This window comes from Paenibacillus sp. FSL R7-0128 (assembly GCF_038002245.1).
Classification (GTDB): Bacteria; Bacillota; Bacilli; order Paenibacillales; family Paenibacillaceae; genus Paenibacillus_AQ; species Paenibacillus_AQ silagei.
Genome location: NZ_JBBOCD010000001.1, coordinates 2,883,574 through 2,941,244 on the forward strand (window position 1 = coordinate 2,883,574; position 57,671 = coordinate 2,941,244).

The window sequence follows — 57,671 nt, forward strand, 5'->3', positions numbered from 1 at the left end:
GTCCTGATTAATTTTCCATGGATCTGGATCAGCAATTTCATCTCGGCCCAGGAGAGCTCTTTTTATTACTTTTTCAAAAACTTTGCCATTCTCTGGTCGGGACTGCTGCTGTATGTGGGCATTATGACCGTTCATCAGTTCTCTCCGTCCAAAACGATCGGGACGATTCTGCTGACGCTGCTCGCTATGGCCTTCATGGCTTTCCTGACCCTGCTGTTCTTCAGTCTGGTTCAGCAGATGATTGCATTCGTCTCGACCATATACCAAGAAATTGTCTTGAGGAGATAGGAGGAGGACCGGGAATGAGGAAGCCGTTAATCATGCTGCTCTCGATTCTCTTCAGTATGAGTGTGCTGGCCGGCTGTTCGGCGTCAAGCTCAGGCAGCCAGGCCAGCGGGCATGAACCGAATCTTGAAGTGTCCTTTACGGAAGGGAGCGCGCTGAAATCTGCCTTCACCGATAGTGGGGTGAGCGGCATGACAGGGGTGCTCGAGAACGCGCAGCTCCGGCTGTTCATGGATGAAGCTACCGGAGGGATTGCCGTCAAGAATCTGTCGGACGGGACGGTCTGGTACAGCAACCCGCTGGACCGTGAAGCGGATGCCAAGGCCAGCGGGGATAATAAAGACCTGCTGTCCGCGCAGCTCAAGCTGGATTTCTATAACAACCTGGGTCAAGTCAGCTCTGTCAATTCATATACGGACAGCGTGGCCCATAAGCAAATGAAGATGGAACTGACGCCGGAGGGCGTCAAGGTCTTCTACCAGTTCGGAACGACCGCTGCAACAGCGGAGGATCTGCCGATGAAGATGGGCAAGGAGCGGTTCGAGGAGAAGATCATGAGCAAGATGGATAAGACCGGGCAGCGGACGATGAAAATTGCCTACACCTTCGATGAGGAGAACGGGGTATATACGCGAAACGATGAAGCGCTGAAGGGGCTTCAGCTGGAGCGGACCCTGAAGGGCTTCGAGAAGGCGGGGTACACAGAGGAAGATCTGCAGCAGGACATCGCCGAGAACAACCTCAGCCAGACCAAGCCTGCGCCGCGTATTTTTCAGCTCGCCATTGAATACGCCCTGGACGGGGATCAGCTGGTCGTCAAGGTTCCGGCAGCGGATATCCGCTATCCTGCGGATTATCCGGTGAATGACATCTCCCTGCTGAGCTTCCTGGGTGCCGGAGGGAGCAAGGATTCGGGTTCCATCCTGGTGCCGGACGGCTCAGGAGCGCTGATTCATTTCAATAACGGAAAGATCCGTTATCCCGCATATAAGCAGGCGGTATATGGTGTGGACGGGACGATGGAGACCACAGATGCCTATGCGCAGCAGCAGGAGGTCAAGCTGCCGGTGTTCGGCTTGATCCGGGAGGAAGGCGCCATGCTGGGCATTATTGAACAAGGTGCGTCCTTGGCTACCATCAACGCGGATACCAGCGGCAGATTGAATGGATACAACTATGTGTATCCGAGCTTCACCCTGATTGCGAAGGGAGATCTTACCCTGACGTCAAGCGATCAGAACCGCACCCTGCCGAAATTCCAGCAGGAGCCGCCTAAGACAGATTATGTTGTCCGTTACGCGTTCCTGAGCGGAGCAGAGGCCTCTTATCCGGGCATGGCGCGTTATTACCAGAGCTATCTGGCGGAGCATGGCGGACTGCCTGAGGCGCAGCCGGCAGCTTCCGCAGAAGCTCCTGTGAATACGCCGTTCTATCTGGAGCTGGTGGGCGGAATCACGAAGACCAAGCATGTCCTGGGTATTCCGTATCAATCGCTGGAGGCATTGACCACCTTCGAAGAGGCCCAGAGCATTCTGGAGCAGATGAAGCAGCGCGGCATTGATCATATCAAGCTGAAATATGCCGGCTGGTTCAACCGGGGCCTCGATCACAAGGTGCCGGACCGGCTGTCTGTGGATCAGGCGATCGGCGGCAGCAAGGGACTGAACCGGCTGGCAGCATACGCTAAGGAGCAAGATATTCAGCTCTTCCCTGACGTGGCTCTGCTTCGGGCGAACCAGACCTCCGGCTTCCGTATTAATCAGAAGGCTTCCCGGATGCTCAGTGAGATTCCGGCAGCTGTCTATCCGTACAATATGGCCTTGAACCGGCGGGACCGTTCCTTCACGCCTGCCTACATTATTTCGCCAAGCAGGGTCGGCGGATATGTCGATGCCACGCTGAAGGAGATTGCGCCGTTTCAGACCGGGGGCATCTCACTCAGGGATATGGCCGATCAATTGAACAGCGATTTCCGTAAAAATCAAGAAATCGACCGGTCTGCGTCCGAGCAGATATCGGTCCAATCGCTGGAGAAGATCACCGGACAGTCCCTGCGCATTCTCGCGGACGGCGGGAATGCCTACGCCCTCCCGTATCTCTCTGACATTACGGATGCTCCGGTGTCCAGCAGCCGGTTCAAGCTGGAGGATGAGGAGATTCCGTTCTATCCGATGGTGGTGCGGGGATATGTGAATTACACCGGCAAGCCTTACAACCTGTCAACGTTCACGAATCCAAGGCAGTATATCCTGAAGAGTCTGGAGTACGGCTCCGGTATCTATTATGAATGGATGTATGCGCCTAATTACAAGGTGAAGGATACCGACTTCGATAACCTGTATGCGGTCAATTACGAGCAGTGGATCAACCAGGCAGCCGATATGTACACTGAAGTGAACGGAGTGATGAAGAACGTTCAGAATCAGCGGCTGACGGGTCATGAGAAGCTGGCAGACGGTGTCTATAAAAGCACTTACGGTAACGGGATATCTGTCATCGTCAACTACAATAAGACCGCAGTCCTTGCCGAAGGCCGGACGGTTGAAGCCGAAAGCTATATTACGGGTGGTGAGCAATCTTGAAATCCATACTTAGACTGGACCGCAGATCCTACAAAGAGCAAAAGGCATTAATGGGCTTCTTCTATGTGCTGCCCTGGCTGCTGGGGTTCATCTTCTTCTTCCTGATTCCGTTGTTGTCTTCGCTGCGCTACAGCTTAAGCTCGGTGCAGGCTAATTCCGACGGACTGATTGTTCATTTCAGCGGCTTCCAGAATTATGTCGAAGCACTGACGGTGAATACCGAATTCAACCGCTCGCTGGCCGATGCCATTATGAATATGGTCATCAATGTGCCGCTGATCGTCATCTTCAGCCTGTTCCTGGCGGTGCTGCTGAATCAGAAGTTCATCGGCAGATCGCTGGCCCGTTCGATTTTCTTCCTGCCCGTTATTCTGGCCTCCGGGGTCATTCTGAGCCTGGAGAGCACCAGCCTGATTCAGGCGGTCAACGATCAGAATGCCGGAGCGGGAGCGATTCAGGGACTGGGCACCTTCGAGCTGGAGGGGCTGATGCTGGATGCGGGCTTAAGCGAATGGGTAGTGAACTATCTGACCAGCGCCGTGAGCCGCATCTATAGTATTGTGAGCCAGTCCGGCGTACAGATTCTGATTTTCCTGGCCGGCATCCAGACCATCTCGCCGCAGCTGTATGAGGCGTCCAAGATGGAAGGGGCAACCGGCTATGAGGCCTTCTGGAAAATCACTTTTCCCATGGTCAGCCCGCTCATTCTGGTGAATTCCATCTATACGATTATCGATTCCTTCTCGAATAACGCCATGACTGACCTGATCCGGGAGACCGGCTTCACCCAGTTCAACTTCGGTCTAAGCTCTGCGATGGCCTGGCTGTATTTCGCCGCAGTGGCCTTAATTCTGGCCGTCAGCAGCTATCTGATCTCGAAGAAGGTCTTCTACTATGATTAAAGGGAGGATGGGACTAATGCATGCGACCCGCTTACTGTCGCTCGAACGCTGGAAGAAATGGATATGGTCCTTCGTGCGGCTGACGCTCATTGCAGGCCTGTCGTTCGTGATCCTCTATCCGGTACTCCAGAAGATATCCACGGCCTTCAAGGCCAAGAGCGATCTGTATTCACCGATTGTCGTCTGGCTTCCCGAGAATTACACGCTCGACAATTTCGTCAAAGCGATTGGAATAATGGATTACTGGCAGGCCTTGCTGAATACCTTCACCCTGTCGGCGTTGACTACAATCTTGACCGCCATCTCCTGCGCGCTTGCAGGGTATGGCTTCGCCCGGCTGAAGTTCAAAGGGAGCCAGCTGCTGTTCGCCGGGGTCATATTGACGATCCTGGTTCCGCCGATCACGATTCTGATTCCGGTCTACCTGAATTTGAAGGATTTCAGCCTGATGGGGCTGATTCCGCTCTTAACGGGCGGCAAATCGGTGAATCTGCTCAACACCTACTGGCCGTTTATTCTAACCTCTGCTACGGCGAATTCGCTGAAGGCGGGGCTGTACATTTTCATCTTCCGGCAGTTCTTCCGGGGGATTCCCAAAGAGGTGGAGGAAGCGGCTTATATCGACGGGGCCGGGGTAGGCAAGACCTTCTACCGGATCATGCTGCCTAACGCGATACCGTCCATTGTTACGGTACTGCTCTTCTCGTTTGTGTGGCAATGGAACGACAGCTTCTTCACCACGACTTATCTGACATCCAGCAAGGTGATGGCGACCCAGCTCGGCTCGCTGCCGTATAATCTGGCGATTCTGCTGGAGGACGGCGCCAATTCCAAGGCTGATCCGTTCTACCTCAGCATGGTCCAGGATACAGGGATTCTGCTGGCGATTCTGCCGCTGATCATTATCTACCTGTTCGTGCAGCGGTATTTCGTGGAGAGTATTGAGCGTACCGGGATTGTGGGATAACCGTAGAAGGAGGATGACTGTGCACCAAAAGAACAGAACAAGCACTCCGGCCAGACTGGCCCGGAGTATAGTCTTCGCAGCCGCGCTTCTATGGTTATCCGGCTGCTCCGCTCCTGGCGGGGATGCGGCTCCTGCTGCATCCCCGCCAGGGAATGTAGCGTCATCCCCGGCGGCCTCGCCCGCCGGGACTCCGTCCGCTGCCCCTACAGCTTCGCCTGAAGCTGCGGCAGAAGCTCCGGTGCAGCAGGAGGCTCCGCGGCTGGCGGCAGCCTATGCGGATTATTTTCCTATAGGAGCTGCGGTGGAACCGGACCAATTGGAGGGTCCCGCAGCCGAGCTGCTGAAGCGGCATGTGAACTGGCTCGTGGCCGAGAATGCCATGAAGCCGGATGCGATCGCTCCGGCTGAAGGCACCTTCACCTGGGAACGGGCCGACCGGATCGTCGCCTTCGCGAAGGCGAACGGCATGGGGCTGCGCTTCCACACCCTGGTGTGGCACAGCCAGACACCGGAATGGTTCTTCCGGGATGAAGCCGGCCGGGCGATGGCGGATGAGACCGATGCGGCGAGGCGCGAAGCGAACAAGAAGCTGCTGCTGAAGCGTCTGGACCGCTATGTCACTGCCGTGGTCGGCAGGTATAAGGAGGACATCTCCTCCTGGGATGTAGTGAATGAGGTGATTGAGCCGAATGACCCGGATGGCATGCGGGCCAGCGACTGGTATAAGATTACCGGCACCGAATTCATCGAGACAGCCTTCCGGGCGGCCCGCAAGGCTGGAGGGCCGGAGCTTAAGCTGTATATTAATGATTACGGCACAGATAATCCCGAGAAGCGGGACCGGCTCTACGAGCTGGTGAAGGACATGCTGGCGAAGGGGGTGCCGATTGACGGGGTTGGCCACCAGACCCATATTAATCTGGACTATCCTTCGGTGGAGAGTATTATCGAGTCCATGGAGAAGTTCCATGCCCTCGGCCTTGATAATCAGATCACCGAGCTGGATATGAGCCTGTATGTCTATAACGATCTTAGCGATGTCGGCCCTGTAGTTCCTGAGGATATCCTGCAGCGGCAGGCTACGCGGTACGGCGAGCTATTCGCTGCTCTAAGAGACAGGAAGGAGCTGTTAAGCGGGGTCATGTTCTGGGGCATTGCGGATGATCATACCTGGCTGAGCACGTTCCCGACCGAGCGGACCGAGGCGCCGATGCTGTTCGACAGGCAGCATCAGCCCAAACCGGCCTTCCAGGCGGTCACAGATTTTTAAAAATATAAGAATTTATATGTTGCACACGATAACTTATCCTTCTATTTTCCGCTGAAACGGTACCGTCCTTAAAAAGGACGGCAAAGCCGTTTCCACTTGATTGGTAAAGAACGGGTAAGCCAAACAAGAAATGCACCTTACAATTTCATTATTTTTGCCGGGATAATATAATATTCCGGTAATAAATAATCTTGCAAAGTGAGGTTGCAACTGGTGCCCAAAACAATCAAGAATACAATGGCCTGGACTGTCGCTGCATGCATGGCCGTACAACTGTTAACCGCTTGTGAGAGAAGCAATAACCTTGCGGAGCGTTCTCCGGTTCCTGAGGGACAGCCGGGGAGCGCTTCGTTATATGAAGAGCCGGGTCTAAGCAAATATGATCCGCCCATCCAGCTGTCGTTCGTACGTGAGAACAACGATGCGCTGGAAGAAATACTGAAGGAATTGCCGGGAGAGTCGCTGGAGCATAACCGCTGGACCGAGCTGTATGAAGAGGTGCTCGGCATTAGGGTCACCTATGATTGGACGGAGTGGAGCTCCATCTACTCCCGCAAGCTGGGGGTATCTCTGGCCTCCGGGGATATCCCTGATATTGTGCGGGTGAATGCTTCGCAGCTCAGGGTGCTGAGCAATGCAGGGCTGATCCAGGACCTGAGCGAAGTCTATGACCAGTATGCAACCCCGTTAACCCGCAAGGTGCTGAGCGAGGAAGGAACGGGCCCGTTCGAGACGGTTACCCTTGACGGCAAGCTTATGGCGATCCCGGAGACCAGTTCGTCCATTGAGGGCGCGATGTTCCTGTGGATTCGCACGGACTGGCTGGAGCGTCTCGGCCTGCAGCCCCCGCAGACGATGGCAGAGGTGCTGGCTATTTCGAAAGCGTTTACGCAGCAAGATCCTGACGGTAACGGCAAGCATGATACCTATGGCCTTGCGGTCACCAAATATCTGTGGGACCCGGTCATGGGACTTACCGGGTTCATGGCCGGTTATGGTGCGTATCCCGGAATCTGGATTAAGGACAAGACCGGCAAGCTGGTCTATGGAGGGATCCAGCCGGAGGTCAAGCATGCCCTCCAGGTGCTTCAGGAATTGTACCGGACAGGACAGATTGACAGGGAATTCGCCTTCAAGGACGGGGTCAAGGCCAGCGACTGGATTGAGCATGAGCAGGTTGGAATGATGTATGGGGAGCAGTGGGGCTCCTTCCTCGTGCAGTCCAGCCGTGAGCATAATCCGCAGGCTGAGTGGCAAGCCTTCCCGCTGGTCTCGGAGTCGGGTGCCGCGCCGAAGGTGCCGCTTCCGTTCAGCACCAACCAGTTCCTGGCGGTCAAGCAAGGCGTCCAGCATCCGGAGGCGCTGATTAAGCTGATTAACCTGCATCTGGAGAAGAATTGGGGGGCTACGAGTGAGGTGGAGCGGTACTATAACGCTCCGCAGGCGGTGTGGAAGCTGTCGCCGGTGACGCCGTTTCCAGTGCAGAAGAACCTGGAGGCCTTCCGGGAGCTGGAGACCTTCCGGCGCACCGGCGATGCCTCCGTGCTTCAGGATGAAGCGAAGACGATCCAGAAGCGGATTGCCGCTTACGAGGCCGGAGGTGCGGACAGCGAGACAGGTTGGGGCTGGGAGCGGACGTACGGGCCTTCGGGTGCTTTTTCCATCCTGGACGGGTATGAACGTAAATCTCAGCTGCTCTATGAGAGCTTCGTCGGCGCACCTACAGAGACGATGATCGAGAAGCAGAATATTCTAAATAATCTTCAGATTGATGCCTTTCTTGATATCATTCAGGGCAGACCGCTCAGCGGGTTCGATAATTTCGTGGCACAGTGGAACAAGCTGGGCGGCGAGCAGATTACGGCTGAGGTCAACGACTGGTACGCAGAGAAGGGCGGGAGCAGCAAATGACCGGACCTGAGCAGACGAGTGGAGGCGGTACACATGCTTAAGTTTCCTGCGGTGTCGATGCGCCACACGATTTTTATCCGGATGGTTGTCACTTATCTTGCTATTATTCTGCCGATTCTGCTGCTGGGACTCTACCTCTACAACTGGAGCTACAGGAATGCAAGTCAGGACCTGTCCAGAGCGACCCTGTCGCAGTTAACCTATTATCTGGAGGACCTGAACCGCGAGGTGGAGTGGATGGAGATCCAGCAGTATGATCTTGCCCAGGATACCGAGCTGAACAAGATTGCCGTGACCTGGAATTACATGGACGATGTTCAAAAGCGGGAGAGCCTGAACTACATCACGCAGCGGCTCACCTCCCTGAAGAACAGCAGCGCCTACATCGGCGATGTGTTCGTTCATATCCGTACCATTAATAAAACGCTGTCCGCGATGAACGGCATCGATGATTTTGACAGCAGCAAGTTCAATTTCTTCCGGTCCGTCGATCTCAGAAAAGAAGGCCGGCTGATCAACTGGAACAACTTCCTGGAGCTAAGCGTTACCCAATCCAGCGGCAGGAGGAATGAGCCTCCGCTCTTCATCGTGCAGATTGAGCTGGACAACGAGAAGCTGAAGGATTCGCTCCGGGCGATTAGCGCCTACGAGGAGAGCGGCTCGCTGCTGGTCTCGCGGCTGACGGATTATGCACTCGGTACAGAGAACAGCTCCCCGGAGCTGATTGAGAGCTATCACCAGGCAATCGATGAGGGGAATCTGTACAACTGGGAGCTGGAAGGAATCCGGTATCATATTGACAGCTTCACCTCGGACAAGCTGGGGATGGCTGTGGCCACCTATTTGCCTGAGAAGGCGGTCAAGCGGCCGCTGACCAAGTTCGTGGTCTGGGCCTGGCTGTTCGCGGCGGCGTCCTTCCTGGCGGTGCTGATCTATTCCTACGCAACCTATAAGTTCGTCCAGAAGCCGCTGCTTGTCCTGATCCGCAGCTTCAAACGGATGGAGAGCGGCTCGCTGGATATTCAGATTGACCATGGCCGCAAGGATGAATTCGGCTATCTGTATCTCCGGTTCAACCAGATGCTCAGCCGGCTGCGGATGCTGATTGACCAGGATTACACCCAGAAGCTGATGATGCAGCGGGCGGAGCTGAAGCAGCTCCAGTCACAGATCAATCCGCATTTCCTCTATAACAGCTTCTTCATTCTCAGCGCCCTGGCGAAGCAGGGGGACAGCTCCCGGATTGAGGAATTCTCCGGCATGCTGGGCGAATATTTCCGGTTCATCACCCGTAACGGAGAGGATAATGTCCGGCTTGCGGAGGAGACGCGCCATTCCCGGATGTATACGGAGATCCAGAAGATGCGCTTCTCCAGGCGCATTCAGGTTCAGTTCGATGAGCTGCCGGAAGACATGGAGGAGCTGCGGGTTCCGCGTCTGATTCTCCAGCCGATTATCGAGAATGCCTATGAGCATTGTCTGGAGAAGCAGGCGGAGGATGGGGAGCTGCGGGTTTCTTTTGAACAGGAGGAACGGGAGATTCGCATTATTGTTGAGGATAACGGAAGCGGGCTGACCGATGAACGGATCGAGACCCTGAGAAGGCGGCTGAATCAGAACGGCGGAACGCATGAAGTCACCGGCATGAGCAATATCCACCGGCGTATCCAATTAATCTACGGGGAAGGCAGCGGCCTGTTCCTGGACAGAAGCATGTTAAACGGCCTCCGGGTCGAGATCCGGATTAGGCTGACGGGAGGTGAAGGTCTTGTACAGACTATTGATCGTTGATGATGAAGAGATAATAACAGACGGCTTATACGAGGCGTTCAACCAGCTGCTTCCGGACAAGCTTGATGTCTACAAGGTCTATTCGGCCAAAGCGGCCCTGGAGTGGCTCTCGCGCACCCGGATCGATATTGTGCTGACCGATATCCGCATGCCCGGCATGAGCGGGCTGGAGATGTCTGAGCAAATCCGGGAGTTTTGGCCGCGGTCACGGATTGTTTTTCTGACCGGCTACAGTGAATTCGATTATGCCTATAGTGCACTGCAGCTTCCCGGGGCCCGTTATCTGCTGAAGACCGAGGGTTTCGACAAGATTATTGAGACGGTCCAGGAGGTGCTGCAGGAGATTGAGCAGGGCAATATGCTGAGCGAGCTGCTGGAGCAGTCCAGGGAGCAGCGCGATTCCATGGAGACGGCGGCGCAGGGCGATTATCTCCGCCATCTGCTTCAGGACAGCCAGGCCTTGTGTAAGGATACGGATGCGTTACGTGCAGACTTCAGCAAGCTGGGTATCAGCCTTAATGCGGATACCCCGGTCATGCTCGTTCTTGGACGGCTTACCTACCCGGAGGGCATCTCTTACATGGACCGGCGTGAGCTTCTGACCTCTTCCCGGCTGATCTGGAATTCCCATCTGGCGGAGATGACCCGGCATGCCTGGGTGCTTGACAGGCACGGGGATCTCCTGTGGCTGCTGCAGCCTCTGCACAATGCCGGGGCTGCCTTCGGCGTGAATTTCGCGCGGTATCTGGAGGGGACGCTGGAGATGATCCAGGAATCCTGCCGGCAGACGCTGGGCCTGCCGGTTGCTTTTACGGTCAGCGGCTCGGCCTGTGCCTGGACAGAGACCGGCCGCCATTACGAGCGGCTTCACCGGCTGCAGCAGATGAAGATCGGGGACGGCATCTCCATGGTGCAGATTGACCGCAGCGGTCCGCCGGAGTCTGACGCAGTCCGTGAGACTGGGGTCCGGCTCCAACAGCGGGTGGAGAATCTTGCGGCCCATCTGGATGCCGGACGGCGGGAGCGGTTCGCTGAGACGCTGGAGGAGATCCGGGAAGGCATTCATTCGGGCGTCTCCGTGGAAGAAGCCGCCGAGCTGTATTATACAGTTGCCCTTGTGCTGCTGTCCCATATGAACCGCTCGGAGCTCTACGGCCTTGTCAATGAATATGGCAAGCTGATGCGGCTGGACGAGCATTCTTCCCTGGGGGAGGGCATCTATTATATGGAGAGGCTGGCCTCCGATCTCTTCGAGCGGAGAAGCACAGCCGAGAAGGAACGCTCCTCGGAGGTTATTGAACGGATCTGCGATTATATCCACAGCCATTTGGGCGAAGACCTGTCTCTGGTGCGGCTGGCCGAGCTGCATTATTTCAATCCGTCGTACCTGTCCCGCTTCTTCAAGCAGGAGCAGGGTATTAACCTGTCTGAGTACATTGATCAATGCCGGGCTGTCAAGGCGAAGGAGCTGCTGGGAAATGAAACGCTCAAAATCCGCGATGTGGCGCTGTATGTCGGTTATGAGGCCCACCATTCCTTCACCCGGTTCTTCAAAAAAATGACGGGAATGACACCCCAGGAATACAGGGAGTCTCTGCATGTAAATTTATAATCTGAGTCTATCAACTATAATTTGTAAGTCTATCAACTATAATCACACAGGTTTCAGCCCGTCTCCCCGCAGAGTACAATTCAGATGTATTCGCTTTCATTAAGGCGGCATCCGCCGATTTCACGAAATGAGAAGGAGATGGGTATCTGTGAGAAAAAGGAAGTTAAGCTTATCCATGAAGCTGCTGGTGATGCTGGCCCTGCTGCTGACGCCGATGCAGTCCGGCGGCGGCACTGCAAACGCTTGGGAGGGTTCGCCTGTTCCCAAGCTGCATGTAAGCGGCAATCAGCTGGTGAACAGCAGCGGGCAGCCTGTGCTGCTAAGCGGCTGGCATCAGCCTACCGGGGCTTACTGGACGTATCAGAACAGCAATTATTATCTGAACCGCAACGGCGGGAACCGGCATAAGGCCACTCTGGAGTACCTGAAGGAGATCACGGATACCTTCACCAGCACCTCCGGCAAATACGGCAACAGCCACGGCTGGTACTCGAATCAGGTCCGCCTGTTCATCGACCGGGAGGATATGGGCGATGTCGCGGCAGGAACGTATAACTTCGCGGGCCTTCAGGCAGCTACCCAGAATCTGATCATTCCCTATGTTGAGTATGCAAAGACTAAGGGGCTGTATGTCACGCTGGGGCTGGACTTCACCCTGCTGGACAATAAGGCGACCACCCAGGCCAATCTGGACAAGTTCAATCAGATCTGGGGTTACCTTGCCTCCCAGCCGGGACTCAAGAGCGCGGATAATGTCATGTTCGAGCTGGTCAACGAGCCGGTGCTGAGCGATGTGAACGGACAATGGGGCGGCAATCCCTCCCAGCCTAACTTCGCAGCGTTCTGGAATTCGCTGAAGAACTTCCAGAACTCCATGATCTCCACGATCCGCAGCAAGGGTGCGGATAATGTGATCTGGGCTTCAGGACTCGGCTGGGATCAGCATTATCAGCTGACGGCATCCAGTCCGCTGACTGACCCTCTGAATAATTACGGCTATGCCGTTCACTGGTACCCGGGCTACGGCGCTTATGACAATTTCAACTCGCTTCAGCAGATCTGGGATAGCAGCATCAAGCCTGCTGCCGATGCTTACCCGATCAATATTACTGAAACGACCTGGTTCAAGAACCAGCCGGGCGACTCCGCATATTGGGATCTGTTCAACGGTACGAATGCAGGCTTCGGCAAGAATACCAAAGCGATCTTCACCGCCGCCGGCAATGTCAGCATTGCTGTCCATATGAACGGCTTCCTGCTCGATCCCGGTCCCAAAAGCTCCTTCGCCGATCCGGACGGCGGGCTGCTCTATGACGGCAACGCCACCCGGGACGGCATGGCGCGCTTTATCTTCGAATGGTACTACGAGCGGGCACAGTTCAACCCCTGGAACGGGGTGTGGAACGGGGTCACCAACAATGCGAAATATAAGCTGATCAACCGGGCGTCAGGCAAAGCGATTGACGTTCCGAACGGGCAGAATACGAACGCCCTTCAGCTCCAGCAGTGGCCGGAGAACACGGCGCTGGCTCAGCAATGGACGGTTACGGATATGGGCACGTACAATAATATTTACCGGCTGCGCAGCGTGAATTCTTCCGACAATAAGGTGATGGATGTGCGTAACGGCACGAAGAATAACGGCGAAGCCATCCAGCTGATGCAGGATTTGAACAACACCGCCCAGCAGTTCCGTCTCATCAAGCTGAGCAACGGCTACTGGAGCATTCTTAATGTGAACAGTAACAAGGCAGTCGAAGTCACAGGAGCCTCCACCGCAGACGGCGCGAAGCTCCAGCAGAACCTCTACCGCGGCGATCTGCACCAGCAGTGGAAGCTGGTTCAGGTGAACTAAAGCTTTATGGTAAGAGCCCCCTTATCCATCTGCAGGGCGGTCCGGGACAGTACCGGATTGCCGCGCGGGGTGAAGGGGGCTTTTTTGAGCGTGCGGGAGGCGCGAGTGCCGAATGTAGTCGAAAAACCGATTACATTGGGCAGGATGGAGGCGCGTGGGCGAAAGGTAATCGAAAAACCGATTACATTCGGCGTGTGGGAGGCGCGTGGGCGAAAGGTAATCGAAAAACCGATTACATTCGGCGCTGCGGAGGCGCGTGGGCTCAATGTAATCGAAAAACCGATTACATTCGACGCTGCGGAGGCGCGCGGGCGAAAGGTAATCGGAAAACCGAATACATACGGCGGGCGAGGAGGTGTGGAGGACGGATGGCGAAGGCTGGAGTGCCGGGCGCAAAGGTGTGGAGGGAAACAGTTGCCTTTTATACACTTACTGGTGAACAAAAGGCTCCTCCTACGGCAATGGTTGGATAAACAACACTTAATTTTGCGCATTTCCACTAAAGTGACGAAATCAAACCCATTAGATGCTCTTTATCCACTTGCTCCCGCCTAATCCTGAGAATACGGAAAATTAAGATACCCTTTTCCATCTATGTCTAGAAGTGGAGACGGATCAAGCAGTTTTGATGGCGGCTAAGGAGGCAGATAAGCATCACACTCAAAAGCAACATTTGTCGATATGAAAGCAACGTCAAGCTATAGAATGCAAGGCCCCAGTATGATTAAATACATAAAGAATACAGCATTTATGCAGATGACTACTAGCTGGTAACTATTTATTTAATGATGGACTCGAAAGGATGAATACGAATGATGGACAAACAGCAACAGCTTGGCTTAACGCCGCCGATGGGATGGAATTCATGGAATACTTTTACTTGGGATATCAATGAGCAATTGATCCGGGAAGCGGCCGATACGCTGGTGGCGGACGGTTATAAGGATGCAGGGTACGAATACATTGTGATTGACGACTGCTGGAGCCTGAAGGAACGGGACAAGGATGGCAAGCTGGTGGCCGATCCGGACAAATTCCCGAACGGAATGAAGGCGGTTGCAGATTATATTCACTCCAAGGGACTGAAGTTCGGCATGTACTCTTGTGTGGGAACGCATACCTGCGCCGGGTATCCGGGCAGCTTCGAGCATGAATTCCAGGATGCCGCATCGCTGGCGGAATGGGGTGTAGACTTCCTGAAGTATGACTACTGCTTCAAACCCAGACATATGTCGGGGGAGCTGCTGTATAAGCGGATGAGTCTCGCACTTAAGAACTGCGGAAGAGACATTCTTTTCTCCGCATGTAACTGGGGTGAAGATAACGTCTACCAGTGGATTCGTGAATCCGGCGCGCATATGTACCGTTCCACCGGCGATATCCAGGACAGCTGGGAATCGATCAAGACGCTGGCGCTGTCACAGCTTGATAAAGCCGCCTACACCGGGGCCTACTGCCATAACGATCTGGATATGCTGGTAGTCGGCATGTACGGGGGCAGCAACAGCGACTTCATCGGCAGCCAGATCGGCGGCTGCACGGATGTGGAGTACAAGACGCACTTCTCGCTGTGGAGCCTGCTGGGCTCTCCGCTGATGATCGGCAGTGACATCCGCAAGGCGAATGAGGCCACCAAGAACATTCTGCTGAACCCGGATCTGATTGCCATCAACCAGGATATCGAGGGCCGCGGAGCTTACCGCATTAAGCCGGAGCCGCAGTGGTTCCATACCAATGAAGTGTTCATGCTGGTAAAAGTGTTGGCAGACGGAGACCTGGCCATCGGGTTCTTCAATCTGAGTGATGGTCAAAGAGAGATGTCGCTGCAATTCTGGGATTTCGGGCTTCCGTATGCCTCCGGCAAATCGCTGTCCCTGTATGACTGCTGGGAGCACAAGGAGCTTGGGGTGTTCAGAGAACGGTTCGCTCCGGTCGTTCCAGCCCATGACTGTCTGATCGTGCGGGCGAAATTGGTCTGATTGGTCTAGAGATAAGAAAGAAGAGAAGCGTATGAGCATGAACAGAACCTGCAGACAATGCGGGGTCCCTCTGATGACGGATGATGTGGCGATTTACCTGAAGCTGGTCACGCGCAATGCCCAGGATTTCCTGTGTATCGACTGTCTTGGCGAGCAGCTGAAATGCGGACGCGAGCCGATTGAGCGGCTGATCAAGTATTTCAGGGAATCGGGGAAATGCGTGCTGTTCCGTTAGTCACCGGAAGACAGCAGCGGACAGACTGCTGCGGACCGCGTGCTTGCCGGTAGGGGGTTTTTCGCATATATAGAACGACAAAAAGCTCACCGTCAAGGCGATTGCCTCTTTGGTGGGCTTTTTGGCCCGGAATTACCGGGAGCGTAATTAGAGAAGCGTGCTCTCCCTGAATTCCTGGGGGGTGACGCCAAAATGCTCCTTGAAGACTTTGATGAAATACGTGGGGTTCTTGTATCCCAGGCGGTTCGCTACTTCATAAACTCTGTATTTACTGTCCTTCAGCAAGAATACAGCCTTCTCCATCCGCAGCCGCAGCAGGTAATCGGACAGGTTCTCTCCCGTCTCCCGCTTGAAGACCTTGGATACATGGGTTGGATGCATATACACATATTCGGCGATAGCCTGAAGGGAGACATCCTCCGACAGATGCTCCTGTACGAATTGATGAATCTGCGCGACAACGGAGTGACGGGAGGCGGACAGCTCGGTGTTCATCTCATGCTGCAGCCTGTCCAGCAAGCCCGTTGCCCAATATTCCAGCTCTCCGATGCTCCTGATATCAAGCGGCGTATGCAGGCGGTAGTCTGTCAGCAGACCGCCGTTCTTATGCACAAAGTAGGAGAACGCGGACTTCAAGGCGTAAACAATCTCCGATAAATGCTCATACGAGCCGCTATACTTCGTACCCCATTCCTGCAACACCACATGCAGCTTCTCTCTTGCCGCCTCCCAGTTCCCGGCCTCAAGCAGATGCGGGAACAGGGGAGGAGAGTAGAGGGAAGCGACCACCAGAGAGGCCGGTTTGACATTATGACCGCCGAGCTGGACTACGAAGTCGTTGTCGTAGCCGATCTGCGAGCGGACCGTGGCGACGCAGCGCTGATACAGCTCCTCCACACTGGCAGGAAAGGTCCCGGAAGGGGAGAGAATGACCGAGATCGTCAGATGCAGCAACCGGCTGACAATCTGCCTCATCTCATCCGCGGTCTGCTCCAGTTGACGTCCCCTTGCATCCCCGCCGCCATTCACAATGAACAGAAGATGGCCGTATACATCCTCGCAGCTCCAGCTTTTGAAGTGCTGGGACACCAGCTCCTCCACAATATTGGTAACGGCGAAGCCCGGGAGTGACATATCGGACGGATCGTAGCGCTTCTGCGGGTCCTCGATGCGGATCAGAATCAGGGAGATCGTATCACCTAATCCGATTGGAAGGCCGTATAACTGGAGCTGCTCTGTCAATTTGCGTTCAGTCCACATGCGTCCCTGGATCAGATGGTTCAGCAGGTTGGAGCGCAGGATAGGCAGATTGCGGTGAACCATCGCCTGGGACTGCACATAGGCGTTCATCTGCTCCCGCTCGGCCTGCAGCCCGCAGGCCGCTTCAGAGACGGCAGCGAGCAGTTCCTCATCCTTCACAGGCTTGAGGAAATAATGAGCCGCCCTAGCTTTCAGCCCCTGCTGCGCATATTCAAATTCTGCATGGCCGGTAAGCAGAATACAGACCGTCTGAGGCCAATTCTGCTTGACCGCCCGGATCAGCTCAATGCCGTTCATGCCGGGCATACGGACATCGGTTACCACAATGTCTGCGGCGTTCTTGTTCATCTGCTCCATAGCCTGCTTGCCGGAATAGGCTGAGAATACGCTGGTAATGCCAGCCGTCTCCCAGGCAATGCTTGCGGTCATGCTCTCCACTAAGTGCTCTTCATCATCCACGATTAACAGCTTCATCCTCCACCGCCTTCTCTGTCCAGTACAGCTCTACCCGCAGTCCCGATGCCGCATTGACCGACAGCCTCACCCCTGAATCCGCTCCGTACCGGAGCTGGAGCCGCCGGTGCACATTCAGCAGGCCGCAGGCTTCCGACCGTTCGCCATACCGGTTCGTGAGCAGCTTCTGTAGCTCCTGAAGCCGGACGGTGGTCATGGAGCCACCGTTGTCGTCTACAATCAATGAATACCCGTTGCCGTCCAGGCTCCCGGTAATCGTTACTACTCCAACGCCCTCCAGGGCTTCAATCCCGTGAATCAGCGCGTTCTCGACAATCGGCTGGAGAATCAGCCGGGGAACTTCAAGGTCCCGCATGAGGTCCGCCACCTCGATGCTGTAGCGGATGCGGCTCATCCGCATCCGGTGGATGCTGAGGTAATCGGCAGCATTCTTCAGTTCATCCGCCAGCCTCACCGCCTGATTCTCCACCCGGGTCGTATAACGGTAATAATCGGACAGGTGATAAGCCATTTGCAGCACGGCATCCTTACGTTCCAGCTTGGTCATGCTGATCACGTAGGACAGGCTGTTATACAGAAAATGGGGATTAATCTGTGATTGCAGCTGCTTCAGCTCAGCTTCATGCGTGAGCAGCTGCTGCTCCAGCACATTCTCGATCAGCTGCTGGATTTGCGCCGACATGTCATTGAATCTCGATACAATGAGCCGGAACTCGTTGTTCGCCTGAAGCGGAATTCTGGTCTTGTATTGTCCCATCTTGATGAGTTGCACCCCTCTGACCAGAGCGCGCAGCGGGACCTGAACATTGCGGTACAGCAGCCACGATAAGGCAATGCCTACGATGAGGATCAGTCCGAGGACCAGATAGGCGAACCGGTTGGTCACCCTAAGTGGCGTCAGAATCTCGGATAAAGGCACAAGGTTAACCACATACCCGTCCAGCACCTGCACATCGGAATAAGACAGAAGATAGGAAGTTCCGCTGACATCCAGAGTAATATTGCCCTCATGCGCCAGCTGCGTCCGCTTCAAGACGGATACAGCCTCCTGGAGAAGCTCAGGCGGGCAAGAGGGCGTGGATAAGAAGATGTCATCAGGTTTATAAAAAAGCGCTTCCCCAATTCCCTGCGATTGAAACTGCTCCAGCATCCGGATTACGTTGTTCATGTGAAAGCTGATTTCAATGATCGAATTGGCTCTGGCGATGCCGCTGCTGGACTGGTAGGGCTCAAAGGTCAAGTGGATGACCGTGCCCTGTTTATTTCCATGATCGTCATCCATAATGAAATTCCAGTTGTCCTTGCTCAGCCGCTGAAGACGTTCCAGATCATAGGAGGTTCCGTTGACCGTAGATATGGTCTGCCCTGAACGCGGCGAATAGACCGTGATTTCATTGATCCATTCCGTCGAGGCGCTTTGCAGATACAGCTTATCCTGAATGAGCTTTTTGCGGCTGATTTGTTCGTAGTAGCTGGAATTCAGCAAGGACAGGTCCTGAAATTCAATGACGTTCGGATCACGGATCAGGAGGTAGGTGAAGGTCTCCAGCTGAGTAATAATATTGTCCATCTGTGTGGCTAAGGTAGATAACCGGCTGATGCCTGATTGTTTGATTTGGCCGGTAATCACGTTCTCGTTGACTCTGTTCGAATAGACCGACAAGATCAGAACCGGCAGTAACAATATAACCAGCGAGCCGACCAGCTTGGAGAAGAGACTGCGATCCTTGTTGCCCATCTGCTTCTGACTCCTAAGTTTTGTGCTTATCTTATTCTTTAACCGCGCCCATCGTCAACCCTTGTACGAAGAACCTCTGCAGGAACGGATAGACGAGCAGGATCGGCAATGCTCCTATCAGGATTTGCGCAGAACGCACCGTGCGTTCCGACAGAATTTTCAGCTGACTGGGGTCAATGTTCGTGTTGCGCATGTCGCCGCTCTGAATGATCGTCTGCAGAAATGTCGCCAGCGGATACTGCCGGTAATCGGTCATATAGATCAGCCCGTCAAACCAGGAATTCCAGTGCCAGACCATCGAGAACAAGGATAAGGTGGCCAGGGAGGGAAGCGACAAGGGAAGATAGATCGTGATCAGAGACCTCAGATAACCCGCTCCGTCAATGCTTGCCGCCTCCTCCAGCTCTTTGGGAATGGCGCGGAAGAATTGCATCATCAGAATGGTATTGAACACGTTCACCGCAGACGGCAGAATCAGGACCCACAGCGTGTTGGTTAAATGAAGCTGCGTGATCAGCAGATAGGTTGGAATCAGGCCGCCGTTGAACAGCATGGTAAAGACAAAAAACCAGGAGTAGAAGCTTCTGCCGTAAAATGAGCGCGAAAGGGTATAAGCGGCGGTAACGGTCAATGCCATAGACAGCAGGGTTCCGGCGAGCGTTCTTTCCACAGATAGAATTAGGGAACGCAGAAACAAGGGATTCGTAAGCGTCCTGGAGTAGGCTTCAGCCGTGAAGCCGACCGGCCAGAAAAACACCTGATTAGCCGTAGCCGCCGCGCTGGAACTGAAGGATACGGCCGCTACGTGCACAAGGGGAAGAATACATAATATAGCCAGGACTGCAAGAAGCACAGTGTTGAGCACTGTAAACCAGCGGTAAGAGATTGTTTTCCGATACATAGATTCCGCCTGCCTTTACTCAAAAGATGCGATAATTTCCGAACCGGTAGGCCAGCCGGTAAGCCGTAACGATCAGGATGAAGCTGATGACCGATTTGAATAAGCCGACGGCGGTCGCGAAGCTGAAGGAGCCGTTCATGAGACCTACCCTGTAGACAAAGGTATCGATAATATCCCCTTCCCGATAGACCAGCGGGTTGTACAGGTTGAAGATCTGGTCGAAGCCCGCATTCAGGATATTGCCCAGCGCCAGTGTTCCCACAACCAGGATAACGGGGACCAGCGCGGGCAAGGTGACATGGAGCGTCTGCTTGAACCGGCCTGCGCCGTCGATCTCGGCGGCTTCATATAGCGACATATTGATGCCGCTCATGGCAGCGAGATAGATAATCGCGGCGAAGCCGAACTCCTTCCAGACATCACTGACCACTACGGTGATCCGAAACCAGGTTCCGTCTCCAAGGAAAAATACAGTATCGGCGCCAAGGAGCGTCAGCAGGTGATTGACGATGCCTTTATTGCCGAGGATATCCGTCAGAATCCCGCCCAGAATCACCCAGGACAGGAAGTGCGGGAGGTACACGAGGGTCTGCACAAACCGTTTGAACAGCAGGGCGCGAACCTCATTCAGCAGCAAGGCAAAGAGGATCGGGACTATAATGTTGGCCGTAATCTTAAGCGAAGCGATGAGCAGGGTGTTATAAATGACCTGTACACTGTCAGGATAAGTAAACATATATTGAAAATGCTCGAAGCCAACCCATGGTGAATGCAGGAACCCAAGCCGGGGCTTGAAGTCCTGAAAAGCCATCAACAGCCCCGCCATAGGCGCATAATTGAAGATCAGCAAACAGATTACAGATGGCAGTATGAGCAAATGAAGAGGTAGCTGGCGAGTAAATCGCGTCTTGCTCTTCTTCCATTCCATCATCCGGACAACTCCTCTATAGGTTCATTTGGCAAAAGTCTTCTATTGGTTAAGCGCCTGATACCACTCGTTCACCTCTTTGGTAATATCATCTCCGCCGGAGGACTTCCATTTCTCCACGAAGCTGTCGAACGAATCCGGCGATTCTTGCCCGTAAATAATTTTCAGGAAGGCTTCGCTTTCCATTTTGCGGAGCAGCTCCCCCTTTTGGGCCATGGTTGCTGTTGGAGGTCCGGTGTATTTATCGAAAACGGAGGCTTCGTCAATGTAAGTCTGCAGTACGGCGGCAGCCTCTGCCCATTTCTTCGGTCTGGCTGAGAAATACATTTCGTAAGGGGTCTCAGGTGTTTTTCCCTGGCCGAGCTTGGCCATGACCTCCAGCTCCTTTTTGGGAGTCTGAATGTCGTTGCCGTAGATGGTGTATTTCTTCACATCAATCCATCCGCCCGGGATTTTGTCCTGGTCATAGACCGGTTTGCCGTCCACGATGACATAGTCGTAGCCCTCAGCCCAGCCGTTGGCTAGCTCAGAGGAAGGATCGTAGAAGCCGGGTCCCATGATGGCGTCCAGATAGTTGAAGAAGGCCTCCATATATTTGAAATCCTTGTTGAAATAGAAGCGGACGGAGGATTGCGGTTCACTGCCAAAGCCCATTTTGCCGTCAATGCCTGCAGGAATGGGAACCGGAACATAATCAAAGGTCATATCCGCACTGAACGGATAGGAAGCCATCCAGGTCGGGCCGAAGACCATGCCGGATTTGCCCTGGACAAAGCTCTCCGCCGCCTTGGCTTCATCCATAATCCCGGCGTCTTTATCCAGATAGCCTTTATTCATCCATTCGCTAAGCTTAATCAGTCCTTCCTTGACTGTAGGCTGAACAGATCCGTACTGAAGCTTGCCGTCCACACCCTCTGTCCAATACGTAGGGATAGCGGCTTGTCCGAACAGGAAGTCGCTGGATACCATGAAGGTGTCCTTCACGGCCGTGACGCCTTTTTTGAGCGACAGGGATAATCCGAGGGTGTCCTTGATCCCATTGCCGTCGGGATCGCGGTTGACGAACGCATCCATTACAGCATCCATATCCGCGATAGTCTTGGGCGCTTGCAGACCTAACGTATCCAGCCAATCCTGGCGAATCCAGAGCACGCTGAAAGAGCTGTTGGCATTGAAGGTGGGCAGGCCGTAATGCTTGCCGTCATAAGTAACCGTATTCCATATTTCAGGGTACTGGGCATACAGATCCTTAAGCCGCTGCGAAGCGTACTTGTCAAAGGCCTCGTCGATATCCATCACCTTGCCGGAATCAACGACCTGATTCTCAAGCGTCGGATCGTTCAGGGTGAAGACATCCGGCAGCTTCTCGTTTGAATTGAGGAGTAGACGGAGTTTGGTGGTGTAGGCATCTCCTGTTCCCACGGTCCAATCCACCTTGAAGTCAATGCCGAATTTCTCCTTAGCCCATTTGGTGTGGACATTGTTCTCGATGGTTTCCCCGTTCTTGAATTTGTTGTCGGAGCCGACCACACGGCCTAAGGTAATCGTAGCCTCTTGTTGCCCGGTATTTCCCTGATCCCCCTGTGCAGCCTGACCCGGATCAGAGACCGCACTGCAGCCGGCAACAGCTGTCAGCATGACTCCGGCCACAAGGGCGATAGACGCCTGCTTCGCAAACCTTCTCTTCATGTATTGACCTCCCTGTATGTGATGCTGTTTAGTATATCGCTCAGGGGACCGAGGCATAAATAACAATATTGCGAGATTCATGCAAATATATTGGCCGTTCGAATTTACTTTCATTTTATTATATATATTGATTAATTTATTATATTTCATATTATCAATGAAGCATTTAATATAGTTTGTGTATTTTACTATTTTTATATGGCGGTGATTGGATTGTTGTATGCAGGAGCGAATTACCATCCGCATGACTGGCCCCGGGAGAGATGGGCACAAGATATTGAATGGATGCGGGCAGCATCCTTTAACGTTGTCCGGCTGGGGCATTTGTGCTGGGACAGCTTTGAGCCCTCTGAAGGAAACTTTACGTTTGAATGGTTCGATGAGGTCATGGATCTGTTTCATAAGGCGGGTATACAGGTTGTTCTAGATATCGCAACCCGTCCGGCGCCGACGTGGCTCCACAAGAAGTATCCGGCGATTGACCGGACCGATACAAACGGCATCCGTATGGAAGCGCAAACACGCTATATGGAGGATATCGGCCACCCGGCCTTCCAGGAATACGCGTATAAGTTCGCCGAGGTACTGGTATGCAAGTACCGGGACCATCCGGCCCTGTATGCCTTCGGGCTGTGCAACGAGCTGGGCTCAGGAGCGCCTTCTTATTCCAGAGAAGCCAGGGACCGCTTTGAAGCTTGGCTGAAAGGCAAGTATGAGACGGTAGAACAGCTGAACCAGGCGTGGACTACCCAGCGCTGGTCCCGTAAATTGAGCAGCTTCCACGATGTCGTGCTTCCGGTCTCCGGCCAGATTCAAGGTGCGCCGGAACGGGTGCTGGATATGTGGCGTTTTTATTCCGATGAAGTTCTGGCCTATATGCAGGGTCTGAGCCGGATTGTCAGGCAGTTCGCGCCTGAAGCCAGGGAATCGACGAATCACTGGTCAGAGAATCCCGGCTACGGGTTCGATTATCTGAAGCAATATGAGGAGATCATTGATCTCCCCGGTATCGGGTTCTATCCCGGCACCAATCCCGAGGACAGACGGGCTTTGACCGCCGCCTGCTTCTTCATGGATCACCGCATTGGCGAGCTTGACCAGCCGATCTGGTGCCTTGAATTCCAGACCGGCGACTTCGGAGGCTACGCATCCCCGCGCCTGGCCATGAGAATGTATGCCTATCTCTCGCTTGTTCACAGGGCTCAGGCTGTCTGTGCATGGACCTGGCGGACGATGCTGGGCGGCGAGGAGCAGTATGTATTCGGTCTGGTGGATCATGACGGGACGCCGGGCTGGAAGTATGAGGAGTTCAAACAAATCGCGGAGGAATTCAAGCTGCTGCAGGAACGCGGGCTTCCCAGACAGACCTCTCCGCAGATCGCCATCGCCTACTCGTACGAGAGCTTGAAGGTGATGGACGGCAACCGGAGCTTCTACAAAACCGATTATACCCGGCAAGTCCTGGAGGCCTATGAGGCTATTGAGCGGGCCAATCTGGACTGTAATATTGTGAATCTGCGCAATATGCAGAAGGATTACAGCATCCTGATCGTGCCGGGACATGCCGTCATGGATACAGCCTCTGCGGCAGCCATTTGCACCTTCGTTGAGGCAGGTGGCACCGCTGTGATGACGGCGTATTCTGCGAAGGTCAATGAGCATAACCGCGTGTTCGACACCCCGATGCCCGGCGGGCTAAGCGATGTCTTCGGCATCCGCAGCGGAGCCTTTATGAGAACCAGAAGCCATACGCCTTCGGAGAATGCCGGAGGTCTTGAGAAGACAGAGCTTCACCTGGAACGGGAAAAACCCGCTATTCTGCTCGGGGAGCAGGAATATCAGCCTGCTATTGACTATTACGAAATACTGGAAGTCCGCACGGCCGAGGCGGTGGCTTCGTTCACGAATACACTTGAGAAGTCTCCCGCAGTCACGCGGAACCGTTACGGCAAGGGAGAGGCGATCTATGTCGCGATACCGGCGGATGCTGATTTTCTTGGTCCACTGCTGGATATGCTGTACCCGGCACTCGGTATTGAGAAAGGCCCGGTTACCCCTTCTGGCGTTGTCGCACGCCGCCTGGAAGACGGCTCTTTACTCTGTGTGAACACCACCGGTACAGAGCAGACCATACAGCTGGAGAGGGAGGCATCCGGGCTGCTGTCCGGCAGCCGCTTCGCGGATTCGCTGACTTTGGGCGCTTATGAGGTAGAGCTGGTAACGTACTAGATAAGAAGCACTAAATAAATAAACAAAAAGCAAAAGGAGCGGAGGGGAAATTTGGAACTGTAGGAGCGGTAGCGACCGCCTTTGTCAACGGATTTCACCCGCGAACAGCGGTTCAAAATCAAGAAATCTGGTGACAACAGCGGCCGGAAGTCCAAATGTTCACCGCAGTGACGACGAAGCTTCAAGTTCAAATCTTAAGTGCGTCTTATATAGACTACTATCAAAGGGGAGCATAGGGATGAATGATAATATCAGAATCGCAGCGCAAGTAGTACCTTCTCCACGGCAGCTGGCCTGGCAGGAGCTGGAATTCTATTCATTTATACATTTTGGAATCAATACGTTCACCGATAAGGAATGGGGGCTCGGCGACGAAGCACCGGCAATCTTCAATCCCGAAGAATTTGATGCCAAACAGTGGGTGGAGGTGTGTAAATCGGCGGGAATGAGAGGCTTGATCCTGACCTGCAAGCATCATGACGGCTTCTGTCTCTGGCCCAGCAGCCATACCGGGCATTCCGTGAAGCACAGTCCATGGCGTGATGGCCAAGGCGATATGGTACAGGAGGTAGCGGATGCCTGCCGTGAGGGAGGACTGAAATTCGGGGTGTACTTGTCTCCGTGGGACCGCCATGACAGCCGGTACGGGACTTCGGAGTATAACGAATATCTCAAGGATCAATTACGTGAGCTGTTAACCGGGTACGGGGACATCTTCTGCGTCTGGTTCGACGGTGCATGCGGTGAAGGTCCGAATGGCTTGAAGCAGGTCTATGACTGGGACGGATATTATGAGGTGATCCGGGAGCTGCAGCCGGGCGCGGTGATCTCCGTATGCGGTCCGGACGTCCGCTGGTGCGGCAATGAGGCCGGCCTTACCCGTGAGTCTGAGTGGAGTGTCGTTCCGGCAGAGCTGCAGGATTGCGAGAAAATCCAGGAAGAGTCGCAGCATGTGGACGACGGCGAATTCGCCAGACGCAGCAACTCCCGCGATGAGAATCTGGGGAGCCGGGAAGCCATCGCCGGGAAGGAGCTCGTCTGGTATCCGGCGGAAGTGAATACCTCGATCCGGCCCGGCTGGTTCTACCACGCTGCTGAGGACGACCAGGTCCGCAGCCTCGAAGAGCTGCTGGACATCTATGATAAGTCGGTTGGCGGGAACTCGACGTTCCTCCTCAATCTTCCGCCCGACAAGCGCGGTCTCATTCATGAGAACGATGCCCGGCGAATGGCCGAGCTGGGAGAGGTGATCCGGTCCACCTTCGAGTATAATCTGGCTGCGGGGGCTCAGGCCGCCGCAACGGAGACAATGTCGGAGAACAATGCTGCCAGCCGAGTATTGGACGGGAATAAAGATACATTCTGGTGCCCGGAGGAAGGTACGGAGCAGGCTTCCATTGAGATTGATCTGAAGGCGGAGCAGTCCTTCGATACGATCGTGCTCAAGGAGCATATCCAGTCTGGCCAGCGTATCGAACAGCTTCATCTGGAATATCTGGACGGAGCTACCTGGAGAAGGTTCAGTGAATGTACAATCGTCGGACATAAGCGCATTCTCAAATTCCCGGAGGTTACAGCAAGGCATATCCGCCTGACCATTGATAAATCACGCTGGTGCCCGACCTTATCCGCATTTGAAGTGTATCTGAGCGCGGTGGAGAGCTGTCTCAAGCGTTAAAAGACAATAAAAGAAAACACCCCTTTCGTGTTGTGCGTGAAGCTTGGAACAGTATGAGCAAGGACGTGAATGTGGCCGGGATTGCGGGTGGGACTATGGCTGGTATGGCTGAGAATGTGGCCGGAACTTAGCAGTTGGATTTTCTCCACTTGCTTAGGGATGGAGCAGGCCTTGTCAGGAGATAGTTGGAAAAACAACACTTAATTTGCTGCCAAACGATCAGAACAGGGGAAATGCGCGAAATTAAATGACATTTATCCAATTGATTTCCTCAGAAGCTTCCAACCTTCCAAATTAAGGTACGTTTATCCAACTAAAACCTGGGGCTCTTTAGCAAAATAGCAGTAGGTGTACGAGAAGCTACAGTAGAACCGAAACAAGACCGGAAGCAGCAGAGCAGCGATTCTCCACGTAACGGGAGAATCGCTGCTCTTTTTGATCTTTATGTTGTTGGGCATGGACATCGTCTGCTCAACTTACCGGAATTATACCTTTGGATCAGCCCCGGCAGGCGGGAGCATGATACCGCATGTCTTTAGTTCATTAATTTCGCTTGTGAAAGCAAGCGGAGGATGACGGTTGCCGCTTCCGCACGGGTTGCGGATTGACCCGGCTGGAATTGCCCGGTAGGTGTACCGGTGATCAGGCCGGCCTGAACCGCCTTGGCCACATCCTGCTGCGCCCAGCCCGCAATCTTGTCTGCATCCTTGAAGGCTGCAGGCTGAAGCTCTGAAGCTGGGAGCGGCGAGCCTGCAAGGGCCATCGCCTTAACCAGAATAATGGTCATCTCCTGGCGGGTAATGATGTCGTTCGGCCGGAAATTATTGTCCGTTCCGCCCTGCACCAGACCCAGCTCAGCGGCTGTTCCGACACTTCCGGTGTACCATGCGCCGGAGGGGGTATCCTTAAACGAAACATCTGCCGAACCGGAGGAGGAGGAGTAGCCCAGCGCACGAACCATCATCGCTGCGAATTCCGCGCGCGTTGTGGTAGCGTTCGGTGCGAATTTGCTGTCCGTTAAGCCGGTGAGGATGTACTTTGAGGCCAGCTTTTCGACGGATGCCTGTGCCCAGTGCCCCTTGATATCCGCGAATGTCTTGTTGCTTGAAATTACCGCAAATGTGCCGTTGTTCGGACTGTAGAAGGTTACACCGGTGCCGTTGAAGACCGCCGGGACGAAGGTGAAGCTTCCGTCCTTCCCGATCCGGACCACGGTCGTATTCCGGCTGTCTGCCGGACTGTCGAGCTGCAGGGTGCCCCGGGAATGGCTGCCCTTGAACCCTGGAATCTCGACTGTGCGTCCGTTGGCTTCAGCCGTTACCGTGTATTCAATGGCAGGGCTGATTAATTTGCCCTGGGCTGCCAGAACAGCTTGAAGGATCTCTTGCTGCCGCTGTTCCGGCAGGACCGTCATACTGACCTTAAGCTTCCAGTCCCCGGTTCCCAATTGCTGTCCCCAAGCTGCGGTATCAACCGCTTTTACAGGGAAGTGGAAGGTGCCGAGCGGAGACGAGACGGTGATCTGTTCTGCCGCTTTTACTTTCTGCGCATCCAGTGTGGCTGTAGCAGTGGTTCCTGTCACCTCTGCTTCGACGGTCAAATGGCCGCTGCCGCTTGGTGCTTCCGGCTGAACAGGGGTGACCGAACCAACGGTAGGGTTACCGCCGTTGCCACTACCGGCGTTAGTACCACCGTTGTTGCCGCCGCCAGTTTCGCCGCCGCCGTTGTTACCGCCGCCAGGATCGCCGCCGCCGTTGTTACCGCCGCCAGGATCACCGCCGCCGTTGTTACCGCCGCCAGGATCGCCGCCACCGTTATTGCCGCCGCCAGTTTCGCCGCCGCCGTTGTTACCGCCGCCAGGATCGCCGCCGCCGTTGTTACCGCCGCCAGGATCACCGCCGCCGTTGTTACCGCCGCCAGGATCACCGCCGCCGTTGTTGCCGCCGCCGGGATCACCGCCGCCGTTGTTGCCGCCGCCGGGATCACCGCCGCCGTTGTTACCGCCGCCAGGATCACCGCCGCCGTTATTGCCGCCGTCGTCAATCGCAAGCGTATGCCGCGCATAAATATCGAACCGGTCGAACGCAGGCGCGTATTGGCGCGGAACCGCTGTGTAAGGAGTGAAGCCTTGCGCCCCGGTTCCTCCATAAGGGTTGGAGCCGCCGTCATACGTATTATTATTGGAGAAACGGATGCTGTTGGTGCCTGCTTTCAGTTCAACATCAAAGGTCTGTGTGGCGAACTGCTGCCATGAAATGGTGTTCTTGAAGTAGACTGTCTGCGGCTCGCCGCCGTTGACGCTGATCTGTGCATACCTTTCCACAACGTCATTATTATAAGCATGTGTCCCCGCACTCTCACCGTTCGCGTAGGTAACGACCAGCTTATAAGTGCCTGCTTTGGACACAGTGATGTCAGTAAGCTCCAGATACCGCTCTGCTCCATCGAAGGAGGTAATGCCGTTCACATATTTGCCGCCGGAAGCGTATTTGGCAAAGGCATCCTCGCGGATGAGCGGCAGCTCGGAGCCGGCCGGAGTACCTACGACCGTTGCCGCCTCAGCCTCAACGGAATATACAGAAGTCTGGCTGACGAAGGCTGCGTTAATATAATCCAGGCTAAGCGCAGCGCTGGAACGCACATCAACCAGGTTAATGCCTGTGCGTAAGAAGGTTGGTACTGTAGCGGTCTGCCATTGTCCGCCGGTATCGGTAACAGGCAGATCTACGAGCGGCTTGCGGTCATGTTGAATTTGCAATTTGCCTGCGCCCGATGCGGCATAGCGGATCTGCAGATCATACATGCCGTCTTGCAGCACACTTACCACAAAGCGGGTATTGGCGTCCTGGCTGCTGCCGTAACCGCTCACATATCCGGCACCCTCGAAGCCTTCGAGGCTGCTCTCTCTGGATAATCCCAGCGCAGAATCATAGTCGGCGAATTCCGCTTGAACACGGTAGCTCGGCTCTGCGCCCAACACACCGCTATAAGTTAATTCCATCGCGTCAAGGGTGGATTCGCCCTGGCCTGCTTCTCCCGTATCCGGGTTGTATTTGCTGATGCCGATGGAATGAGTCCCTTGTGTCAGATCGGCAAAGATCGTATTGCCTCCCAGCAGCTGCATGTTGTAATCCGCACGCAGAACCACCTTCGTTGCCGGCTGATCATCAATCTTGATGAACCATTCGGAATTGATGCGCTGATTCGCATCTCCGGTATTGGATTGATTGCGCAGGGTGGAGGTTGCGCCGCTGCCGCCAATCAGATCCAGACGGTAGCTCCCGTCTGCCGGAACCGTAACCTCCGTCCATTTCACCAGGCTGTCCGCAGCCTTGATCCCTTGGACATACTGGCCGTTCGAGGCGGAGCGTCCGGTGCTCTTGCGCGGATAGTGATCCGTCAGGGTCACATTGGTCCGCACCTGCGCATTCTCAGCCTCGAAGCGCTGATAGAAAGTCTCCTTCGGGGCATGATCTACAGCCGGAGTAATGACTGCATAATACGCCGAGGTGTAATCGTTCAGGTTGACATCCAGAGTGACCGCGCCGTTCTTGACGGGATAATCACGGTCCAGAATCTGGGTAGGCTCTACGAGAAATCCGGTCAAGCCTGTATATCCTGCGTGCCATACGGTGATATGCACGGCTTCTGCTTCTGTGAGGAAGGAGGGGCTGTTCCCATTGCCGGTCACGTTGTTGAACACGATCTGGCCGTCTCCTTGAGTGCCTCCGAATGCGATACTGACCTGCTTTTTGTTGTCCTGAATAGAGCTTAGCCCATACAAGCCGGGGCCGAAGGCGTCATTCTCATGTCTGGCGTTGATGACCTCTATCTTGGCCATATCGCCGCCCATCATGTCGGCATACCACTTGTAGAGCCACCATGCTCCGTTAGGCTCGTTCTGCCCGGCGAGCAGGGAACCGTAGGAGTTGGCCGTGTTCCAATACGGCAGCATACTGTTCATCTTGAGCTCATCATAACGTGCAATGTAATGAATCAGCGAGCCGCCTACGGCGATCTCTGAGGTTGCGGCATACTCATTGATATCCACCTTGATCGGGAACGGAACCGTCCGGTCCGGATACAGCTCTTTATAGCGCTGTACGGACCTCTCTTCCACCGTCCGGAAGGTGGCTACGTTCGAGGGAGCCTGGTTGAAGGCTTTGTCCCACAGCATATGCCAGCTGATAATGTCCGGCAGACAGTCATTCTCTACGCAGTAGGGAATGAAATCCTCGAATACCTTGGCTCCATATTGGGTCAGATTCACTCCGGAAATGACTGCACCGGGGTCAATCTCTTTGATCTTCTTCATTACCGCCAGCCAGTCGCTGTTGAAAACGGCTCTTGAGTTCTTGCCTGTCTGGTTGTCTGACAGTAGCTGGGGATAACGGGTATTGTTCTGCTCAGGCTCATTGAACGGGATATAGATGAATCTGGCATCCGCATCCCGCCCCGGATTCGCGGCCTCCCATTGCTGCTTGTAGGCCTTGACAGCTGTTGTAATCGGAATGACGGCCTCCTGGATATATTCTTCAGCCGTTCTGGACGGATAGTACCAATGCTGATAATAATCCTGCATGACAATATTGACAGCTTCCCCGCCTGCCTCGAAGAAATAGTCCGACACCCGGAGCGCATCGCCGGTCGGATGCTGGATGCCGTTCGGCGGCTTCTGGGAGATATGCGAGGGCTTGATCGGAATCAGTGTATTGATATCCGGCACATTCGGCTCGCTGATGGCATACAGTGCGCCGGAAGAGCCGTGGAATACAGGTCCGAGCGAGCGGTCTGCCAGATCGACCGAGATTTTGGCCGGCTTGGCTGAAGTGTTCTCTTCATGCTTCGTCGCCGCATAGAGTGCGCTTACCTGAGTGGCATTTAACTGGACATTGTAGATCCGCAGATCGTCAAATCTCCCCTTGATATCTCCATCCGAGGTATAGAGCGATCTGCCGAAATCGTTGAATTTCAGCGCGTTCAGATAATCACGCGAGAAGAAATGCTCCAGAACGGAGGACATGGTCGCTCCTGATGAGCTTTTGCTCTGATCCAGACCTTTGGTGCCAACGGGAACACCGTCCAGGTATACCTCATAGGCCCCGCTGCTGGTCATAGTGACGGTCACCTGCTGCCACTTGCCCTTGGCCGGGTTACGGTTCCAGACGATATCGCCTTTGTAGCTGGCAATCTGGCTTGGGTTCGTGCCGGTATAGACCCGGTTGCTGAATGTGCCGTCTCCGGCGATGATAATGAACTCGGAGTCCTGCCAGCCGCTTACCCCGGCATTCGTCAGCCCCTTCTCGGCAATTGTGGAGGACAGCAGACGGTTATAGGCGTTAGCCGAAGAGTCGATGTTGGCCCAAAAGGAGATGGACAGTTCATCCTTGATCCTGCTGTAGAGCTGATCGGGCAGCTTCAGCCAGGCAGTACCGTTCCCGCCGCCGGGTAAAGAGAGGACGTCTCCGCGCTGGTCGTCATAGACAATGGCTGCTACTCCCTTAAGCTCAGCACGTTCAGCGGCCGCATCGGGGTAGACGCTGTTCACCACCGTGGTGCGGTCAAGCACCTGTCCTTGGCGGAAGCTCCACTGGAACAGCGGGGCCGCCTCAGCAGCGGTCTTCAACTGGAGCTGATCCGGCGCAGTCTCCTGAACAGGAGCAGCCTCCGGCAATGCAGCAGCGTCCGCCACCTTAGCAGCATCCGGCTCTGCCGGGGAAGCAGGCACTTCATCGGAGTCAGGTGCCGTAACCGGATCGGTCACTAACTCCGAATCAGTCACCCATACAGAATCTGCCACAGGAACCGGGTCTGCGGTCGGAGCTGTGGAAGCGCTTGCCAAAATGGAAGGCAGGAGGGTCAGAATTGCCAGTATAGATATCAGTGAACGCTTAAGATATAGCCTCAATAGATACTCACCTCTTGTGTTTTTTGGGGATACCTGTCCTAATAGAACGGTCTGCGAACTTGAAACAATTCTCTATTCACTAACACTTATCTCCGCTATCTCTGCATAGGCACCGCAACCTCCCTGTCATTGCTGCTTCGCTTCACCGAGAATGTTAAGTGAATGACCCTTACTATAAAATCAAGCTTTTTTACTGTTTTTGTTCCTTTCTTTACGTCTCTGGGTTCCTGCCTGGAGCGAACAGACAGGGAAGCTGAGGCGGGAGCCATAGAATCCTGCCAGCCCTTTCCCCGTAATCCCCCTACATGTAAAAAAGGGAACGAAAAGAGTAAAAAAAAGACATGCAGAGCAGGGTGGCGGGAAAGCAGCCGGGAGTCTATCATTAAAGGTATTCTACAAAGGTGTTCCACCAACTCTGCCGCCGGAGGTTATGACTTGAAAGCTCCCTTCACCTTGAAGCCCAGTCGCCGTTTTGTGAGCGTGAAGAACAAGATGCTGTTCTTTTTCCTGCTGGCCATTCTGATTCCGGTTGTGATTCTGTTCGTTACCTCCTATATCTCCTCCCAGCAGATGCTTGAACGTAAATATACGGACCTGCTGGCCGATGTGACGAGACAGTCGAATATCCGCATCGAGGAATTCCTGGAGGACACGAAGCAGATTTCGCTCATCGCCAGCTACGGGATTAACAGCTACATCTCAGCCGTCTCGCAGGAGAACTACCCGGTACAGAACTATCTGCACGACAGCTCTGTGACGAACGAACTTCAGGCCACGCAATTGCTGATGAATTACATCACTATGAAGGACCGCGCCATCTCTATCTATGTCTACAATCTGGTGAATGGCAGCGACCTCTATGTGGCCCCGAACAAGCCTGTCGACTATACGTATAACCCCCGTGAGGAGGACTGGTTCACCGAATTCCTGCGTTCTGACGATATTACGCGCGATCTGCCGACCCGGCTGGACCTGCAGACCAAGGCGGACAGCAATTGGACGATTTACAATCTGCGTAAAATCTTCGATATGGAGAACGGCAAGCTGATCGGCGTAATGGCGGTAAGTGTAGACATAGATTTCATCAACCGGCTGAACAAGCGGATGGAGGCAGGCAACCGCTCGGCCTTCACCGTTACCGATGACAGCGGCATGATTATATTCAACAACAATTATAACCTGATCGGCAAGCCGTTCAGGACACTATTTCCGGTCCGTGAGGAAGAACTTGCCGCAGGTTCAGGCAGGCAGATTGTCCGTGTATCCGGCAAGGACTATATTCTGATCCAGTCGCCATTTGAGGAACATAACTGGAAGACTTATATGTATATGCCCGTGGAAGAGCTCGCGGTGGAAGGCGATATCCTGAAGCGGAATCTGTGGACGATTGCTGTCGTGCTTATCCTGTTCGCCCTGGCCAGCTCGGTGTACATGTCGAATCTGATCACCCGGCCGATCAAGCAGCTGATCCGCAATATGACGCTGGTGGAGCAAGGGAAATTCGATAATCTCCCGGCGGTCCGCTCGAATGATGAGATCGGTGTCATGGCCAGCCGGTTCGAGCAGATGTCCGCTGAACTCAAGCAACTGGTGGAGCGGATCTACGTGGAGCAGGAGCAGAAGGTCGAGGCTGAAATTCGCGCGTTGCAGGCCCAGATCAGTCCGCATTTCCTGTACAATACGCTGAATTCAGTCAAATGGATCGCCACCATGCAGCAGTCGGAGAAGATTGTTGAGATGACCGGAGCGCTGATCTCTATGCTCCGTTATACTGCCAAGACGGACAATCGGCTGGTGCCGATCCGTGAGGAGCTGGAGCACATCGCCCATTATATAGTCATTCAGAAGGTGCGATATTTCAACCGGATCGAGTTCCATTCGGAAGTGGAGGAGACGCTTGCGGAGCAGGAGATTCCGAAGCTGAGCATCCAGCCGCTGGTCGAGAATGCGATCTTCCACGGAATTGCCGACCAGGAGGACGGGCTGCTGTCTATCGAGGTCCGGCGGGCCGGAAATGCAGAACTCACCATTACGGTCAGAGACAACGGTGCGGGCATAAGCGCTGAGGCGGCAGCGAAGCTGCGCAGCAGACTGGGCGGTGCAGAGGACAGCGGCGGCATCGGCGTTACCAATGTGCATCAGCGGATACGCCGGTTATACGGCGAGCCGTACGGGGTATCGTTCGAGAGCAGTCCGGGGCAGGGTGCGGTATTCGTGATCACAATTCCCATTCGGGACAGGAAGGGGGCCTATTGAGTATGCTGGGTGTGCTTATCGTGGATGACGAGCTGCTGATGCGTATCGGCCTGAAATCGATTATTCAATGGGAAGATGAGGGATTTACGATTCTGGGGGAGGCCGCAAACGGGCGCGAAGCGCTGGAACTGGCCGGGACGCACCGGCCGGATCTGATTATTACGGATATCAAAATGCCGGTGATGGACGGTCTGGAGCTGATCCGGGAGGCCCGGCGGCTGGACATCGGCGGGCAATTCGTCATCCTTAGCTGTCTGGAGGAATTCCAGTATGCGCAGGAGGCGCTCAGGCTCGGGGCGGCGGACTATCTGATCAAGAGCGATATGAAGCCGCAAGAGCTGGTGCATGTGCTGGAGACGGTTAAGAAGCGGGCGGTCCGCCTCTCCGCAGGCAGTTCCTCCGGAATGCCGCCCGGCTCCTACAAGGAGAGCATTGAGCATTTGAAGGAGACACTGTTCAAGGAAGTGCTGAGCGGCTTCAAGGGAGCCGAAGAGGTGCTCGCCCGGCGTGAAGCGCTGCATATCCGCCTGCCGGACGGGCCGATGGTGCTGATGAAGCTGCGGATCAACCGGTTCGACCAGTTGCGGCGCAAGTACGTGGAGCAGGATGAGAAGCTGCTGCGCTATTCGGTGGCGAATATTCTGGAAGAGATCCTGCCCCGCAAGCGGGCGAAGGAGATCATTGTCATGAATTCTGCGGAATATGTGCTGCTGCTCGATCTCGGGGAGGAAGGGCGGATTGTCCGCGCGGAGATCGAGCGCGCCGCCGCCAAGATCCAGGCGGCGATGAAGGATTTCCTGAAGCTGACCCTGTCCATCGGCGTCAGCAGTCCGGCTCCCGGCTTTGGCGGCCTGAAGCGGGCCTATCAGGAGGCGGACATGGCGCTTGACGAGCTGTTCTTCGCCAGCGGGAGCGGCCTGTCCTTCTATGATAAGGCCAGGAGCCGTCAGAGAAGGGGGGAGCGGCTGTTCATCGACAAGCCTTGCATGCGAAAGTTCAGGCAGGATACCGAGAGCGGAAGCGAAGGGGCGCTTGCCTTCCTGAACAGCCTGAAGGATACTATGCTGCTGGAGGGCTGCACGAAGCAGGCGGCACGTTCGACCTACATCCGGATGCTTGGCGCGATTCTGTCCTGCTTCCCGGCGCTTCCCGAGCCGAATGAAGCCGGGCTTACGGTGTACGAGAGCATTCTCCATGAAGAGAGTCTGGAGGGGCTGCACCAGACCGTCGCCGGTTATCTGGAGCAGTGCAGGGCGCAGATGTCGGAAGGCGAATCCTCCCGGAGCTATGCAGAGCAAGCGAGTGAACTCATCATGCAGCTGTATGCGGAGGATATCTCCCTGCAATCCGTAGCGGACCGGATCAACGTGAACGCCTCCTATCTCAGCAGGGTATTCAAGCAGGAGACCGGCGAGAACTTCGTCAGCTTCCTGACCCGGCTGCGCATGGAGAAGGCCAAGAGCCTGCTCAGGGACAGGAACATCAAGGTCTATGAGGTTGCTGAGCGTGTGGGTTATCCGAACACCGCGTACTTCAGTAAGCTGTTCAAGAAGCTGAGCGGGATGAGTCCCGAGGAATACCGGGGCTAGAAAAGTATTAGATTTAATTCAGTAAATAGAGTAAATCCCGCAGGTTCCGAAAAACGGAACTGCACTGGCCGGATGAGTTTGCTCCTAACGGACCTGAGAGACCCTATTCCCAGCAAAACGCCACCTTTTGCGGATTAACGGACTGATGATCCCTTATCGTCTCTCTACGAGAGGTTTAGGAGTAGAGATTTCAAGAATAAGCTCCATGAGGTCCGTTACTTGCCCAAGTGGTAATGTTAAACCAGAATAAGCGCGCCTCAGTCCGTTACGCCGAGCTATTACGCCTTTAATGGACAACTCCCGTCTTCATCTGGGAATGGCACCTGAAGGGGCGCTCCACTCCTCTAGTCATTCAGGCAGGATAGTGGCCTATCCACCAGTATAAATCTGACGCTGTACTAGAACGGCAATTGTCAAAAAAAGAACAGAGTCTGTAAAAGAAGTGCATCCGCTGCGGGTGCACTTTTTGCATCTTCCGGGGATTGGTCAAAAAAGGGAATGTTTCCGTAAAAAACGGCCATTCCGGGAGCGGCGGGGTTCACCTACTATTGGAGGTGCAGCAGATGCAGCACATCCTAAATGGAAGTTGGGGGTAATTCTAGTGAAGAAAAAAAGCTTAGCAACCGTATTGTCCATCCTGCTTGCAGCGGCCACCTTGACCGCTTGCGGCAGTGGCAACGGCAACGGCAACAGCAATACATCGGCTTCACCACCGGCAGAGGCAACGGATGCCGCAGCGGCCACCCAGGCGGCAAGCGGAGAGAAGGTCCAGCTGACCTACGCGATCTGGGATTCCAATCAAGAGAAGGGACTGCGGACCATTGCCGATGAATTCGAGAGCAAGAACCCGGACATCAAGGTCGATATTGAGGTGACCGGCTGGTCCGATTATTGGACGATGCTGGAAGCGGGAGCCACCGGCGGCTCGCTGCCGGATGTCTTCTGGATGCATTCCAATGAGATCTACCGCTATGCGAATAACGGCATGCTGCTTGACCTGACAGACCGCATCAGTAAGAGCGAGGACGTCAAGCTGGAGAACTACCCGGAAGGACTGAACCAGATCTATAATCTGGGAGGCAAGCAATATGCGGTTCCGAAGGATTTCGACACCATCGGGCTGTGGTACAACAAGACGCTGTTTGACCAGGCGGGTGTGAAATACCCGGATGAGAACTGGACCTGGGATGATCTTCACAGCGCCGCGAAAGCGCTCACGAAGGATGGGGTATACGGCTTCCTCGCGCCGATGCACAACCAGGAGGGGTATTACAACTTCGTCTATCAGAATGGCGGCACCATTATTACAGCGGACAAGAAGTCAGGTTATGACGATCCGAAGACGATCGAAGCCCTGGATTTCTATATAAGCTTCGTACGTGACGGACTGTCCCCTGAGGTGTACGGAGATGCCGAGCGTGCCGATCTGCTGAAGAACGGCAAGGCGGCGATGGGCCTGTTCGGTTCATGGAACCTGAGCGGGTTCACAGAGAACGAATTCATGGCGAAGAATTTCGATGTGGCCGTCCTGCCCAAGAAGGCTGCGCAGGCCTCCATCTACAATGGTCTGGGCAATGCGATTGACGCCAAGACGAAGCATCCGGAGGAAGCGTGGAAGTTCGTGGAATACTTAAGCTCCAAGACCGGCCAGGAGCGCCAGGCGGAGCTGGGCGTTGCCATCTCGGCGTACAAAGGCGCGGCTGACAAGTGGGTGGATTCGAACAAGACCTTCAACATCAAGGCATTCGTTGACATGGTCAGCTATGGCGTAATCCGTCCGTATTCCAATACAACGGCTGTCTGGGAAGACAAGGCTTATGAAGCGCTGAAGCCGGCGTTCTCCGGCAAGGTGTCCGTAGAGGAAGCAGCCCGTAATGCAGCGAAGGTGATGAATGAGAGTCTGGCGGAAGAGAAATAAGCAAGAGTCATATGCCTGCGGCAGCCATAGGGCTGCCGCAAGTTTGATAGGAGAGGGAAGCAGATGAATCATACCGTCAAGAGGAAAATTGGAGCCAAAACCTGGAATGAATGGTCCTGGGGCTGGTTCCTGATTGCGCCAACGATGATCGGCCTTATCGTCCTCAACTTCATTCCAATAGTGCAGACCGCTTACCTGAGCTTCTTCAAGAGCGGAGATTTCGGCAAAGGCAACATCTACATCGGGTGGGACAATTACCGCAAGCTGATTCAAGATCCCCAGGTATGGCATGCTGTCGGCAATACACTGCTCTACACCTTGCTGGTCGTTCCTGTCAGCATTGCCATCGCCATGCTGGTGGCCGTCCTGCTGAACGGTAAGCTCGCGGGCCGCTCGCTGTACCGCACGATCTATTTCATTCCGATGGTCGCCGCTCCTGCGGCAGTGACCATGGTATGGCGCTGGATGTATAACCAGCACTACGGCCTCATTAATTACGGGCTGTCCAAGCTGGGCCTTCCGGCCGTCAACTGGACGACGGACCCGAGGGTAGCGATCTTATCCATCGCGGTGATCGGAATCTGGAGTGTCATCGGCTATAATATGGTGCTGCTGCTCGCCGGTCTGCAGGAGATCCCGAAGGACTACTACGAGGCTTCGGATATCGACGGAGCCAGCCGGGTGCGCCAATTTTTCGTGATTACCCTGCCGCTTGTAACGCCAACCCTGTTCTTTGTTGTGGTGACCACGATTATCCAGGCCATGCAAGTGTTCGATGTCATCTATATGATGATCGATGTGAGTAACCCGGCCTATGACCATACAGTATCGCTTGTGTATCTCTTCTATAATAACTCGTTCAAGTACTCGAACAAGGGTTATGGCTCAGCGATTGTAATGGTGTTGCTCGCGCTGATCATGATCATCACCTTCTTCCAGATGCGAGCGCAAAAAAAATGGGTCAACTACATGTAGGAGGCGGCACTATGGCCAAACATAAACAACTTAACCGTATCTTAGCCCACCTTGTGCTGCTCCTGGGAGCAGCCGCGATGATTCTTCCGTTCGTCTGGATGGTGCTGACCTCGTTCAAGTCGGTTACGGAGTCCACCTCGATGAATCCGTTTATCTTTTTCCCCAAGACCTGGAGGGTGGAGAATTATCTGGAGGTATGGCGGCAGAATAACTTCCTGATCCTGTACTGGAATACGTTTGCGATGATGGCTCTAAGGGTGCTGTGCGCGGTGATGTTCAGCGCGATGGCGGCGTATGCTTTTGCCAGACTAAGATTTCCGGGGCGTGACTTCTGCTTCAGTCTGGTGCTGTTCCAGATGATGGTGCCGACCCAGATCTTCATCATCCCGCAATATCTGATGGTCGATACGCTGGGGATGCGCAATACGATCTTTGCGTTGCTGTTTCCAGGGCTGGTCAGTGCCTTCGGCACCTTCTTATTGAGACAATTCTTCATGGGCCTGCCTAAGGAGCTGGAGGAGGCGGCGAAGATCGACGGCTGCAATATCGGCCAGACCTTCGCCAGAATCATGCTCCCGCTGGTCCGCTCCGGTCTGGTGGCCCTCGGGATATTCACAGCCCTCTTCTCCTTCAAGGACCTGATGTGGCCGATGATCGTCAACACCAGCTCGGACGCGGCGACCCTCTCCTCGGCCCTGGCTAAGATTCAAAGCGCCTTCGCCGTGGACTACCCGGAGCTGATGGCGGCTTCCGTGCTGGCCATTTGGCCGATGCTGCTCATCTACATCCTGTTCCAGCGACAATTTATCGAAGGCATTGCAACTTCGGGGGGGAAGCTCTGATTGTCCGTTGACTGCAATCCATTGAATCGGTCAGAATATAACGATAGGGCAAGAACGTTACAGAACCGAACGGAGAATAGATTAAGGAAGGGGAAGCGTCATGAAGAAGTGGAGACCCGGTATCGGGGGCAGCATTGTTCTGCTGCTGTTCACGATTGGCGGCTGTGATAACCGGAGCAGTACAGACGCTTCCCTGCTGTCCGGCGGAGGCGGAGCGGCAGACACCCGCGAACCCGTCATCCTCCGGTACTCCAGCTATCTGCTGGATACGGCGCAAGCAGGCAAAGTGTATTTTGATGCGATTGCCGAATTCGAGAAGCTGTATCCCCATATTCAGATCGATGCAGATTTCATCCAGAACAATAATTATACGGCGGGGATTAAGATCAGGCTGCTTGGCGGTGAGCCGATGGATGTATTCGATACGTGGTCGCCCAGCCTGTTCGAGGAATTCCGCGCTCTGCGGAGCGATATGTACCTGGACCTGACCGGAGCCGATTTCCTCAAGGAATTCTACCCGAACTCCCTGCTGCCGGTTACGGTGGGCGGCCGGGTATACGGAGCGCCGGAGGTTATGCACAGTGACGGGCTGCTCTACAACAAAACCTTGTTCGACTCTCTCGGGCTGGAGGTTCCGCGCACCTGGGACGAGTTCCTTGCGCTCTGCGTGAAGCTGAAGCAGGAAGGGCTTATTCCGGTGGCAATGGATGCGGAGTGGTCCACAGCCCAGTTCTTCTGGGGGTCTATCATGTCGGATAACGGGGCGGATGCCGCCTGGACGAAGAAGCTGGAGAGCGGGGAGATCCGGACCCATGATCCGGTGTTCGTGGATGCCATCCAGAAGCACCGGGAGATTATCGACCGGGGGTTCGTGCCGCCGAGCTGGAAGAGCCTGAAGCATGAGCAGGCCAAGGATCTGGTCGGCACAGGCCAGGCGGCCATGATTATTACCGGAACCTGGGACATCCCCAGCATCAAGGAGCGGAATCCGGCTCAGGATATCCGCTTCATGATGGTGCCGGGCAGTGTGCGGACGGTGCCGAATATCAATGTCGGCACGTACCGGGTGATCAGCTCGCGGACGGAGCATCCCGAGGAGGCCAAGCAGTTCGTGGCGTTCATGAACGGCAGGGCTACGCAGGAGAAGCTGGCCGCAGGCGCTTTGGCAGTGCCTTCGGTCATCTCGGCCCCGACGGACCGGAGCGATTCGGTCTCGTCCATTGCCGCTGCGGTAACGCGCGAGGACGCCACGCTCTATTGGCCGCATACGGTATCGACCGAGTCGCTCCAGGTGAAGATTCTGGAGGGCGTCAACCAGTATCTTGCCGGACAGCCCTTGGAGACCGCACTGGCCAATATCCAGCAGGCGATTGATGAGGCTGCGGCCAAGCGGCGGAAATCAGAGTGACCTGAGCAGGAGATGGGAGATGCCTCTAGAATATAGTCAGGGAGGCAGTTGAATATATAGACTGAAAGGGTAGGACACAATGGTTAAATACAGAACGGCAGCTCCGCACGAACGCGAGGAATACATAGATTTGGCCAACCTTGCCTTCCGCTTTGATTTTGAGGTCCTGATGCCCAAGGCTTATGACACAAGTGTAGATTCTTCCGCCATGCATAAGGTTGCGGTGGACGAGCAGGGCAGGCTGCGTGCGCTGGTGGCTGTTTTTCCAGAGTCACTGACGGTATGTGATCATACGCTGCGCACCGGCTATCTGGGTACGGTATCTGTTCATCCGCGTGCTCGAGGCGAAGGGCATATGAGAGCGCTTATGAACCTGTGGCTTGAAGAGCTGCGGGGTACCTGTGATATGGTTGTATTATATGGACAGCGGCAGAGATATGAGTATTTCGGCTTCACGCTTGGCGGTGTCAAGTTCAAATATACCGTGGCAGAGGCCAATGTGCGCCATGGCTTAAGAGGGGTGAATGACACCGGAATAACCTTCAGTCCGTTGTTTGAGGTTGAAGGAGGAGCAGAATTTGCGCATAACCTGAACACCTCGCGGCTTGCTTATGTTGAACGCAGCTTAGAGCAACTGCCGCTGATTTTCGGTACACTCTGTCAAAAGGCACTTGGCGTTCTGGATCAGGGCAAGCTGATCGGGTATGTGGTTGTCAACGAAGCGGGCGATGATATAGCTGAATTCGCGCTGGAGAAAGCGGATGATATTCAGCGTACGATTAAGGCTTACATGGCCTACAGCAGAGCCGGGCGAATAACGTTGCATGCGCCGGAATATGACCTGCCGCTGAACACAGCGCTTGGCAGCATTGCCGAAGACTTCGTAATCGAGAATTCGGATATGTATCATATTCTGGATTTCGCCAATGTCCTGAAGGCTTACCTTACGCTGAAGTTCAAGACCACAGGCATTATCCCGGGAGAATTCTCTGCAGTAATGGACGGACAGCCGGTGACGGCGCGGGTGGACGAAGAGGGCGTGAGCGTCGAGCGGTCTGCCATGCCGGATGCAGTTGTCCTCAGCAAGCAGCAGGCTCAGACGCTTCTGCTTACCCAGCATGGCCGATATATGGCAGTGGAGGCACCCGCAGGCTGGTTCCCGCTGCCCCTGTTCTGGTACAAGATTGATAAATACTGAGTAATCATAGTTCTGGATAATCCTAAATAAGACAATGAACAAGCCGGGAGCGGACCCTTAGAGTCTGCTTCCGGCTTATTGTTATATACAAAACTAGTGCAGCATCAGATTTAAACTGGTGGATGGGGCGCTTGATGCCTGAAGGACTACAGGAGTGGAGCCACCCCTTCAGATGCTATTCCCAGACGAAGACGGGAGTTGTCCCTTAGTGGCGTTTGCCCGGCATAACGGACTCAGTCCGTTAACCCGCAAAAAGTGGCGTTTTCCTGGGAATAGGGTCTCTCAGGTCCGTTAGGAGCAAACTCGAACGGCCGGTGTAGTTTCGTTTTACGGAACCTCCGGAATCTGACCTATTCACAGAATTAAATCTGATGCTGTACTAGAAGGACTTCCGGAATTCCGCCGGAGTCATGCCGGAGAAGTTACGGAACAGCTTGATGAAGTAGCTGACGTTGTCATAGCCGAGTTGCTCCGCAATTTCAACGATGGTCAGGTTCGTCTGATTGAGGAGGTCACGGGCGTGCTCCATTTTCACCCTGGTTACATACTCAATGAAGGTCAGCCCGGTCTCCAGACGGAATAACCGGCTGAAATGGGTGGGGTTCAGGCCCAGACGCTTCGCCATCTCCTCCATGCCAACCTTCTCGCTGATATGATTCATTACATAACGTTTGGCTTCGGCTATTTCTTTGCGGACATTCTGCTTCCACATGGAGCTTAGCATGAGTATTTTATCCTTCAGGAATTCCTCCAGCCATTCCATGAGCTGCTCCAGCGTTTCGAATTCCTGGATCGAGCGCTGGAGCCGCTCACTGTTGAAGTTGCTGACGAAGTTCTGCATGACGACATATTTCAATTCCAGCTCCATCACCATCTTGAGCAGCCAGCTCTTCACACTCTCCACCGGATATTTCTGGTCCCCGATGTACTGCTTGATCTCCCTGACCTTGGCTGCAAGCTGTGAGCTGTCCTCCTGCTGAATGCAGTCCCTCAGCTGCTGAAGGATCTCCGAATAATGGATGAACAGGTCCTCGCCGCTGGTCTGGACAGGCGCAAGCTTCATAATCGCTCCCTCGGCGGTATAGAAGCGCAGGGCATGGGAATCCAGCAGCGCCTGAATCTGCTTCTTAATGTCGATCAGACTTGTAGTAGCCTCCCCGTAAAAGAAGGAAATTCCCATCCGCAGATGCAGCTTCGCCATTCTCTGGACATGCCGGAAGTGTTCACGGAACTCTTCATAAAGATTGCGGACGAGGATATGCGGCAAAGGAATGAACAGGATGAACTGCCTTTCCGTCAGCGCGAACTGGATAATGCCGTCTATCTCCAGGAATTCCTGCAGCACATTATCCATCACGAACTGCAGGTTCACCACTCCGCCGAACCGCCTCTCCAGCTCATAGGAGCGCTCCGGGACCGCCAGTACAGGCAGATACGGTGTGCCTGTGTGCAGGCTGATGCCCATCGCTTCGGCTTGTCCGTACCACTCGGCTTCATCCCAGACCGGCTGCTCCACGAACATGCGGATGAACCGGGTCCGGATGGCGGCATGGTTCTGGCTGACCAGCTTCTCCATCTGGAGATAGTGGTTACGGGATTTCAATTTCACCTCCAGCCGGGCCACCGCCTCCGTCAATACGGCAATCACCTGATCGATCTGCAGACTCTCCTTCAATATATATTCGGCCACGTTCAGTTTCACAGCCTTCTGGGCATATTCGAATTCCCCGTGGCAGGACAGGATAATCGTCTGCAGCTGAGGGTTCACCTCCCGCGCCTTCTGGATTAGCTCCAGTCCATTCATCGCCGGCATGCCGATATCCGTAAGCAGAATATCCGGCTGATGCAGCTGGCAGGCTTCCCAGGCCTGTCTGCCGTCCGAGCAGCAAGCCGATAGTTCAAGGCCGAGGGTGTCCCAGGGAATCGAAGTGCTTAAATACTCCAACACCGGATAATGATCGTCTGCCAGTACTACTTTATAGGTCATGATTATCTGCTCCTATCCGCTTCACGGGCATGATTAACTGTACGGTGGTGCGTAGCCCGTGAATGCTCTCAATGTTCATCTCGAAGCGCTCCCCGTAGATTAGCTTGAGCCGCTGGTAGACGTTGATTAATCCGATGCCGTGAGCGGACTCTGCCACTGGCGTCCCGTCAGCACTCAGGGCACCTAACTCCGCATCCTTCTGCCTGATGTGCTGAAGCAGGGCTGCGAGCGTATGCTCCTCCATTCCCGTGCCGTTATCCTCGATGGTAATGGTCAGCCTGGACTGAACGAGTCCGATGGTGATGACGACCCGCCCTCCGCTCTGCAAGAACCCGTGCTTGTAAGCATTCTCAATAATGGGCTGCAGGATGAACCGCGGCACCGTCTCCAGCAGCAGCTCTTTGTCCACATGCACTGCATATTCCGTAGGATATCTCATCGTGAACCGCATTAACTCCATATACTGCTTCGTGAAATCAAGCTCACTGGCAATGGAGACGAATTCCTCCCGGCTGGAGAAGCTGGCCCGCAGCATAGCGGAGAGGGAGCCGACGATCGCAGCATTCTCCTCATCCTGCTTCATCAGCAGCTTCAGCCGGATCGAACTAAGTACATTGAATAGAAAATGAGGGTTAATCTGGGCCTGCAGCATTGCAATCTCTGCCTGGCGCTTCAATTCCTGCTCCGTCTCCACCTGCCTGAGCATCAGCTGTACCCGGTCCAGCATGTTATCGAAGGAGTGCCCCAGGCTGCCGATCTCATCGGCTCCCCGGATGCCCGAGCGCACCATGAGATCCCCATCCTCCACCCGGCGGGCTGCCTTGCCCAGGACAAGCACGGGCTTGGTGAATCTCCGCAGCAGAACCGTCAGCGCGAACAAGAAGCTGACCGCAAATATCGTCTGAATAATCAGGCCGGTCCGGTTAATCCCGTTCAACCTTTCCGTCAGCTGCTCATAGGGAGCGACACTGATGAGTCTCCATCTGGCAAACTTCAGCGGCAGTTCAAGGAGGAGCTGATTCTGCCCCTTGAACTTGACGATGTCAGGGAAGACCAGCTCATCTACAGGCAGCAGTTGATCAAAGCTTGTGCCTATCAGCTCCTGGTTCCGGTTCGACAGAATGTTCTCCTCTTCATCCAGCAGATACACATCCTCTTCCATTGAAGCAAACCGCTCACGGATCGAAGCCTCACTGCGGCTGACAATCAGGTAGGCGTAGGGAGCGGCAGTCGTTTCTTCTCTTAAGGCACGCGCTGTCATGAAGATATACGGCTGCTCAGCCTGCAGGGAGGTCAGGTAATTGTCTTCTGCTCCCATAAATAAGGTGTCATACGGCGGGAGCTGCTCCAGAGTGGAGAACCAGCGCCGCTTCAAAAATTGCCGGGGATCATAATCATAGAAGGAATAATCGGAATAGGCATGTCCTTCCTTATCCAGCAGAGTGATCCTCAGATCGATGGTGTCTCCGGCCACCTGCTCCAGGCGGCTGGTCAGGTTCCGCGCAGCTACGGGATTGGTCTTGGCATCCTCCAGCAGGGTCTTGATCTCCGGATCGAAATGGACGAAGTTCGACACCGAGACCATCTCTTCGAAGATTACATCAATTTGCGACTGGACAATCCTCAGGGACTGCGTGGACTTCTCCAGGGAATGCTCCCGGATAATCAGTTTGGAATAGACATTGGTAATATAGAGCATCCCCAGTGCCGGAATTACGAGGCAGGCAATGGAGGTAAGGATTAGCTTTTGCCGGAAGGAGAGCTGACTGAGCCTGTGCTTTTCTTTCATTAATATCCCTCCAGTAGTAGACCTTCACAGACTTATGGTACTTGATTCTGCGGTTCGGCTCATCCAATAATTTTTTCGATTTAGAAAAAATAATGCTATACAAAGTTTTCGCCACAGATAAATTCGTTGCATGTGCTATGAAATTTGCCCTTCTATAATAAAGCTACAAACATAAAAAGAGGTGGATAAAGTGGAGGTTATTACTGAAGAGGGGACGGCAAAACGGTCCGGCAGCCCCGGGATAAGCAAGATGCGCAAGCAATCCTTTTACGACAATATTGCAGGGTATTTATTCATTGCTCCCATGCTCATTCTGACCGTAACGCTGGTAATTATTCCGATTCTACTATCCGGTGTGATCAGCTTCTCGAACTGGAACTTTGTATCCGGGCTGGACGGGTTTCAATTTGTCGGTCTGGATAACTACACCCGGCTGGTGCAGGACGAATCCTTTCACCGCTCGCTCTACAACAACCTGATCATGATTGCCGTCGTTCCGGTCGCGATGTTCCTGGCGCTGGTGCTGGCGGTGCTGATCAACAAGGCAACCTATTTCAAAACCTTTTTCAAAGTGATCTACTTCATGCCCTTCATCTCGAGCTTCGTGGCCATCGCCCTGCTCTGGAGAGTACTCTATCACCCGAACAACGGTCCGATCAACGGCTTCCTCAGATCTATAGGGTTCGAGCATCCGCCCATGTGGCTGGCTGATCCCAAGTTCGCCCTGATCTCGGTCATGATTATTATGGTGTGGACTTCACTCGGCTTCAATATGGTCATCTATCTGGCGGGCCTTCAGAATATCTCACGGGATCTGTATGAAGCCGCCGATGTGGACGGGGCCTCACCGCTCAGACAGTTCTTCAGAATTACACTGCCGATGCTGTCGCCTACATCCTTCTTCCTGCTTATCACAGGAGTTGTCGGGTCCTTCAAGGTCTTCGATCTGATTATGGTGTTAACCGGCGGCGGCCCGGCAGGCTCAACCTCTGTCATTGTCTATTACCTGTATGAGGTGGCGTTCGTGAATCTGGAGTCGGGCTATGCTTCGGCGATGGGCATTATTCTGCTGATCCTCATCCTGCTGGTGACCTTGTTTCAATGGGTCGGACAAAAGAAATGGGTCAACTACTAGGAGGTATACACATGCGATCGATCAAGCTTAACCGTGTTATTGTTACCGTTTTCATGGGGGCTGCGGGCATCCTGTTCATCATGCCGTTCTTATGGATGCTCTCCGCCTCCTTCAAGCCCGAGCTGGATGTGATGAAATATCCGATAGAATGGATTCCCTCGAAATGGAATGCGGTGGAGAACTACAAGCAGGTATGGGCGGGAGCCGTGCCGTTCACACTCTATTACTGGAACACGACGAAGGTTACCCTGATGTCTACAGCGCTGTCGCTGATTATTTCCGCTATGGCAGCTTACGGCTTCTCCAAAATCATTTTCAAAGGGCGGGATATTCTCTTCCTGGTTGTCCTTGCCACCTTCATGATTCCGACGCAGGCCATTCTGGTTCCGCAGTTCATTATGTACCGCTGGCTTGGACTGTTCGACAGCCATTTCGGGCTGGTGCTGCTTGCCGCCTCCGGCGTGCTGGGAACCTTCCTGCTGAGACAGTTCTTCCTGGGAATCCATGATGAAATTATTGAATCGGCGCGGATTGATGCAGCGGGCCACTGGACGATCTTCATGCGGATTGCCATGCCACTGGTGCAGCCAGCCCTTGCTACCTATATGATTCTCCGCTTTATCTGGACCTGGAATGATTACCAGAATCCGCTGATCTTCCTTCGTTCCGATTCATTGTTTACCCTGCAGCTGGGCATCCGGAAATTCGCTGATTTCAGCGGCGAGTTCTACTCCTTGATGATGGCAGGTGCCGTATCAGCCATTCTGCCATTGTTAATTATTTTCATGATCGGCCAGAAGCAGGTGATTGAGGGAGTTGCGATGGGCAGTGTCAAAGGCTAGACTAATTACATTACAGGGGGCCAAATCATGTCAAAAGTAAAACGCAATCTATTCATCGCTGTACCGCTGTTATCCCTGCTGGTATCCGGTTGCGGGGGCGCGGGCAATGCAGAGAAGGAGCCGGCGGCAACAGGTGCCGGAACAGGTGCAGAACAAGCGGTAACCATTAAGCTTAGCAACTGGTATGCCAAAAAAATGGACAACTGGGATATCGTCATTGCCGAGTTCGAGAAGCAGCATCCGAACATTAAGGTGGAATTCGCCTCTGCAGAGGACAACAACTCCAACGAGTATTATAAGAAGCTCGACCTGGCGGTGGCCGGGGGCGATGATCTGGATATCCTCATGTTCAGTAACATGACCTTCCTGTCCCAGCGTGCAGGGCTCGGCATGATCCAGCCGCTGGATGATTATCTGGCTAAGGACGGCATTAATTTCAAGGATGAATATACAGCGGATACCAGCATTGACGGCAAAATCTATGGACTGCCCGGCAAGTCCTCCCAGGGTCTGGTCATCATCAATGAGGATCACCTGAAGGAGGCCGGACTTGAGCTGCCTAAGGATTGGACCTGGGATCAGTACATGGAGTACGCCAAGGCGATGACGAAGAAAAACGGTGATAAAACCCGCTACGGCACCTACTTCCACAGCTGGATTCAATATGGATACATGGTGCAGAACTTCGGTCAATCGGTGAATGCGAATCTGACCACCGATGACGGCAAAAAAGCTAATATCGATAATCCATTCATGCGTAAGTCGCTTGAGCTGCGTCTTCAGGGAGAAGCGGAAGGCTCTGCCACACCGTATTCCGAGGTGGTCAGCCAGAAGCTGAACTACAGACCGCAATATTTCAATCAGGATACAAGTATGCTGGTCACAGGCTCCTTCCTGATCCCGGAAACCGGGGGGACTGAGACCATTCCTGCCAGTTTCAAAACGGTGTTTGCTCCGACTCCCAAGCTGAATGCTGAAGATCCGATTGCAGCGAATGTGAGCGGGGATGTCCTGAGTATATACAGCAAATCGAAGCATAAAGACGAAGCCTACACCTTCCTCCGCTGGTTCTCCACCGAAGGGATTGTGCTGCAAGGCAAGAATATCCCATCCTGGAAAAAAGCCGATATGAATGATGTGGTCGACCGGATCATTGCAGGCAGCAAAAACCCGGAGATGATTGATAAAGCCTCCCTGCTCTATGTTCTGGAGAATACCAAAGCTACTACAGCAGCTACAGCCGTACCTTATCACGCCGAGCTGGAGAAAGTGCTGCTGGAGGAGTTCGATAAAATGATGCTGTCCGGTCAAAGTATCGATGATACGATTCAGCATGCACAAACCAAGATTCAGAAGATTATTGATTCCAAATCCTGAATAAAAGAGAACAGAAAGCAGATAGGAGTGTTGTTCATGCTGTATCCAATCATGACGGAAACCCGCAGTCTGTATGATCTGGGCGGGGTATGGAATTTCAAGCTGGACGATGGCTCCGGCTGGGACGAGAGCTGGCAGGCATCGAAGCTCACAGATACGATCCCTATGGTGGTGCCCTCGGCTTACAATGATCTTGGCGTAAGCCCGGAGATTCGTAATCATGTCGGCTGGGTCTGGTATGAGCGGGAGCTGTCCCTTCCGCGTAACGTCATGAATGAGCGGCTTGTCCTGAGGTTCGGGTCGGCGACCCATAAGGCGAAGGTATTTATCAATGGAAGCTTGGTGATGGAGCATGCCGGCGGCTTCCTTCCCTTCGAGGGAGTGATTAATGACTATATCCGGCCTGGAACGAACCGGCTGACGGTAGCTGTTCATAACGTCGTGGATTACACCACATTGCCTGTTGGCCTGTACACGGAGACCGAAGGGCCGGACGGGAAGGTGAAGAACCAGCCGAACTTTGATTTCTTCAACTTTGCCGGATTGCAGCGGCCGGTGCGGATCTACTCTACGCCACTCACCTTCGTTCAGGACGTCACTGTAGTGACCGATTATAAGGAGGAGCAGGGGGAGGAGAGGCAAGGGATAGTCCGCTATAGCGTGGACATTAGCGGCGAAGCCGAGGTCCGGGTTACGGTACTAGATGAAGATGGGAACACGGTCTGCTCAGGGACGGAGCCGTCCGGTGTACTGGATATTCCATCTGTCAGACTATGGCAGCCGCTGAACGCCTACTTGTACACCCTGAAGATTGAGCTTCTGCAAGCGGAGCAGGTGGTTGATGTCTATGAGCTGCCGTTCGGCGTGCGGACGGTCCAAGTGAGGGACGGACAGTTCCTGATCAATGGCGAGCCCTTCTACTTTAAGGGCTACGGCAGACATGAGGATACCCCGTTCCATGGACGGGGCCTGGATGAAGCGGCGAACATTATGGATTTCAATCTGATGAAATGGTCCGGGGCCAACTCCTTCCGCACGGCGCATTATCCGTATGCCGAGGAAGTGATGCGTCTGGCCGACCGTGAAGGCTTCGTCGTGATCAATGAGACCCCGGCGGTAGGCTTGGATCTTAATTTCCTGGTGATGTTCTCAGGAGGTTCGAAGAAGGATACCTGGGCAGAGGTCCAGACCTTCGAGCATCACCGGCAGGTGATCCGGGAGCTGATTAACCGGGATAAGAACCATGCCTGTGTAGTGATGTGGAATGTAGCGAACGAACCGGCCTCCTATGAGGATGGGGCATACGAATACTTCAAGCCGCTGATTGAGCAGCTGCGGGAGGAAGATCCGCAGCACCGTCCGGTGACCCTGGTGACGCATATTGAGGCATCCCCGGCGAACGATAGAATCTCCGAGCTGATCGATGTGCTGGCCTTCAACCGGTATTACGGCTGGTATGTGGACGGGGGAGACCTGGAGTCGGCGAAGGTCAAGCTGCGGATGGAGCTGGAAGCTTGGAGCCGGCGGTGCCCCGGCAAGCCGATGATGATGACCGAATACGGAACCGATACCGTAGCCGGACTGCATGATGTGGAGCCGATCATGTTCACAGAGGAGTATCAGGTGGCGTTCTACAAGGCTAACCACGAGGTCTTCGACGAGTTTGCCGGTTTCGTAGGTGAGCAGGTATGGAATTTCGCCGACTTTGCTACGAGTCAGGGAATCATCCGGGTGCAGGGTAACAAGAAAGGCATCTTCACCCGTGACCGCAAGCCCAAGGCGGCAGCCCACGAGCTGCGCCGGAGATGGACGGAGATACCGGATTTTGGGTATAAGAAGTAGATTGAGTTTAAGTTGCAACGTAAGTTTGCAAGCCTTCAAGCTTGCAAGCCTCGAAGCCTCCAAGCTTGCAAGTCTCCAACCCTTCAAGCCTCCCGTTATGGGAGGCTTTTTTATACAATAACCCCCGGCTTGGCTGGGGGCCTTATGTGATACGTTGCAAGAGGGAAGGGCGGATATAGTTGGAAAAAAGGCACTTAATTTTGCCGAAATCGAGGGTTGAGGGCAAGCGGTTTGAAAAAGTACACTTAATTCCTGGAATCCGATGGATTTAGCAGAAGTCGGGCTGAGTAAGCTGCATTTTTCCAACTAATTAGTTTACGTACCCCTTTACCGCCAAATTAGATGTACAATTTCCACTTGTATAAGTCCGCCGCCATGAGTCAGACGCTGTAAGTCCCCTCGCTCTCAACTGTAAGCAACACTCTCTCGAATCTGTAAATCCCCAGCCCCCTAATGATCCAGTCCCGCCTTCCGCAGACACTGCGCCTTCCCGCTCCACTTCCCGCGAACATTCTACATTCTGTTTTATTCCTGCCTGGCGTACCTTCCAGGGGATACTCCGGCCACCTTGGTGAAGCTGCGGATGAAGTTAGCGTAATCGCTGAAGCCGGATTGATAACAGGCCTCGGTGATGCTAAGCCCTTCGCGGAGGCAGGCCTTGGCTAACGAAATCCGGCGGTCCAGGATATAGGAACGGAGCGTTAAGCCTGTGTGCTGTTTGAACTGGCGGCTAATATAGGTGCTGTTCAAATGAAAAGTGCTGCTAAGCTGCTCAAGCGTGAGGGTCTGGCCCAGATGGGCATCAATATACTCCATGGTCCTGCGGACCAGCTCCGGCATGATATCTGCAGGAACGATGCTTGTTCTATGAAACACGGTGTTGGTCAGCACCAATAATTGAGCAAGCATGCTGTTGGCGAGGATATCTGCCCCATACGCATCCGATGAGAGGACCTCCTCCAGATCGCCGGTCAACCTGAGAACCTGCTGAAGCTCGGCTTCCTCCAGATGCACGATGTTGCCCTTACCCTTCGGGCGGTAGTCGAAGCACCAGGATAGAGGGGTAGCCGGAGTAGACAGGCGGTGCAGATAAGATTTTTGGAGATTGATCGTAATCCGTTCATATTCCGATTCATCCTGGCTGAAGGAACGATGCATTTCTTCCGGGTTCAGCACAAGCAGATCTCCGCGCTGCAGGTGGTAGCAGCTGTTCTCAATATAGAACTTGACGTTGCCGCGCAGAAATAAGTACAGCTCATACGCTTCATGGCGGTGATAGAAGGTTCCTAAATTATAGGTGGTTGTCCTGTGCAGGTAGAGGTAATCTTTATGGATAGGGTCATAGCGAAGCTCAAATGGCTCGTTCATGGGTAACCTCCGGATCATTTCGCGCAATAATAACAGCGGAACCTGCAATGATTCTTCTCTGGAACTACTTTAAAATGACATTATCCTAGCATGCAGGAATATGATTTGCAACCCTTTTATCGTATTACAACAGACTGGAGGACAGGGTAGTGGAACTGATCATAACGGCAAGAAGCAAGGCTCAGGAAGATCCTGAATATACCGGACTTAACGGGCATGGACTACATGCATCCGTTGAGATAACAGGCGGGACAGGCAGTGCACAGCACCCCTTTCAGGCTCATGTACAGATTAAGAATCTGAACAGCACGCCTTGGTCAGGCGTCATTCATGTGGAGTTGCCGTTCGCCAAGGCTGATCCGCGCTTTTTTCTTCCCGCATTTATGTATGGCCGTAACCGGGGGGAAGCTCCGCAGAATGTTCCGAATGAGTTCCCGCGGCTTAGAGACGGCCAGCCCTCGCGTCCTTCTTCTCCCTGGTGGATGGTCCGGAGCGACCGGCTGTCGCATCCGGCGGCGCTGGTATACGACACTGGCAAAGTGTACGGATTATGCGCCAGCCCTTATTTTATATACAGGAAGGGAGAGAAGATCCAGTGGAAGCCTGGGCTAGAGGGGGAGTTCTTGCAGTATGGCGGCTTCACCTGCTCGCTTGCCAAGGGAACGGTCGGCTATACGCTGGGGTATGAGAATGCTCCGCTTCTGTTCATCAAATCGCGTCTTGTCAAGGAACGGGCACCGCTGGAGGAGAACTGCTTCGAACTGGCGGCCTCAGAGTCAGTAGCGTTCCTGCTGGATTTGTATGACTACAAGTCTGAGTCTGAGCTGGGCATCAATGCTGCGCTGGAAGAGATCTATTCCCGCTATCATCAGCCCCCAAGACCCGGCAGCGGGATCAGGAGCGCTGCGGCCGATCTGTCGAAGGCCATCTATCAGTATGCGTGGCTGCCTGAGGACCGGAGTTACACAACCTTTGTCTATGAGGACAAGGAGACGGGCGGGTACCGGTACAATAAAATCATCTCCATCAGCTGGACAAACGGTCTGACTGTAGCCACCCCTATGCTGATGGCTGCGCTGCGGCTGGGGGATGAGCCGATGCGCGGTCAGGCGCTATCCTGCATTGAGAATATCATCGGGAACTCCATGAACCCGGCTTCCGGTCTTCCCTATGAGGCCTATCAGGACGGGAAATGGAGTATCAACGGCTGGTGGTTCGACGGAATGCGCACTCCGGGACATTCCGCCTATCTGTGCGGACAGGCCTTATTCTATATTATGAAGGCCTATGAATACGAGAAACGGCTCAAGCATGTCGTTCACGAGGAGTGGGTGGACTTCGTGCGGAAGATTCTCCCTGTACTGGAGAGAAGCCGGAATTCGGACGATGAATACCCGACGATTCTCTCCGAGCGAACCGGTGCCGGGCTTGAATACGATTCCTTCAGCGGAACCTGGATCATGGCTGCAATCGCCTACTACAGCTGGCTGACAGGAAACCGGTCGCATCTGGACAGCCTGAAGCGCAGCGAGCGGCATTATTATGAGACCTATGTGAGACGGATGGAGTGTTATGGGGCGCCGCTTGATGCGGATAAGGCGGTAGATTCTGAAGGGATTCTGGCGTATATCCGGGCGGTGCGATATCTGCACGCCCTCACTGGGGATGAGCTGTATCTGGATCATATGAGAGATGCGCTTGCTTACGAGTTCACCTTCAAATTCGCTTATAATTCACCGGTTAAGGTGCCGCCGCTCAGCACAGTGGGCTGGTCCAGCTCCGGGGGGAGTGTGACCTCCGTCGCCAATCCGCATATTCATCCTATGTCGAGCAGCGTGGTAGATGAGCTGTATTATTATGTGAAGCGGCGTGAAGATCCGTATGTGAAGCAGCGGATGCTGGATACCGTCGGCTGGGGCTGTCAGACCTACAACCGGTATGACCGGGAATTCGGTCACGGCCTGACGGGCTGGATGTCCGAGAGATTCTGCCATTCCGAGGGGCTGGTAACCGAGACCTACAGTGACGGTTCACCGGCCAGCACCTGGTTCTGTCTGATGCCTTGGGCCAGCGGCAGTATTATTGAAGGTCTGGTTGGCGAGTACTGGGAGGCGGACAGCGAGTAACGCTGTTAATTCTGAATGTTGATATTCTGCCAAAAAGATGGGAGGCTGTCCCAAAAGCCATGAAATGGCTGCTTGGGACAGCTCTTTATTTTGGAGTAGGATCAACGTGAGCACTTGGGTGGACGCTGCGCGAACGGACCGTTGTTCCAATCGCTGTGGTCTCCAGATTTTTTTCATTCCCCTTAGCGGTGAAAATCCGGAGACCAAGGCGACCGCTGCCGCTTTTTCACAATCGTTCCGTCCTCTCCGCTGTTTAAGCGGGAAAAGGTTTTTCAAATCTTTCTAAAATCACAAAAAGAAACCTCTCTTTTGTTAAAATGGAGTTACCACACAACCATTTCAAAGGAGAGGTTTCTTTGTACATTCAATATACCATGGACCAACTTTGCTTGCCAATGGATCTGGAAGAAGATATCCCGGAAAATCACCTCGTTCGCGTCGTGAATGCCGCCGTCAATCGGCTGGACAACGCCATTTTTGACGCGGCCTATCCCGGCGGCGGCCGTGACAGCTACCATCCTAAAATGCTCACCAAAGTCATTATCTACGCTTACACTCAGCGAATCTATTCGTCTCGCCAAATCGCCAAAGCGGTCCGGGAGAACATTCCCTTCATGTGGCTGGCCGGACGGCAGCGACCCGACTTCCGCACGCTGAATCGCTTCCGTTCCCAGCGGATGAGAAATGTCCTCGAAACGGTATTTACCGCCGTGCTTCAGTTTCTGGCTGACGAAAAATACGTGTCTCTGGAGCATTATTTTGTGGACGGAACTAAGATCGAAGCGAATGCCAATCGCTACACCTTTGTCTGGAGCAAAGCGGTCAGCAAACACAAAGCGAAACTGCAAGATAAGGTACAGGCCCTATTCGCTGACATTGAAGCAGCGGAAGAGCAGGAAGAACAAGAGAATCAGGGCAAAGATCTGGCTGAACTCAGCACGGGTTCGGAAATGGACAGTGAGAAACTCGAACAAGCCGTGCAAAAGCTTGAAGCTCAGCTTGCCGAAAAACCGAAAGACAAGCCCCTAAAAAAGACGGTTCGGAAGTTGCGTAAGGATTTGCTCCCTCGACTGCAGAAGTACGAACAATATCAAAAGCTGCTTGGGGACCGGAACAGTTTCAGCAAGACCGATCCCGAGGCAACGTTTATGCGGATGAAAGAAGATCACATGCGAAATGGCCAACTGAAGCCAGGTTACAATCTACAGATCGGGACCGAAAACCAATTTATTTTAACCTACAGTCTCCATCAAAGACCGGGTGACACCCGCTGTTTAGAACCACATCTGGCAAAAACAAAGCAATTCCTCGGGAAACTTCCAAAGACGGTCATTGCAGATGCCGGCTATGGAAGTGAAGAAAACTACGCCTATCTGGAAAAGAGCGAGATACAGGCCGTCGTGAAATACAGCACCTACCACAAAGAAAAGAGCAAAGCCTGGAAAGCCGACGTCGGAAAAATCGAGAACTGGACCTACGACGGATCCGAGGATCGCTGGACGTGTTTAGCCGGACACCCGCTGTATTTCCAACGAGAGAGCAAGGAAACCACAGAGAGTGGATACGAAATTAAGAAGCGTCATTACCAAAGTCAAAGCTGCGGAGGTTGTCCGTTAAAAGAAAACTGCACGAAGGGAAGCGGAAACCGGGAAATCGCAGTCAGTTTGGAGCGGCTTAGATACCAGAAACAGGCGAAAGAGATCCTCCGAAGCGAGGAAGGCTATCTATTGGCCGTACGTCGAATGACGGAGCCGGAAAGTGTATTTGGACAATTAAAGAATAACCGGGGCTTCCGGCGCTTTCTGCTTCGCGGCATGGAAAAAGTGACGCTAGAGGTCGGTTGGCTTTCGCTTGCTCACAACCTGCTGAAGCAAGCAGCGAATGACCAGAAATACAAGGGAGCGATCCTCCAATAACGGAGAATCGCTCCCTTTCTTACAAATTAATCTTTTAAGAAGGCATGGGATTTTTCCCCACCAGTGGAGTATCTACTTTTGGGACAGCCCCTCTTTTATCGTGGAAAATATGTATGCGAAAAACAGCATACCGGTGCGACCCCCTTATCCCGGAGTCCTCCGTATAAAATCAGCACTTGTCGTAGATATGCTCTTTATTTCGCTTTTTCTCTCGGCCAGAAGAAGCGGGAGCGGTCTTCTAGAGTCTGGACCCACTCCGCAAAGGTAGCTGGCGGCATGTTACGAAGGCTCGTATGCATTCTGCGATTGTTGTAAAAGTCCATGTACCGGTCCACCGCTTCATAGGCCTCTTCGAACGTGTCGAAGGCCTCTTTGCGGAACAAATCCCGATCAATATTACTGTGGAACGATTCAATAAAAGCATTTAAATCCGGCGTTCGAGGCGGAATGCGTTCATGGGTCATTTCCCAGCTTTCACACATGTCGCCAAACAGGTGGCTGACGAACTGTGGACCGTTGTCGGTGCGGATCACCGGGCGTGCGCTGTCAGGGGCGCAGTGTTGCTCCATGGCGCGTCCTAGCGTCTGGCAGGCGTGCTTGGCCTCACACGACGATCCGCGGTGGTAGCCGACGATGACACGGGTAAAGACATCGATAATACTCAGGACAAAGAAATGCCTGCCCTGGCCCGCCACGTAACCGTACTTAATGTCCATCTGCCAGAGCTGACCCGCCCCTGTAATGACCCGGTTCTCCGGCAGCTTCCGAGGATGCTTAAAACGCTTGTGACGCTGCGGCTGTAGGATATCCAGCGCCTGACACAGCCGGTAGCTTTTCTTGTGATTGAGCCTCAGCCCGTGCTGGTTCCACAAGCACTTGGCCAGCAGTTTGTACCCGTACACGTGCTCC

36 protein-coding genes (2 of these 36 only partly in view) are annotated in these 57,671 nt (G+C 54.0%); 26 read left to right on the forward strand and 10 right to left on the reverse strand.

Annotated features, from left to right (window positions below):
* From NST26_RS11695 to NST26_RS11745, 11 genes are all read left to right on the forward strand, one after another.
* Window positions 1-288: the final stretch of a YIP1 family protein gene (locus tag NST26_RS11695; protein WP_036724916.1), read on the forward strand. It extends 339 nt beyond the left edge of the window; 288 of the gene's 627 nt are visible here — the last part of the coding sequence; the start codon falls outside the window, past its left edge; it ends in the stop codon at window positions 286-288.
* A 14-nt stretch (window positions 289-302) separates the two neighbouring features.
* Complete coding sequence (locus NST26_RS11700; protein ID WP_340979181.1) at window positions 303-2,867, forward strand: DUF5696 domain-containing protein; 2,565 nt, start codon at window positions 303-305, stop codon at window positions 2,865-2,867.
* Window positions 2,864-3,769 carry a carbohydrate ABC transporter permease gene (locus NST26_RS11705; protein WP_036724913.1) on the forward strand — a complete coding sequence of 302 codons (906 nt, stop codon included), beginning with the start codon at window positions 2,864-2,866 and terminating at the stop codon, window positions 3,767-3,769. The genes NST26_RS11700 and NST26_RS11705 overlap by 4 nt, the downstream gene beginning before the upstream one ends.
* A 16-nt stretch (window positions 3,770-3,785) precedes the next feature.
* Window positions 3,786-4,736: a carbohydrate ABC transporter permease gene (locus tag NST26_RS11710; RefSeq protein WP_036724912.1), complete on the forward strand. Its 951-nt coding sequence runs from the start codon at window positions 3,786-3,788 to the stop codon at window positions 4,734-4,736.
* 13 nt (window positions 4,737-4,749) lie between these two features.
* Complete coding sequence (locus NST26_RS11715; protein WP_445323318.1) at window positions 4,750-6,006, forward strand: endo-1,4-beta-xylanase; 1,257 nt, start codon at window positions 4,750-4,752, stop codon at window positions 6,004-6,006.
* Window positions 6,007-6,243: 237 nt separating this feature from the next.
* Window positions 6,244-7,917 (forward strand): extracellular solute-binding protein, encoded by a 1,674-nt coding sequence (locus NST26_RS11720; protein ID WP_340980839.1) that lies wholly within the window; start codon window positions 6,244-6,246, stop codon window positions 7,915-7,917.
* 33 nt (window positions 7,918-7,950) lie between these two features.
* Window positions 7,951-9,708 (forward strand): sensor histidine kinase, encoded by a 1,758-nt coding sequence (locus NST26_RS11725; RefSeq protein WP_036724908.1) that lies wholly within the window; start codon window positions 7,951-7,953, stop codon window positions 9,706-9,708.
* Entirely contained in the window at window positions 9,686-11,320 is a 1,635-nt protein-coding gene (locus NST26_RS11730; RefSeq protein ID WP_445323319.1) for a response regulator transcription factor, read from the forward strand. Before NST26_RS11725 ends, NST26_RS11730 begins: the two co-directional genes overlap by 23 nt.
* A gap of 148 nt (window positions 11,321-11,468) precedes the next feature.
* Window positions 11,469-13,175, forward strand: coding sequence for an RICIN domain-containing protein (locus NST26_RS11735; RefSeq protein WP_339313696.1), 1,707 nt, complete (start codon window positions 11,469-11,471; stop codon window positions 13,173-13,175).
* An 812-nt stretch (window positions 13,176-13,987) separates the two neighbouring features.
* The gene (locus NST26_RS11740; protein ID WP_339313698.1) at window positions 13,988-15,154 is read left to right on the forward strand and encodes a glycoside hydrolase family 27 protein; all 1,167 of its coding nucleotides are present in this window, start codon (window positions 13,988-13,990) and stop codon (window positions 15,152-15,154) included.
* A gap of 31 nt (window positions 15,155-15,185) precedes the next feature.
* Window positions 15,186-15,389 (forward strand): hypothetical protein, encoded by a 204-nt coding sequence (locus tag NST26_RS11745; RefSeq protein WP_036724896.1) that lies wholly within the window; start codon window positions 15,186-15,188, stop codon window positions 15,387-15,389.
* 147 nt (window positions 15,390-15,536) lie between these two features.
* Here NST26_RS11745 and NST26_RS11750 read toward each other — a convergent pair whose 3' ends face one another.
* From NST26_RS11750 to NST26_RS11770, 5 genes are read right to left on the reverse strand one after another with little or no spacing between them, the layout of a single operon-like run.
* Window positions 15,537-17,123 (reverse strand): response regulator, encoded by a 1,587-nt coding sequence (locus tag NST26_RS11750; RefSeq protein ID WP_340979184.1) that lies wholly within the window; start codon window positions 17,121-17,123, stop codon window positions 15,537-15,539.
* On the reverse strand, window positions 17,101-18,861 hold the full coding sequence (locus NST26_RS11755; RefSeq protein WP_340979185.1) for a sensor histidine kinase: 1,761 nt from the start codon (window positions 18,859-18,861) through the stop codon (window positions 17,101-17,103). The genes NST26_RS11750 and NST26_RS11755 overlap by 23 nt, the downstream gene beginning before the upstream one ends.
* A gap of 31 nt (window positions 18,862-18,892) precedes the next feature.
* Window positions 18,893-19,762 carry a carbohydrate ABC transporter permease gene (locus tag NST26_RS11760; protein ID WP_076073683.1) on the reverse strand — a complete coding sequence of 290 codons (870 nt, stop codon included), beginning with the start codon at window positions 19,760-19,762 and terminating at the stop codon, window positions 18,893-18,895.
* Between the two features lie 19 nt (window positions 19,763-19,781).
* Window positions 19,782-20,693 (reverse strand): ABC transporter permease, encoded by a 912-nt coding sequence (locus NST26_RS11765; RefSeq protein WP_051477977.1) that lies wholly within the window; start codon window positions 20,691-20,693, stop codon window positions 19,782-19,784.
* Window positions 20,694-20,732: 39 nt separating this feature from the next.
* The gene (locus tag NST26_RS11770; RefSeq protein WP_340979186.1) at window positions 20,733-22,379 is read right to left on the reverse strand and encodes an extracellular solute-binding protein; all 1,647 of its coding nucleotides are present in this window, start codon (window positions 22,377-22,379) and stop codon (window positions 20,733-20,735) included.
* Between the two features lie 213 nt (window positions 22,380-22,592).
* Here NST26_RS11770 and NST26_RS11775 point away from each other — a divergent pair, with 213 nt between their 5' ends.
* Together NST26_RS11775 and NST26_RS11780 are read left to right on the forward strand one after the other, a co-directional pair.
* Window positions 22,593-24,608, forward strand: coding sequence for a beta-galactosidase (locus tag NST26_RS11775; protein ID WP_340979187.1), 2,016 nt, complete (start codon window positions 22,593-22,595; stop codon window positions 24,606-24,608).
* A 238-nt stretch (window positions 24,609-24,846) separates the two neighbouring features.
* Entirely contained in the window at window positions 24,847-26,286 is a 1,440-nt protein-coding gene (locus tag NST26_RS11780) for an alpha-L-fucosidase (RefSeq protein ID WP_340953892.1), read from the forward strand.
* Between the two features lie 535 nt (window positions 26,287-26,821).
* On the opposite strand, the gene NST26_RS11785 is transcribed toward NST26_RS11780, so the two are convergent.
* On the reverse strand, window positions 26,822-32,194 hold the full coding sequence (locus NST26_RS11785) for an S-layer homology domain-containing protein (RefSeq protein ID WP_340979188.1): 5,373 nt from the start codon (window positions 32,192-32,194) through the stop codon (window positions 26,822-26,824).
* A gap of 435 nt (window positions 32,195-32,629) precedes the next feature.
* On the opposite strand from NST26_RS11785, the gene NST26_RS11790 reads away from it, so the two are divergent.
* The 7 genes from NST26_RS11790 to NST26_RS11820 all read left to right on the forward strand — a co-directional run bounded on the left by NST26_RS11790 (window position 32,630) and on the right by NST26_RS11820 (window position 42,380).
* Window positions 32,630-34,450, forward strand: a complete 1,821-nt coding sequence (locus NST26_RS11790) for a sensor histidine kinase (RefSeq protein WP_340979189.1) — start codon at window positions 32,630-32,632, stop codon at window positions 34,448-34,450.
* Window positions 34,451-34,452: 2 nt separating this feature from the next.
* The gene (locus tag NST26_RS11795) at window positions 34,453-36,039 is read left to right on the forward strand and encodes a response regulator (protein WP_340980841.1); all 1,587 of its coding nucleotides are present in this window, start codon (window positions 34,453-34,455) and stop codon (window positions 36,037-36,039) included.
* Window positions 36,040-36,640: 601 nt separating this feature from the next.
* A complete protein-coding gene (locus NST26_RS11800) occupies window positions 36,641-37,957 on the forward strand; it encodes an ABC transporter substrate-binding protein (protein WP_036729987.1) in 1,317 nt (438 codons plus the stop codon).
* A 63-nt stretch (window positions 37,958-38,020) separates the two neighbouring features.
* Entirely contained in the window at window positions 38,021-38,932 is a 912-nt protein-coding gene (locus NST26_RS11805; RefSeq protein WP_339313709.1) for a carbohydrate ABC transporter permease, read from the forward strand.
* A gap of 11 nt (window positions 38,933-38,943) precedes the next feature.
* Window positions 38,944-39,774 (forward strand): carbohydrate ABC transporter permease, encoded by an 831-nt coding sequence (locus NST26_RS11810; protein ID WP_340979190.1) that lies wholly within the window; start codon window positions 38,944-38,946, stop codon window positions 39,772-39,774.
* 100 nt (window positions 39,775-39,874) lie between these two features.
* Window positions 39,875-41,182 carry an ABC transporter substrate-binding protein gene (locus NST26_RS11815; RefSeq protein ID WP_340979191.1) on the forward strand — a complete coding sequence of 436 codons (1,308 nt, stop codon included), beginning with the start codon at window positions 39,875-39,877 and terminating at the stop codon, window positions 41,180-41,182.
* Between the two features lie 79 nt (window positions 41,183-41,261).
* Entirely contained in the window at window positions 41,262-42,380 is a 1,119-nt protein-coding gene (locus tag NST26_RS11820) for a GNAT family N-acetyltransferase (protein WP_036729975.1), read from the forward strand.
* Between the two features lie 379 nt (window positions 42,381-42,759).
* Here the strand turns inward: NST26_RS11820 and NST26_RS11825 are convergent, their stop codons facing one another.
* Window positions 42,760-44,367 (reverse strand): response regulator transcription factor, encoded by a 1,608-nt coding sequence (locus tag NST26_RS11825; protein WP_339313713.1) that lies wholly within the window; start codon window positions 44,365-44,367, stop codon window positions 42,760-42,762.
* Complete coding sequence (locus NST26_RS11830) at window positions 44,357-46,156, reverse strand: sensor histidine kinase (RefSeq protein WP_036729969.1); 1,800 nt, start codon at window positions 46,154-46,156, stop codon at window positions 44,357-44,359. The genes NST26_RS11825 and NST26_RS11830 overlap by 11 nt, the downstream gene beginning before the upstream one ends.
* A 250-nt stretch (window positions 46,157-46,406) precedes the next feature.
* Between NST26_RS11830 and NST26_RS11835 the strand changes: the two genes are divergently transcribed.
* The 4 genes from NST26_RS11835 to uidA are packed head-to-tail and all read left to right on the forward strand — an operon-like array spanning window position 46,407 to window position 51,352.
* Window positions 46,407-47,291: a carbohydrate ABC transporter permease gene (locus NST26_RS11835; protein ID WP_081751333.1), complete on the forward strand. Its 885-nt coding sequence runs from the start codon at window positions 46,407-46,409 to the stop codon at window positions 47,289-47,291.
* Window positions 47,292-47,302: 11 nt separating this feature from the next.
* Window positions 47,303-48,133, forward strand: coding sequence for a carbohydrate ABC transporter permease (locus tag NST26_RS11840; RefSeq protein WP_036729963.1), 831 nt, complete (start codon window positions 47,303-47,305; stop codon window positions 48,131-48,133).
* Between the two features lie 27 nt (window positions 48,134-48,160).
* Complete coding sequence (locus tag NST26_RS11845) at window positions 48,161-49,510, forward strand: ABC transporter substrate-binding protein (protein WP_051478369.1); 1,350 nt, start codon at window positions 48,161-48,163, stop codon at window positions 49,508-49,510.
* A gap of 36 nt (window positions 49,511-49,546) precedes the next feature.
* Window positions 49,547-51,352 carry a beta-glucuronidase gene (uidA, locus tag NST26_RS11850; RefSeq protein WP_340979192.1) on the forward strand — a complete coding sequence of 602 codons (1,806 nt, stop codon included), beginning with the start codon at window positions 49,547-49,549 and terminating at the stop codon, window positions 51,350-51,352.
* A 525-nt stretch (window positions 51,353-51,877) separates the two neighbouring features.
* Here the strand turns inward: uidA and NST26_RS11855 are convergent.
* Window positions 51,878-52,720, reverse strand: a complete 843-nt coding sequence (locus NST26_RS11855; protein WP_340979193.1) for an AraC family transcriptional regulator — start codon at window positions 52,718-52,720, stop codon at window positions 51,878-51,880.
* 149 nt (window positions 52,721-52,869) lie between these two features.
* On the opposite strand from NST26_RS11855, the gene NST26_RS11860 reads away from it, so the two are divergent.
* Together NST26_RS11860 and NST26_RS11865 are read left to right on the forward strand one after the other, a co-directional pair.
* A complete protein-coding gene (locus NST26_RS11860; protein WP_340979194.1) occupies window positions 52,870-54,846 on the forward strand; it encodes a hypothetical protein in 1,977 nt (658 codons plus the stop codon).
* Between the two features lie 356 nt (window positions 54,847-55,202).
* Window positions 55,203-56,762, forward strand: a complete 1,560-nt coding sequence (locus tag NST26_RS11865) for an IS1182 family transposase (RefSeq protein WP_340979195.1) — start codon at window positions 55,203-55,205, stop codon at window positions 56,760-56,762.
* A gap of 194 nt (window positions 56,763-56,956) precedes the next feature.
* Here the strand turns inward: NST26_RS11865 and NST26_RS11870 are convergent, their stop codons facing one another.
* Window positions 56,957-57,671, reverse strand: partial view of an IS3 family transposase gene (locus tag NST26_RS11870; protein ID WP_340979196.1) — the 3' portion only. Its footprint extends 218 nt past the window's final position; only the last 715 of its 933 coding nucleotides appear in the window; its start codon lies beyond the right edge, outside the window; its stop codon occupies window positions 56,957-56,959.

What these genes read in the sequence shown, in the direction of transcription:
- NST26_RS11700 (WP_340979181.1), top strand. Translation starts at nt 303, where the DNA reads ATGAGGAAGCCGTTAATCATGCTGCTCTCGATTCTCTTCAGTATGAGT.
- NST26_RS11710 (WP_036724912.1), top strand. Translation starts at nt 3,786, where the DNA reads ATGCATGCGACCCGCTTACTGTCGCTCGAACGCTGGAAGAAATGGATA.
- NST26_RS11715 (WP_445323318.1), top strand. Translation starts at nt 4,750, where the DNA reads ATGACTGTGCACCAAAAGAACAGAACAAGCACTCCGGCCAGACTGGCC.
- NST26_RS11720 (WP_340980839.1), top strand. Translation starts at nt 6,244, where the DNA reads ATGGCCTGGACTGTCGCTGCATGCATGGCCGTACAACTGTTAACCGCT.
- NST26_RS11725 (WP_036724908.1), top strand. Translation starts at nt 7,951, where the DNA reads ATGCTTAAGTTTCCTGCGGTGTCGATGCGCCACACGATTTTTATCCGG.
- NST26_RS11740 (WP_339313698.1), top strand. Translation starts at nt 13,988, where the DNA reads ATGATGGACAAACAGCAACAGCTTGGCTTAACGCCGCCGATGGGATGG.
- NST26_RS11745 (WP_036724896.1), top strand. Translation starts at nt 15,186, where the DNA reads ATGAGCATGAACAGAACCTGCAGACAATGCGGGGTCCCTCTGATGACG.
- NST26_RS11750 (WP_340979184.1), bottom strand. Translation starts at nt 17,123, where the DNA reads ATGAAGCTGTTAATCGTGGATGATGAAGAGCACTTAGTGGAGAGCATG.
- NST26_RS11755 (WP_340979185.1), bottom strand. Translation starts at nt 18,861, where the DNA reads ATGGGCAACAAGGATCGCAGTCTCTTCTCCAAGCTGGTCGGCTCGCTG.
- NST26_RS11760 (WP_076073683.1), bottom strand. Translation starts at nt 19,762, where the DNA reads ATGTATCGGAAAACAATCTCTTACCGCTGGTTTACAGTGCTCAACACT.
- NST26_RS11765 (WP_051477977.1), bottom strand. Translation starts at nt 20,693, where the DNA reads ATGATGGAATGGAAGAAGAGCAAGACGCGATTTACTCGCCAGCTACCT.
- NST26_RS11770 (WP_340979186.1), bottom strand. Translation starts at nt 22,379, where the DNA reads ATGAAGAGAAGGTTTGCGAAGCAGGCGTCTATCGCCCTTGTGGCCGGA.
- NST26_RS11780 (WP_340953892.1), top strand. Translation starts at nt 24,847, where the DNA reads ATGAATGATAATATCAGAATCGCAGCGCAAGTAGTACCTTCTCCACGG.
- NST26_RS11795 (WP_340980841.1), top strand. Translation starts at nt 34,453, where the DNA reads ATGCTGGGTGTGCTTATCGTGGATGACGAGCTGCTGATGCGTATCGGC.
- NST26_RS11805 (WP_339313709.1), top strand. Translation starts at nt 38,021, where the DNA reads ATGAATCATACCGTCAAGAGGAAAATTGGAGCCAAAACCTGGAATGAA.
- NST26_RS11810 (WP_340979190.1), top strand. Translation starts at nt 38,944, where the DNA reads ATGGCCAAACATAAACAACTTAACCGTATCTTAGCCCACCTTGTGCTG.
- NST26_RS11815 (WP_340979191.1), top strand. Translation starts at nt 39,875, where the DNA reads ATGAAGAAGTGGAGACCCGGTATCGGGGGCAGCATTGTTCTGCTGCTG.
- NST26_RS11820 (WP_036729975.1), top strand. Translation starts at nt 41,262, where the DNA reads ATGGTTAAATACAGAACGGCAGCTCCGCACGAACGCGAGGAATACATA.
- NST26_RS11825 (WP_339313713.1), bottom strand. Translation starts at nt 44,367, where the DNA reads ATGACCTATAAAGTAGTACTGGCAGACGATCATTATCCGGTGTTGGAG.
- NST26_RS11830 (WP_036729969.1), bottom strand. Translation starts at nt 46,156, where the DNA reads ATGAAAGAAAAGCACAGGCTCAGTCAGCTCTCCTTCCGGCAAAAGCTA.
- NST26_RS11835 (WP_081751333.1), top strand. Translation starts at nt 46,407, where the DNA reads ATGCGCAAGCAATCCTTTTACGACAATATTGCAGGGTATTTATTCATT.
- NST26_RS11840 (WP_036729963.1), top strand. Translation starts at nt 47,303, where the DNA reads ATGCGATCGATCAAGCTTAACCGTGTTATTGTTACCGTTTTCATGGGG.
- NST26_RS11845 (WP_051478369.1), top strand. Translation starts at nt 48,161, where the DNA reads ATGTCAAAAGTAAAACGCAATCTATTCATCGCTGTACCGCTGTTATCC.
- uidA (WP_340979192.1), top strand. Translation starts at nt 49,547, where the DNA reads ATGCTGTATCCAATCATGACGGAAACCCGCAGTCTGTATGATCTGGGC.
- NST26_RS11855 (WP_340979193.1), bottom strand. Translation starts at nt 52,720, where the DNA reads ATGAACGAGCCATTTGAGCTTCGCTATGACCCTATCCATAAAGATTAC.